This window comes from Ensifer sp. ENS11 (assembly GCF_014851895.1).
Taxonomy (GTDB): Bacteria; Pseudomonadota; Alphaproteobacteria; order Rhizobiales; family Rhizobiaceae; genus Ensifer; species Ensifer canadensis.
In genome coordinates, this window is the sequence record NZ_JACVAN010000003.1 from 1 (window position 1) to 57671 (window position 57671).

Annotated in this window: 51 protein-coding genes and 2 pseudogenes (1 of these 53 running past the window's edge); 36 read left to right on the forward strand and 17 right to left on the reverse strand. The window is 60.9% G+C overall.

The genetic code is table 11. The features are described from left to right. Window positions 1-324 (forward strand): ThuA domain-containing protein (locus IB264_RS07100; RefSeq protein ID WP_192433229.1); only part of this gene is annotated, 324 nt, incomplete at its 5' end. 5 nt (window positions 325-329) lie between these two features. Next, window positions 330-1409 carry a Gfo/Idh/MocA family protein gene (locus tag IB264_RS07105; protein ID WP_192433231.1) on the forward strand — a complete coding sequence of 360 codons (1080 nt, stop codon included), beginning with the start codon at window positions 330-332 and terminating at the stop codon, window positions 1407-1409. A 146-nt stretch (window positions 1410-1555) separates the two neighbouring features. Here the strand turns inward: IB264_RS07105 and IB264_RS07110 are convergent, their stop codons facing one another. After that, entirely contained in the window at window positions 1556-2569 is a 1014-nt protein-coding gene (locus IB264_RS07110; protein WP_082523795.1) for a septal ring lytic transglycosylase RlpA family protein, read from the reverse strand. A 716-nt stretch (window positions 2570-3285) separates the two neighbouring features. Here IB264_RS07110 and IB264_RS07115 point away from each other — a divergent pair. Further along, entirely contained in the window at window positions 3286-5454 is a 2169-nt protein-coding gene (locus tag IB264_RS07115; RefSeq protein WP_192433233.1) for an OmpA family protein, read from the forward strand. 340 nt (window positions 5455-5794) lie between these two features. Here the strand turns inward: IB264_RS07115 and IB264_RS07120 are convergent, their stop codons facing one another. After that, entirely contained in the window at window positions 5795-6685 is an 891-nt protein-coding gene (locus IB264_RS07120) for a LysR family transcriptional regulator (RefSeq protein ID WP_057211074.1), read from the reverse strand. A 103-nt stretch (window positions 6686-6788) separates the two neighbouring features. Here IB264_RS07120 and IB264_RS07125 point away from each other — a divergent pair, with 103 nt between their 5' ends. Both IB264_RS07125 and IB264_RS07130 read left to right on the forward strand, forming a co-directional pair. Then, window positions 6789-7976, forward strand: coding sequence for an MFS transporter (locus tag IB264_RS07125; protein ID WP_057226354.1), 1188 nt, complete (start codon window positions 6789-6791; stop codon window positions 7974-7976). 338 nt (window positions 7977-8314) lie between these two features. Beyond that, complete coding sequence (locus IB264_RS07130; RefSeq protein ID WP_371412315.1) at window positions 8315-9151, forward strand: alpha/beta fold hydrolase; 837 nt, start codon at window positions 8315-8317, stop codon at window positions 9149-9151. 114 nt (window positions 9152-9265) lie between these two features. Here the strand turns inward: IB264_RS07130 and IB264_RS07135 are convergent, their stop codons facing one another. Further along, window positions 9266-10165, reverse strand: a complete 900-nt coding sequence (locus IB264_RS07135; protein ID WP_057211067.1) for a LysR family transcriptional regulator — start codon at window positions 10163-10165, stop codon at window positions 9266-9268. Window positions 10166-10285: 120 nt separating this feature from the next. Here IB264_RS07135 and IB264_RS07140 point away from each other — a divergent pair, with 120 nt between their 5' ends. The 3 genes from IB264_RS07140 (at window position 10286) to IB264_RS07150 (ending at window position 12404) form a co-directional block, all read left to right on the forward strand. After that, window positions 10286-11218, forward strand: coding sequence for a VOC family protein (locus IB264_RS07140; RefSeq protein WP_025429594.1), 933 nt, complete (start codon window positions 10286-10288; stop codon window positions 11216-11218). Between the two features lie 135 nt (window positions 11219-11353). After that, window positions 11354-12043, forward strand: a complete 690-nt coding sequence (locus IB264_RS07145) for a hydrolase (protein WP_192433235.1) — start codon at window positions 11354-11356, stop codon at window positions 12041-12043. Between the two features lie 73 nt (window positions 12044-12116). Further along, complete coding sequence (locus tag IB264_RS07150) at window positions 12117-12404, forward strand: XapX domain-containing protein (RefSeq protein ID WP_057226352.1); 288 nt, start codon at window positions 12117-12119, stop codon at window positions 12402-12404. 425 nt (window positions 12405-12829) lie between these two features. On the opposite strand, the pseudogene IB264_RS07155 reads toward IB264_RS07150, so the two are convergent. Then, window positions 12830-13089, reverse strand: a pseudogene (locus tag IB264_RS07155) (nucleotidyltransferase); the annotation flags it as partial. 43 nt (window positions 13090-13132) lie between these two features. Between IB264_RS07155 and IB264_RS07160 the strand changes: the two are divergent. Then, entirely contained in the window at window positions 13133-13279 is a 147-nt protein-coding gene (locus tag IB264_RS07160; protein ID WP_156407922.1) for a hypothetical protein, read from the forward strand. Between the two features lie 117 nt (window positions 13280-13396). Here the strand turns inward: IB264_RS07160 and IB264_RS07165 are convergent, their stop codons facing one another. Further along, window positions 13397-14599 carry a flavin-containing monooxygenase gene (locus tag IB264_RS07165; protein WP_375154958.1) on the reverse strand — a complete coding sequence of 401 codons (1203 nt, stop codon included), beginning with the start codon at window positions 14597-14599 and terminating at the stop codon, window positions 13397-13399. A 632-nt stretch (window positions 14600-15231) separates the two neighbouring features. Here IB264_RS07165 and IB264_RS07170 point away from each other — a divergent pair. The 8 genes from IB264_RS07170 to IB264_RS07205 all read left to right on the forward strand — a co-directional run bounded on the left by IB264_RS07170 (window position 15232) and on the right by IB264_RS07205 (window position 23710). After that, window positions 15232-15564: a GYD domain-containing protein gene (locus tag IB264_RS07170; RefSeq protein WP_057211180.1), complete on the forward strand. Its 333-nt coding sequence runs from the start codon at window positions 15232-15234 to the stop codon at window positions 15562-15564. Window positions 15565-16422: 858 nt separating this feature from the next. Then, window positions 16423-16896 carry a nuclear transport factor 2 family protein gene (locus tag IB264_RS07175; RefSeq protein ID WP_082523610.1) on the forward strand — a complete coding sequence of 158 codons (474 nt, stop codon included), beginning with the start codon at window positions 16423-16425 and terminating at the stop codon, window positions 16894-16896. Between the two features lie 3 nt (window positions 16897-16899). Next, window positions 16900-17481, forward strand: coding sequence for a TetR/AcrR family transcriptional regulator (locus IB264_RS07180; RefSeq protein WP_025429587.1), 582 nt, complete (start codon window positions 16900-16902; stop codon window positions 17479-17481). Continuing rightward, entirely contained in the window at window positions 17478-17873 is a 396-nt protein-coding gene (locus tag IB264_RS07185) for a helix-turn-helix domain-containing protein (RefSeq protein WP_107028135.1), read from the forward strand. Before IB264_RS07180 ends, IB264_RS07185 begins: the two co-directional genes overlap by 4 nt. Window positions 17874-18103: 230 nt before the next feature. Then, on the forward strand, window positions 18104-18436 hold the full coding sequence (locus IB264_RS07190; RefSeq protein WP_156585642.1) for a hypothetical protein: 333 nt from the start codon (window positions 18104-18106) through the stop codon (window positions 18434-18436). A gap of 37 nt (window positions 18437-18473) precedes the next feature. Then, window positions 18474-19292 carry an LssY C-terminal domain-containing protein gene (locus tag IB264_RS07195; protein WP_192433237.1) on the forward strand — a complete coding sequence of 273 codons (819 nt, stop codon included), beginning with the start codon at window positions 18474-18476 and terminating at the stop codon, window positions 19290-19292. Between the two features lie 103 nt (window positions 19293-19395). Continuing rightward, a complete protein-coding gene (locus IB264_RS07200) occupies window positions 19396-20472 on the forward strand; it encodes an AI-2E family transporter (protein ID WP_057224345.1) in 1077 nt (358 codons plus the stop codon). Between the two features lie 850 nt (window positions 20473-21322). After that, entirely contained in the window at window positions 21323-23710 is a 2388-nt protein-coding gene (locus tag IB264_RS07205) for a hypothetical protein (protein WP_192433239.1), read from the forward strand. Between the two features lie 385 nt (window positions 23711-24095). Here IB264_RS07205 and IB264_RS07210 read toward each other — a convergent pair whose 3' ends face one another. Beyond that, window positions 24096-24890, reverse strand: coding sequence for a L,D-transpeptidase (locus tag IB264_RS07210; protein WP_057207651.1), 795 nt, complete (start codon window positions 24888-24890; stop codon window positions 24096-24098). 143 nt (window positions 24891-25033) lie between these two features. Here IB264_RS07210 and IB264_RS07215 point away from each other — a divergent pair, with 143 nt between their 5' ends. Beyond that, on the forward strand, window positions 25034-25375 hold the full coding sequence (locus tag IB264_RS07215) for a sterol desaturase family protein (RefSeq protein WP_347369220.1): 342 nt from the start codon (window positions 25034-25036) through the stop codon (window positions 25373-25375). Between the two features lie 65 nt (window positions 25376-25440). Here the strand turns inward: IB264_RS07215 and IB264_RS07220 are convergent, their stop codons facing one another. Together IB264_RS07220 and uxuA are read right to left on the reverse strand one after the other, a co-directional pair. Beyond that, window positions 25441-26133, reverse strand: a complete 693-nt coding sequence (locus IB264_RS07220) for an RraA family protein (protein ID WP_057207650.1) — start codon at window positions 26131-26133, stop codon at window positions 25441-25443. Further along, entirely contained in the window at window positions 26130-27335 is a 1206-nt protein-coding gene (uxuA, locus tag IB264_RS07225; RefSeq protein WP_057207649.1) for a mannonate dehydratase, read from the reverse strand. Before uxuA ends, IB264_RS07220 begins: the two co-directional genes overlap by 4 nt. Window positions 27336-27540: 205 nt before the next feature. Between uxuA and IB264_RS35360 the strand changes: the two genes are divergently transcribed. The 8 genes from IB264_RS35360 to IB264_RS07265 all read left to right on the forward strand — a co-directional run bounded on the left by IB264_RS35360 (window position 27541) and on the right by IB264_RS07265 (window position 35816). Beyond that, on the forward strand, window positions 27541-28296 hold the full coding sequence (locus tag IB264_RS35360; protein ID WP_057207648.1) for a FadR/GntR family transcriptional regulator: 756 nt from the start codon (window positions 27541-27543) through the stop codon (window positions 28294-28296). A 96-nt stretch (window positions 28297-28392) separates the two neighbouring features. Beyond that, window positions 28393-29358, forward strand: a complete 966-nt coding sequence (locus tag IB264_RS07235) for a substrate-binding domain-containing protein (protein ID WP_057224347.1) — start codon at window positions 28393-28395, stop codon at window positions 29356-29358. A gap of 60 nt (window positions 29359-29418) precedes the next feature. Further along, on the forward strand, window positions 29419-30954 hold the full coding sequence (locus tag IB264_RS07240) for a sugar ABC transporter ATP-binding protein (protein WP_057224350.1): 1536 nt from the start codon (window positions 29419-29421) through the stop codon (window positions 30952-30954). Next, window positions 30951-31946 (forward strand): ABC transporter permease, encoded by a 996-nt coding sequence (locus IB264_RS07245; RefSeq protein WP_057213094.1) that lies wholly within the window; start codon window positions 30951-30953, stop codon window positions 31944-31946. The genes IB264_RS07240 and IB264_RS07245 overlap by 4 nt, the downstream gene beginning before the upstream one ends. Window positions 31947-31963: 17 nt before the next feature. Further along, window positions 31964-32749, forward strand: coding sequence for an SDR family NAD(P)-dependent oxidoreductase (locus IB264_RS07250; RefSeq protein ID WP_025429550.1), 786 nt, complete (start codon window positions 31964-31966; stop codon window positions 32747-32749). A gap of 20 nt (window positions 32750-32769) precedes the next feature. Further along, window positions 32770-33888, forward strand: coding sequence for a mannonate dehydratase (locus tag IB264_RS07255; protein ID WP_025429549.1), 1119 nt, complete (start codon window positions 32770-32772; stop codon window positions 33886-33888). A gap of 9 nt (window positions 33889-33897) precedes the next feature. Beyond that, window positions 33898-34800, forward strand: coding sequence for an SMP-30/gluconolactonase/LRE family protein (locus IB264_RS07260; RefSeq protein WP_057224352.1), 903 nt, complete (start codon window positions 33898-33900; stop codon window positions 34798-34800). Beyond that, on the forward strand, window positions 34797-35816 hold the full coding sequence (locus IB264_RS07265) for a hypothetical protein (protein ID WP_057224353.1): 1020 nt from the start codon (window positions 34797-34799) through the stop codon (window positions 35814-35816). The genes IB264_RS07260 and IB264_RS07265 overlap by 4 nt, the downstream gene beginning before the upstream one ends. An 82-nt stretch (window positions 35817-35898) precedes the next feature. Here the strand turns inward: IB264_RS07265 and IB264_RS07270 are convergent, their stop codons facing one another. Then, window positions 35899-36489: a 3'-5' exonuclease gene (locus tag IB264_RS07270; RefSeq protein ID WP_057207667.1), complete on the reverse strand. Its 591-nt coding sequence runs from the start codon at window positions 36487-36489 to the stop codon at window positions 35899-35901. A 282-nt stretch (window positions 36490-36771) separates the two neighbouring features. On the opposite strand from IB264_RS07270, the gene IB264_RS07275 reads away from it, so the two are divergent. Together IB264_RS07275 and IB264_RS35105 are read left to right on the forward strand one after the other, a co-directional pair. Then, window positions 36772-36933: a hypothetical protein gene (locus IB264_RS07275; RefSeq protein ID WP_164474919.1), complete on the forward strand. Its 162-nt coding sequence runs from the start codon at window positions 36772-36774 to the stop codon at window positions 36931-36933. Between the two features lie 496 nt (window positions 36934-37429). Continuing rightward, the gene (locus tag IB264_RS35105) at window positions 37430-37561 is read left to right on the forward strand and encodes a hypothetical protein (protein WP_255569924.1); all 132 of its coding nucleotides are present in this window, start codon (window positions 37430-37432) and stop codon (window positions 37559-37561) included. Between the two features lie 62 nt (window positions 37562-37623). Here the strand turns inward: IB264_RS35105 and IB264_RS07280 are convergent, their stop codons facing one another. From IB264_RS07280 to IB264_RS07295, 4 genes are all read right to left on the reverse strand, one after another. Beyond that, window positions 37624-38403 (reverse strand): DUF899 domain-containing protein, encoded by a 780-nt coding sequence (locus IB264_RS07280; RefSeq protein ID WP_057224355.1) that lies wholly within the window; start codon window positions 38401-38403, stop codon window positions 37624-37626. Window positions 38404-38601: 198 nt separating this feature from the next. Beyond that, on the reverse strand, window positions 38602-39378 hold the full coding sequence (locus tag IB264_RS07285; protein ID WP_057224437.1) for a sulfite exporter TauE/SafE family protein: 777 nt from the start codon (window positions 39376-39378) through the stop codon (window positions 38602-38604). 97 nt (window positions 39379-39475) lie between these two features. Further along, window positions 39476-40252, reverse strand: a complete 777-nt coding sequence (locus tag IB264_RS07290) for an MBL fold metallo-hydrolase (RefSeq protein WP_239637588.1) — start codon at window positions 40250-40252, stop codon at window positions 39476-39478. A gap of 105 nt (window positions 40253-40357) precedes the next feature. Then, window positions 40358-41839 (reverse strand): aminotransferase class V-fold PLP-dependent enzyme, encoded by a 1482-nt coding sequence (locus IB264_RS07295; RefSeq protein ID WP_057224359.1) that lies wholly within the window; start codon window positions 41837-41839, stop codon window positions 40358-40360. Window positions 41840-41947: 108 nt separating this feature from the next. Between IB264_RS07295 and IB264_RS07300 the strand changes: the two genes are divergently transcribed. After that, the gene (locus tag IB264_RS07300) at window positions 41948-42421 is read left to right on the forward strand and encodes an Lrp/AsnC family transcriptional regulator (protein WP_038577978.1); all 474 of its coding nucleotides are present in this window, start codon (window positions 41948-41950) and stop codon (window positions 42419-42421) included. A 62-nt stretch (window positions 42422-42483) separates the two neighbouring features. Here IB264_RS07300 and IB264_RS07305 read toward each other — a convergent pair whose 3' ends face one another. Further along, window positions 42484-43392, reverse strand: a complete 909-nt coding sequence (locus tag IB264_RS07305) for a LysR family transcriptional regulator (RefSeq protein ID WP_057224361.1) — start codon at window positions 43390-43392, stop codon at window positions 42484-42486. A 110-nt stretch (window positions 43393-43502) separates the two neighbouring features. On the opposite strand from IB264_RS07305, the gene ilvD reads away from it, so the two are divergent. From ilvD to IB264_RS07320, 3 genes are all read left to right on the forward strand, one after another. Beyond that, window positions 43503-45176 carry a dihydroxy-acid dehydratase gene (gene ilvD, locus IB264_RS07310; RefSeq protein WP_057224363.1) on the forward strand — a complete coding sequence of 558 codons (1674 nt, stop codon included), beginning with the start codon at window positions 43503-43505 and terminating at the stop codon, window positions 45174-45176. A gap of 319 nt (window positions 45177-45495) precedes the next feature. Beyond that, the gene (locus IB264_RS07315) at window positions 45496-49902 is read left to right on the forward strand and encodes a cadherin-like beta sandwich domain-containing protein (protein WP_192433241.1); all 4407 of its coding nucleotides are present in this window, start codon (window positions 45496-45498) and stop codon (window positions 49900-49902) included. Window positions 49903-50196: 294 nt separating this feature from the next. Continuing rightward, window positions 50197-50790 carry a DUF2809 domain-containing protein gene (locus IB264_RS07320; RefSeq protein ID WP_246811722.1) on the forward strand — a complete coding sequence of 198 codons (594 nt, stop codon included), beginning with the start codon at window positions 50197-50199 and terminating at the stop codon, window positions 50788-50790. On the opposite strand, the gene IB264_RS07325 is transcribed toward IB264_RS07320, so the two are convergent. Beyond that, the gene (locus IB264_RS07325; protein ID WP_025429531.1) at window positions 50791-51366 is read right to left on the reverse strand and encodes a TetR/AcrR family transcriptional regulator; all 576 of its coding nucleotides are present in this window, start codon (window positions 51364-51366) and stop codon (window positions 50791-50793) included. Window positions 51367-51499: 133 nt separating this feature from the next. On the opposite strand from IB264_RS07325, the gene IB264_RS07330 reads away from it, so the two are divergent. Together IB264_RS07330 and IB264_RS07335 are read left to right on the forward strand one after the other, a co-directional pair. Beyond that, a complete protein-coding gene (locus IB264_RS07330) occupies window positions 51500-52705 on the forward strand; it encodes an MFS transporter (protein ID WP_025429530.1) in 1206 nt (401 codons plus the stop codon). Between the two features lie 121 nt (window positions 52706-52826). Beyond that, window positions 52827-53096 (forward strand): hypothetical protein, encoded by a 270-nt coding sequence (locus IB264_RS07335; protein ID WP_057207631.1) that lies wholly within the window; start codon window positions 52827-52829, stop codon window positions 53094-53096. Between the two features lie 96 nt (window positions 53097-53192). On the opposite strand, the pseudogene IB264_RS07340 reads toward IB264_RS07335, so the two are convergent. Further along, window positions 53193-53477: pseudogene (locus IB264_RS07340) on the reverse strand (hypothetical protein); the annotation flags it as partial. Between the two features lie 128 nt (window positions 53478-53605). Continuing rightward, window positions 53606-54928 carry an MFS transporter gene (locus IB264_RS07345; protein ID WP_057207630.1) on the reverse strand — a complete coding sequence of 441 codons (1323 nt, stop codon included), beginning with the start codon at window positions 54926-54928 and terminating at the stop codon, window positions 53606-53608. 264 nt (window positions 54929-55192) lie between these two features. Between IB264_RS07345 and cyoA the strand changes: the two genes are divergently transcribed. Both cyoA and cyoB read left to right on the forward strand, forming a co-directional pair. Continuing rightward, window positions 55193-56383, forward strand: a complete 1191-nt coding sequence (gene cyoA / locus IB264_RS07350) for a ubiquinol oxidase subunit II (RefSeq protein WP_057207629.1) — start codon at window positions 55193-55195, stop codon at window positions 56381-56383. Between the two features lie 32 nt (window positions 56384-56415). Beyond that, window positions 56416-57671, forward strand: partial view of a cytochrome o ubiquinol oxidase subunit I gene (gene cyoB / locus IB264_RS07355; protein WP_025429526.1) — the 5' portion only. The gene runs 748 nt beyond the window's last position; the window shows 1256 of its 2004 coding nt (coding positions 1-1256); the start codon lies at window positions 56416-56418; its stop codon lies beyond the right edge, outside the window.

The window sequence follows — 57671 nt, forward strand, 5'->3', positions numbered from 1 at the left end:
GGCGAGCAGTTCTCCGTGCCGGAACCGCTCGAAACCGTGTTCATCTCCTGGTTTGCCGGCGGCGAGGTGTTCCGTTCGGGTCTGACCTGGCGTCGGGGCGCCGGCAACATCTTCTATTTCCGCCCGGGTCACGAGACCTATCCGACCTATCACGACGCCAACGTGCAGAAGGTGCTGCGCAATTCGGTCAAGTGGGCCTACAACGTCGACAATCGCTACACGGCGATCCATGACGCGCCGAACGTGCCGGTCGAAAAGGCGCTGGAGCCGATCGTCGAGCGTGGGCCCAGGCTACATCAGGCCGGCGAAGCGGGTTACAGGTGAGCATCATGCGTCTTCTCGTTGTTGGAACCGGCGGCATGGCCAACAGCCATGCCCAAGCCTTCGCTCAGATCGAAGGCGTGGAAATGGTGGGAGCGGTCGATGTCGACCCCAAGCGCGCCAAAGGCTTTGCCGAGAAACACGGCATAGCCAAGACGTTCACCTCGCTCGACGACGCCATTGCCTGGGGCAAGTTCGATGCGGCGACGAATGTGACGCCCGATAAGGCGCATCACCCGACGACACTGGCATTGCTTGCCGCCGGCAAGCACGTGCTGTGCGAAAAGCCGCTGGCGGAAAACTACGCCAAGGCGGCGGAAATGGCCGATGCCGCCGAGCGATCGGGGCTGGTGACCATGGTCAACCTGACCTATCGCAATGTCGCGCCGCTGCAGAAGGCGCGGGCGATGGTGCTGGCCGGCGACGTCGGCAGCCTGCGTCACCTCGAAGCCTCCTACCTGCAGAGCTGGCTCGTCTCCAAGGCGTGGGGCGACTGGGCGACGGAATCGCAATGGCTCTGGCGGCTGTCGACCAAACACGGCTCGAACGGTGTGCTGGGCGACGTCGGCATCCATATCCTCGATTTCGCCGGCTATGGCGCCGGCACCGAGGCCGAGCGGATCTTCGCGCGGCTGAAGACCTTCGACAAGGCGCCGGGAAACCGGATCGGCGAATATGATCTCGACGCCAACGACAGCTTCGTCATGACGGCCGAGTTCAGCAACGGCGCCATGGGCGTGATCCATGCCAGCCGCTGGGCCACCGGCCATCTCAACGAGCTGCGGCTGCGGCTGCATGGCGACAAGGGGGCGATCGAGGTTGTCCATACGCCCGATGGCTCGACGCTTCGCGCCTGCCTCGGCACGGATGTTGAAACGGCAACCTGGCGTGATGTCGGTGCCGGTACTGTTCCGACCAACTACCAGCGCTTCGTCGCCGCGGTTCGGGATGCCAAGACGGTCGAGCCCGGCTTCCGCCATGCGGCAAACCTGCAGAAGGTGCTCGATCTGGCGATGGAGACCGAGGCGGAAAGGCGCGAACTCGGCGCCGTGCATGCCCAGCGCTCCAACAATCATGCGTTCGGTTAACTCGACGGTCGCCCGCTTCCGCCCGGATGTCGCCTGCGGGCGGTCACGCCATGTCTGGATGAAGCCCGTTTGGCAATGTGGTTTTGGGCATGTTTGAGCTTTGCGGGTCGGGTGCAGTCATGTCTCCGGCCTGTTTGTGCGGCACGTTATGACCTGCTGGCCCTGATGTTGTCCGCTTGACCCGATCCTACCACGTTGACGCGCTGTTGGTGCGCAAGACAACGAGAGCGGCGTCGCCTTATAGAGATCACACCGATCAGACGCCGATCGCGATCCCAACCCGGCAGAGGGATAACTTGAATCTCGCACATGTCGCGCGCACCGTCATCAATGTCCTTGTCCAAGCAATATTTGACATCTGCATCGCCGCCCAGGCCGCCGGCCCAGGCGTATTCGGACGGCCGTTCAAATGTAACGTGGCCGATCTCAGGCAACATCGGCCAGAGGGGCTGACCGTCGCTCCGTGAATGGTCGCCCTTCGCCTGCTTCGACGCCACCAGTAGGCCGGTTGCAATCTGAGGCTCCGGATTGACGGCCGGGAAGCGATCACCTTTCTTCACAAAGGAGGCCATGAGATAGGGCATATCCTGTCCGCCCAGGCGGGCGCGGCCCACATACTGCACCTGAACGGCGCCCGTGCCACGGGGCTTCAGGTCCAGCAGTTCGGCTGCCTTGCTGGAAACGTCGATGATGCGACCCCGATGAAACGGACCGCGATCGTTGACGCGCACGATGAGCGAAGAACCGTTTTCAAGATTGGTCACCCGCACATAGCTGGGCAAGGGAAGGGTCGGATGCGCGGCGGAAAGGTGATCCGGATCGTAAATTTCGCCGTTTGCGGTCCGCCGCCCGCGAAAGGCCGGGCTGTACCAAGAAGCGACACCCTTCTTGTCGTAGTTCGGGTCTTCCTTCGGATAATAACGCTTGCCTTTGACCACATAGGGCTTACCGACCATATAGCGGCCACCACCCTTGCGAATATTCTTGCCGTAGGCGCCCCGCGTGCTCGCCTTCACGCCGTGTACAATTTCGGAAGTATATCCATTGCTGCGGTTCTTGTGCGGCGCTTGAGTGGATGTACAGGTAGCACAGCTGGCGCAGACCATCGTAATCGCCAGCCATCGCAAGCCTTTGACAGCCGCCCTTACATCAATAACCATCCGTCCAACGCCGGCGACAGCCACCCGTGCATCTGCCGCAAGTCTCGACACGAACGCTCATATCGGCCAGGCGCTCGCAGTCCGCTGTGCATCGGGTCGAGGGACAGACGGAATTCCAGCGGAGGCACTTGTCGATGCATTGCTGCAGTCTGGGGTCGGGCCATTAATTCGCTCCTTCCGTGAATAATTGTAGAATCGGACCTGATGCTAAAAGTTCCATTAGGGCGCGCGAATATACGCAACCCTTCTATTTGGGCTGGCCGCTGACAACGCTACGGCGGACCGCCGACCCGGGGCAGTAGCAGGCCTGCCCGCCTCACCTCGGCGCACCGAGCGGTCGCCGTGCATGGCGCTGGACTGGATCGTCGGATGGAACGGCTGAACTAGCAAGCTGCGGGCGATGACCGGATGGCTTGGAATTTAAATTGGTCGACGTTTGGTTTTAAATTGGACGGGACATCGCCCGCACGCGCTTGTTGACCACCAAGCCTTCGGGTCTCTCTTCGGCATAAGTCGGCAGGTTCGGGATAGGCCTACAAGCGGAACCGATCGGTAGCTGCGGCGTTGGGACTAGTGTTTGACTGACACAAAAAAGTCGGAACCGCAGGTCATGGCCCCCCGGGATTGTGCGCGAGCGGGCACGCCGCTCGACCGACTTTGATGCGGGCGATACGCGCAACTGGCGCGGGGACCTCCCAACAAGACGAAGGAAGATCATGTCGATTCGATCCAAACTTTTCGCAACAGTGGCCTTGCCCGTTTTCGCCGTATCATTCGCGATTCAGCCGGCGCTGGCCGACAGCCTGATGGCGCCGTTTCAGGTAGCGCAGGAAGGGGCCGACCAGCAGTCGCCTGAGGACCTGCTGCTGCTCAAGAAGCGCAAGAAGCAGCATGCCGCCGAGGAAGGGCAGACAGAACAGCAACAACCGCAGGCCGAAGAGCCGCAGCGACAGGTAGAAGAGCCGGTGCGCAAGAAGCGCAAACAGCAGGCCGAAGAACAGCAGCCCGCCGTAGGGGAAGGTGCTCCGCAGCAGGCTGAGGAGCAACAAACTCCTGTGCGCAAGAAGCGCAAGCAGCAAGCCGAAGAGCAGCCCGCCGTAGAGGAAAGCACACCGCAGCAGGCCGAGGAACAGCAGGTGCCGGTGCGTAAGAAGCGCAAGCAGCAGGCGGACGGACAGCAGCCCGCCGTAGAGGAAGGCGCTCCGCAGCAGGCTGAGGAGCCACAAACTCCTGTGCGCAAGAAGCGCAAGCAGCAAGCCGAAGAACAGCAGCCCGCCGTAAAGGAAGGCGCTCCGCAGCAGGCTGAGGAGCAACAAACTCCTGCGCGCAAGAAGCGCAAGCAGCAGGTCGAAGAACAACAGCCCGCCGTAGAAGAAGGGGCTCCGCAGCAGGCTGAGGAGCAACAAATTCCTGTGCGCAAGAAGCGCAAGGAGCAGGTCGAAGAACAGCAGCCTGCCGTAGAGGAAGGCACCCCACAGCAGGCCGGGGAGCAGCAGATACCTGCGCCCAAGAAGCGCAAACAACAGGCGGAAGGACAGCAGCCCGTTCCGGGGTCCGAACAACCCGCAACGGCGGAGCAGCTCCAGGGTGAAGCGCCTCGGGCCAGGTCCGCTCCGATCGTCGTCGACAGGCGCACGAAGGAAGAGAAGCGCAAGATAGCACAGGATCCGGCGGCGACCGATGAGACCGTAGTGCTTCCGGTCGATAACGGCGCGGCTGTGCTCGACAGCGACAAGGACGCCGACAATGCCGGTGGCAACCGGGGGCGCGAGGCTCGGCGCAAGCAGCGCGAAGAGCTGCGCGTCCAGGAGCAGAACATAGCGCCGCCGACCGACGACGCCGCGGCCCAGGCGGAGATTCCAGCCGAAGTGCGGCAGGCGGCCCCGCAGAGGATCGAGGCCGCGATCAAGGAAGAAGGCCAACGCGTCGAAGCGGCGCCAATCTTCGCGGTCCCGGAGACGACGAACATCGTCAATAACACGGTCATCAACAACACGGTGATCAACAACACCACGAACAATGATGTGACCGAGGTGCAGGTGGTCGAGAGGATCGACGATCGCGTCGTCCTCGGCGTCGGCGACCAGTTCTTCGTGCGTGGCGACGATCGGCCAAGGCTCCGCCGCGATTCGGAGGAGACCTACTACGATCAGTTGGCGCGCGGCCGCGTTCGTGAAACGATCGTCCGCCCGGGCGGCTATCGCATCGCCACGGTCTACGACCGGTACGGCAACATCCTGCAGCGGTCGCGCGTCGACAGCGACGGCAACGAGTATGTGCTGATGTACGCGCCGGAATATCAGGAGGAACGACGTCCGGGGATCGTCGACGTCGGCTACGACCTGCCGCCGATGCGCCTGGCGATTCCGGTCGACGACTACATCGTCGATTACGCGGAGGAACCGGATCGGGACTACTACCAATTCCTGTCCGAGCCACCGGTCGAACGCGTCGAACGGGTCTATACGATCGATGAGGTCCGCAATTCGGCCCGTCTCCGTGACAAGGTCCGGCGCATCGATCTCGATACGATCCACTTCGTGACGGCTAGTGCCGAAGTGTCGATGTCGCAGGCCAAGACACTGCGCAAGGTTGCGGACGCGATGCAGAAGGTTCTCGACAAGGATCCCGGTGAGACCTTCTTCATCGAGGGGCACACGGACGCTGTCGGTTCCGACCGCTCGAACCTGGTACTCTCCGATGAGCGTGCCGAGTCCGTCGCAGTCCTCCTGACCGAGGTCTATGGCATCCCGGCGGAAAACCTGGTCACCCAAGGCTATGGTGAGCGCTTCCTGAAGATCCGCACGCAAGAGCCCGAGGAGGAGAACCGCCGCGTGACCATCCGCCGCGTGACGCCGCTGGTGCGCCCGGTCGCCCAGCGGTAACGGAAATCTGACGCGCCATGACATCGAAGGCTCTTCACGAGAGCTAACTGCCTCGAAAGAAGGTCTCAGCGGCTTTTGTTGTCACTGAGACCTTGGAGATTGTGGCGTGTTCCAGCGGTATTTTCTCAAAACGCATAGCATCTGGATTAGTCCCGGCGCTGCGGAAGGCATCGACGAAAACGACAGCGGTTAGTGTTGAATCCCGAAGGCTTGCTGTCCTGAATTCGACGTGTTGGGGCAACTCGCCTGCAGAACCAGTTGAGATTTGCGTGCGTCGACCGCCGTTGGCAGAGAGCTCTGTGGCGCACAAAGAAAAGGCCGCTTCGTTCCGTCACACGCTCTAACGAGCATTGGTCTCCGACTGCAATGCAAGGCTCAGAGCGGAGACGAACACGCGCACTTTGGGCAGGACGTTCCTGGTGGTCGGGTAGACTGCCCAGATCCCAATTTCTTCAGGAGTGGCGTCATCGAGGACCACGCGCTGCAGCCGCCCTTCGAGTACGTCATCGGCGATCGCCCATTCGGAAAGCAGGGTGATCCCAGCCCCGGCGACACAAGCAGATTGGCATCCAGCGATGCTGCTCGAAGAAAACCGAGAGCCTATGCGAACATGGGTTTCGGAGCCACTGGCGACGAAAGTCCAATGCGTGACTCCTGTCATAGGAAGGCAATCATGGTGAGCGAGGTCATCGATGGAACGCGGCATCCCACGCCGCTCAAGATAGCCCGGCGAGGCAACAAGCGTTCGTGGGTTATCCGCAAGTTTTTGTGCGATCAGGCTGCTGTCCTTTAGACGCGCGATGCGGATTGCCAAATCGGTTCCGGTAGCCGTCAGGTCAGGCAGGCGGTCATTCATATCCAGGGCAATCTGCAGTTCTGGATTAGCCGCAAGGATAGCTGGGACCAGCGGAGTCACAATCTTCACGCCAAATACGATTGGCACCGAGACGCGAAGAAGCCCCGCTGCGCCAAGCGTGTCCGCGCGAACCTGTGCGCGGCCTTGATGTTCATTTTCAATGATGGCCTGAGCGTACGGAAGGAAAGTTTCACCTTCGGGCGTCAGCGACAGTGACCGAGTCGTCCGGTGAAGCAAACGCACGCCAAGCGTTGCTTCCAGCGCGGAGAGGCGCCGTGTCGCCGCCATCGGCATTAAACCAAGACGGCGCCCTGCCTCGGATATGCTTCCGGAAGAAACAGCGCCCACGAAGACCTCGATGTCGTCAGTGTTCATTATAACGGGTTTCGATAAACAGGCTCAACATTAGCCAATACTACAACGGAAGGCGATGCAAAGCTACATCTGTCGCGATCTCATAGCTTGAAAGGCTCCGGAAATGACAATCACGACCGTGAATGCAAAAACGCCTACGGGATTGAGTAGAGTTGGCTTGCTCGCCATGGCCACCGCCAGCGGCATCGCTGTCGCCAACATCTATTACAATCAGCCGATGCTAGGCATCATCGAGGCCGATTTTCCCGGCCAGTCCGCAACCGCTCTAGTACCGACCGCCACCCAGTTGGGATACGCTCTCGGTCTCTTCCTTCTTCTGCCTCTTGGCGATCTGGTCCACCGACGCAAGCTCATCATTGGACAGTTTCTGATCCTTGCCATCGCCCTGTCCCTAGCCGCTGTTTCCTCGTCCGCGTGGATATTGGTCGCTAGTTCCCTTCTGGTTGGAGCAAGCTCGACGGTAGCGCAACAGATCGTTCCCTTCGCGGCTTCATTGGCACCTGCTGACAAGCGCGGGGCGACCATCGGAACCGTGATGGCGGGCGTCCTGTCGGGCATTTTGTTCAGCCGAACCCTATCTGGTTTTGTCGGCGAACATGCCGGCTGGCGCGAGATGTTCTGGATTGGCGTGCCGATGGCCTTGGTGGCCGCCGCGATGATGTTCGCGACGCTTCCAGATCATGCTCCCACGTCTCGTTTGCATTACCGCAACGCGATCAAATCGCTGGGGCACCTCTGGACACATGAGCCATCTCTTCGGACAGCGACCCTCGTACAAGCCGCCCTCTTCGCTTCGTTCACCGCGTTCTGGACCATACTTGCGCTATATCTTCAGGGCCCGAGCTTCGGCCTTGGTGCCGATATTGCCGGGCTTTTCGGTATCGTGGGAGCGGTCGGCGTTTTCGCTGCTCCGGTAGCGGGTCACATTGCCGACAAGCGTGGACCGCATTTCGTTGTTTGGCTTGGCGCGGCCTTGACTGTCGTGTCCTGGATTATCTTTGGAGCATGGGCTTCGATCGTGGCTCTCATCATGGGCGTCATCGTCCTCGACTTCGGCATTCAGGGCGCATTGGTCTCCAATCAACACATTATATATGCACTCAATCCGGATGCACGAAGCCGCCTGAACACGATCTTCATGACTGGAATGTTTCTTGGCGGCGCGACGGGATCGGCACTTGCTTCAGTTGCCTGGCAAAATGGCTCTTGGCTCGGTGTGAGCCTCGTGGGCGGTGTCTTGCCGCTACTCGCTTTGGCCGTAAAAGCGCTTGGTCGCTCACCTCAATTGTAAGATCAAAATCAACGTTGTGCGAGCATCAACGCGGGAGGATGGTGCTCATCGCCCTCCATATTATTTCAAAGGATGCAATGGAATCGAAACGATTGCTGCAATTGTTGTCACTCCGGATTGGTGGCAATTTCCCTTCGTCAGACGAACACAGCGTCGCTGAGGGCAAAAGACAAAGATCGCAGGGCGCGAATATGACTGACAAATTTCTTCCCATGACGCGCCGCGGCGCGCTGCTTTCCGGAGCGGCTGCCGCCGCCACCATGGCACTCTCCACATCATTCAGCTTTGCAGGCAACGCTGCTGCTTCCACCGCCAACTCAATCGAAGGGGACAATGCAATGAGCACCATCACCACCAAGGACGGCGTCGAAATCTTCTACAAGGACTGGGGCCCGAAGGATGCGCAGCCGATCGTATTCCACCACGGCTGGCCGCTGTCGTCGGACGATTGGGATGCCCAGATGCTGTTCTTCCTCGCCAACGGCTACCGCGTCGTTGCCCATGACCGCCGGGGCCACGGCCGTTCGGCGCAGGTTTCCGACGGTCACGATATGGATCATTACGCCGCAGACGCCTTTGCGGTCGTCGAAGCCCTCGACCTGAAGAACGCCGTTCATATCGGCCACTCCACCGGTGGCGGCGAAGTCGCCCGCTATGTCGCAAAGCATGGCGAACCATCCGGCCGCGTCGCCAAGGCCATCCTCGTCTCCGCCGTTCCGCCGCTGATGCTGAAGACTGAAATCAATCCTGAAGGCCTGCCGATGGAAGTGTTCGACGGCTTCCGCTCGGCGCTCGCCGCTAACCGCGCGCAGTTCTTCCGCGACGTCCCGGCCGGTCCCTTCTATGGCTTCAACCGTGACGGTGCGAAAGTCCAGGAAGGCGTGATCCAGAATTGGTGGCGTCAGGGGATGATGGGTGGCGCGAAGGCTCATTACGACGGCATCAAGGCTTTCTCCGAGACCGATCAGACCGAGGACTTGAAGGCGATCACTGTTCCGACTCTCGTCCTGCATGGCGAGGACGACCAGATCGTACCGATCGCTGACTCGGCGCTGAAGGCGGTCAAGCTTCTGAAGAACGGCACGCTCAAGACCTATCCGGGCTTCTCGCACGGCATGCTGACCGTGAATGCCGACGTCTTGAACGCTGACCTTCTCGCCTTCGTTCTGTCATGATGTAGAAGTTGCGGCCGCGGCAAAACTTGCCGCGGCCGCACCCACTTAATCCTATAAAACGCGTCAGATTCCATACTGCGAGGGGCCTCGCACGCGGGGTCATGAACCCATACCTCAGTCTAGCATCACCATCTGACCTGCCGCCTGCTCCTCGAAGAATTTCGAGAAAGACGCAATGCGGGGCGGCAATGCCTGATAGGGCGGGTAATAAAGCGTCAGCCACAGATCGGGCGGCGCCCATCCACGCAGGACGTGAACCAAGCGGCCTGTTTTCAAATGTTCCGAGACATGAAATCCAGGCAGCATCGCCACTCCGGCACCATCAGCTGCCATGTCAGCCAGAACCTCACCGTTGTTGGCACTGAACGCCCGGCCCGCCGAGATCGTTATGCTCGATCCGCCGTCCGACAAAACCCAGTTTTCCCGCCGGCTTTCGCCGCTATAGGCGAGGCAATCGTCGGGCGTCAGTTCGCTGGGATGCTGTATATCGACAAACCGGCTTCCGGGTGCGGCAACGAGAATGCGCGGCACGACCCGGATCTTGCGCCAGATGGTGAACTTATCCGATGGCTGCGAGGAAATGCGGATCGCAAGGTCGTAGTCGTCGTCGACGATGTTCACCAGACCGTCAGATAGCGAGATTTCAAAGCTCATTTTTGGATAGAGCTCCCTGAAGCCCGATAGGATCGGCGGGAGCACGGCCTTGCCGAACCAGGTCGGCGCGCTGATGCGCAACCGTCCCTGATCAGCCTTGTGCGCATTCATGACATCCCGCCGTGCATCTTCAAGCGTCTTCACGGCCGGCTGGATCTGCGCGGCGAAAATCGCTCCGTCAGTTGTCAGCGAAACCTGCCTTGTCGTGCGCACGAAGAGCTGCACGCCAAGTTCGGCCTCCAGCGCAGCGATGGCACGGGTCACGGCTGCCGGCGTCATGTCAAGTTCGCGGGCGACCTGAGCGAAGTTACGTTTTTCGGCGGCGAGTAGGAAGGTTCGGAGGGCTTTGTAGTCGTTCATCTCGATTATTTCAAAAATAGCAATTCAATCGGAAGAAATATTGCAATTCCGCGAATCCATCAACCCGGTTACATCTTTCTCCATCGAAACGGACAAAGCCAACGAAGAAAGGCACCGGCCATGATCAAGGATATCAAGGGACTGCATCACGTTACCTCGATGGCGTCGGATGCGCGCGAAAACAACAAGTTTTTCACCGACGCCCTCGGACTGCGCCGCGTGAAGAAGACCGTCAACTTCGACGATCCCAGTGTCTATCACCTCTATTATGGTGACGAGAACGGGACGCCCGGCACGGTCATGACCTACTTTCCGTTCCAGAATATGATGATTGGCCGCCCAGGTGTGGGCGAGGTGGGCGAGACCCAGTTCTCCATCCCCAAGGGCTCGCTCGGCTTCTGGAAGGATCGCCTAGTTGCCAAGGGCGTCGGTGGATTGGAAACAGACGCAGCGTTCGGCGCCAACCGCCTCCGTTTCATCGGACCTGATGGCGACGGGCTCGCCCTGGTCGAAACGGCCGATGACACCCGTGCCCCCTGGATCGCGGAGGGCATCTCAGACCAGACGGCCATTCGCGGCTTTGCCGGCGCCCGCTTCAACCTGCATGATACGGCGGCCACGGAGGAACTGCTTGGTTTCATGGGCTACCAGCGTGCCGAGACCGAAGGCGACGTGACCCGCTTTATCATCCCTGGCGGCAACGGTGCCGATACGATCGATCTAGCAGCGCTTCCGAAAACACCGTTTGCCCGCCAAGGTGCCGGCTCGGTCCACCATATTGCCTTTGCCGTCGACAACCGCGAGAAGCAGCTCGAAGTGCGCAAGGCGCTGATGGATACCGGCTACCAGGTGACTCCGGTCATCGACCGAGATTACTTCTGGGCGATCTATTTCCGGACCCCGGGTGGGATCCTGTTCGAAATTGCGACCAACGAGCCCGGCTTCGATCGTGATGAAGACACCGCACATCTCGGCGAAGCGCTCAAGCTTCCGAACCGATATGAAGCCTTCCGTGACCAGATCGAAGAAAACCTGGTTCCGCTTGCCGCATAGGATCCGATCTGAACCGGTCCCCTGATCAACACACATCTTCACTTTCGAGACGGCTGCCTGAGCCAGGCAGTCGACCGCCGAAGGCTTATCAATTTCAAACGCCACACCGCACCAGACATCAAAGGGAGAACTAAAATGTCCAAGCTCGAAGTCCTGACCCCCGTCAACAGCCAGCTCATTTTCATCGACCAGCAGCCGCAGATGGCATTCGGTGTCCAGTCGATCGATCGGCAAGTGCTGAAGAACAACGTCGTGGGCCTCGCCAAGGCCGCCAAGGTCTTCGATATTCCGACGACGATCACCACCGTCGAGACCGAATCCTTCTCCGGCCACACCTATCCCGAACTGCTCGCCGTCTTCCCGGAAAACGACATCCTCGAGCGCACTTCGATGAACTCCTGGGACGATCAGAACGTCCGCGATGCGCTGGCGAAGAATGCTGCCAACGGCCGCAAGAAGATTGTCGTGTCAGGTCTGTGGACCGAAGTCTGCAACACGACCTTCGCACTCTCGGCTCTCCGCGATGTTCCGGACTACGAGATCTACATGGTTGCCGATGCTTCCGGCGGCACTTCGGCCGACGCACACAAATACGCAATGGACCGCATGGTTCAAGCCGGCGTCATTCCGGTGACCTGGCAGCAGGTCCTCCTTGAGTGGCAGCGCGACTGGGCGCGGAAGGAAACCTATGACGCCGTCACCACGCTGTTGAAGGAGCATTCCGGCGCCTACGGCATGGGCATCGATTATGCCTACACCATGGTCCACAAGGCCGCTGAACGCGTCACGCACGGCAAGCGGATTGGCCCGAACCCGGCAAAGTAACCCAGCAAGAACAGCCGCTCCGCCAGGACAAGCCCGTCGGAGCGGCAATCTCATCTCAGCGAGGACGAATTCCATGAAACTCTATCTCATGTCCATCGGTGCCGGCTTGCTGGTCGGCATTGTCTATAGCCTCCTCAATGTGCGTTCGCCGGCCCCGCCGGTTGTCGCCCTGGTTGGCCTTCTTGGCATCCTCGTTGGCGAGCAGCTTGTGCCTTTTGCCAGAACGCTGTGGAGCAAGGAGCCCGCCGCCGTTTCCTGGATCAACCAGATCAAGCCGCAAATGTTCGGTCATATGCCGAAGGGTGGGAACCAAAATGACCTCGCTGCGGCTCGTCAGGTCCAGGTCAAGTCTGATAGCTGACCGCCAAGAGGAGAGTAGCATTGCGGTTCGCGGCGACACCTAGCCATTGCCCAATATCCAGGGACCGCTCACCAAACGGCGCGATGGCCGAGATAGGTCGCTACGACTTTGCCGTCCTCGATGTCGAGCGCGGCCCCACTGTAGTTTGCTGCCGGCTCCGCAACGCAGCGAGCCTGTCAGGCAGAGGGGAACCTGAAGACGAGGGCCTATCGCGACGTCGCTGGCATCTGGACGGCTACGGCCCCTCGGGTCGCTGATCTCAGGTGAATTGAATTGCGGGTATGTCGTTCGCAACCACAGGCATTCCGACTTTGGCCTCTCCATGAAAAGCTTTCCACCAGTTCAATTAGAAGCCGCCGCGAGGGATCACCTTTTATCGCGCGGTGACGGAGGAGAGGGCAAATTGCGGTGACGGAGACGGAGTTTCAGGAACTACCCTTTTCGCGCAGCAAGGTTGAATTGTCCGCCCGTTCGAGCTTAGCGAGGTGTTCCGCGCAGATTGTTTTGACCGGATCGTAGAGAACGGAAGTTCGAGCGGTCAGCCATGCCATTGCCTCCTCGCTGATCTCGTAGTGTCCCGAGTAGCGGGCTTTCACATACGCCTCATTCAGCGTGTTGAACCATGACTGCGATGTTGATCCCGAGGTCAGGCGTCCGTCAGGCGCACATCCTGACCCTCAGCCAAAGGGACCCATTGCCCCGACCGCGATCATTTTGGAGCGGTCAACATGACCAGGACAATTGCGGTGAGAAACGGGCTGATAGACAGCAGCGCAATGATGTACGTCCCGGCAAACAATACATCGATCGCCAGGTGGCTCGCGCCCATCGAGCGCTACTTGAGAGAGGTTCGGTCGGTCTCGCCGGAGTTCTGAAACTCCAACACGGCGTTCCGAGGAGGGGCCCACCCCTTCACAAGGGCCCCTGTAACGACGCTTGCCATGCAGATGCTAACCAATCGAATTAACTCGCCGATCTCTTGGCGAGATGGTTCACCAACCGTGCTGCTTCCTCAGCAACCCCAGGTATAACTCCCGACTTCCGAGTCGAGGCAAAATCGAGGCCGGAAAAATACAGTCCGGGAACGAATCCGATCCCCTCCTCGTGAATAGGCTGGCCGTCGTCGTCGATGGTGTCCGGGACTTTGATCCACCGGAAATCGCCTCTGAAGCCTGTGCCCAGATTACCGACGCTATGCCGCTCGTCGCCAATTCGATTGAGCGGATCGGTGGATCGGCGAGGCGTGGGGCGATCACCTCGGCAGGATCATCCTCGGCAGGCGGCGCGTTCAGCCCGGCGCGCCCGATGTAAGCGTCAATAAGGCGCTTGACGTTGGCTGAGCTCTCGTCGGCAAAACGCATGTGCTCATCCAGGTTGTCGCCGAATACCAGGCTGCCATTCGTCATACCCAAGAAGCGACCGAGCAACACGACCCCCTGGGCGCTCAGCGATTGCAGGCTGATGGTGTGGGTGGTACCAAGCAAGCCTCGCGGCGGCAGCTTCCCCGATGGCAGGATGATTTCCCTGCGCGGTACGTCGAAATAGCCGGACAGGGTCATCCAATTGAAGATGTCGCCGCCGCGATAATAGCGGACCAGACGGCCGACTCGGCTCGTCGCCAGAAAGACCGAGCGTCCCGCGAGTGCCAAGTCCTCGGCAATCTGGTCGCCCGATTGACCGCTGCCGACTACAAGAACAGCACCTTGTTCCAACTCGGCTGCATTGCGATAGGCCGAGGAATCGAGTTGGCGGACCGTTGCCGGCAGTTCCGCCGACTCAGGCGACCGTTTCGGACAGTTCAGGCTACCGCTCGCGACGACGACGTTGCGGGCCTGAAAGACACCACGCGGTGTCGTCACAAGAAAGAGTTCGTCATCTCGGGACAGTTCCTCTGCTGGAGTCCCGGTTATCACCGGCAATTGGTGCCGCTCAACATACTTCTCGAGATAAGCGACAAATTGATGCTGTGTGCTGGCACCCCAGGGATCAGGCACGTCATGGGAATCACCGGGCAGCAGCGAGCGAATGTTAGGCGAGTTCAGACGGAAGGAATCCCAGCGCTGGGTCCGCCAGGTTTCTCCGATGCAGCCTCGCTCAAGCACCTGATGATCGCGACCTTGCTGCTTGAGTAAATAACTGATCCCAAGCCCGGCCGAGCCCGCTCCGACGACAACCACGTCAAGTATCCCCGCCATGGCACATCCTCCCAACAAGACGGCATCGTAGGAATCGAAGCGCGACGGCCCCGGATCAACGTTCAGGCGGACCTGCTGGCGGTGCCGCCATCTGCCTGGTCCTGGATGACGGTAACATGGATTCGATCAACTCTAAGGAGAAAGGCGTTGTTCGTTTGTGTGCCCGCAGGCCAGCAGCATCCCCAAGTCTCAACGACTGAATGCGGGAAAGCGCGCCGTTATCCCATGCTCGTTCCTGGGAGCAGACCCGAGGCTACGCCCTCAGCAAGGAAAGAAGTTTCACTGCCTGGCAGAGCTGTCGGATGAGATGATCGATGAGGCCCTCGAAATCGCTGTCGATGCGCCCTCGAACAACACGCTTCGCTCGATTTGGAACTTCGGTGGCAGGACGCTATATGCCAGGGGAATCCCTGCTAAACGGTCCAACGCCTTAACGTGCAACCGCTTCGGATGCGACGGCTGGTAGTGCCGTCATTTCAAGGCCCGCCGCGGTGGCGATCATGCTCACTGTGCGTCGCCGAATTGTGCGTGACCAATCTAGCGCTCTGCAGCTCAACGCTCGTCTAACGCCAAGTTTTTTGAGATATTGAGTATGGCAGGTCACCCGATCTGCCCAGTTGAGGGAGGATGTCATGCCACTGTTCATAACCACAGGGTGCTATACAACCACGTCAGCGAAGGGAATGATTGACAGTCCATCGGACCGAGAAAAGGCGGCCCGTGGCATCATGGAAGCAGCGGGCGGGAAACTGCATTCTTTCTACGTTACGACGGGTGAAACCGACTGGATGGCAATCACGGAATTCGACGATGGCGCTGACGTGGTCCCCGCACTTCTCGTTGTCAGCGCATCGGGAGCTGTATCGAATGTAAAAACCGTGCGAGCCTACACGGGCGCGGAATTCCAGGCTGCGCAAGAGAAGGCGGGCAAAATCGCATCTTCCTATGGGCCCCCAGCAAAATAAGCAGGCCGCTGGTTGAAACGTTTTTGGCAGCGGAACCTCCGCTGCCAGAAACGAGGTGCATTTTCCCCAATGTAGACGCACGTTCCTCCCCGCCACAGTACATTGCCGCGCTTTGGTGTTTTGTACTTGGCGACAACGTTCACGTGCTCGCTCGCGATGGTGACTGGCACGCCCTAGCCATATTCGCATGTTCCGCCCGGACAGGGAGCGGATTATCGAAGCCATGCACCCTTATCGCCATCAGTCGCCCCCTGGATGTCATCTTCGGATGCGGAGAGCTGATACGCACGATCCTTCTGAGCTGCGCGTAAGCGACCGCCCACTGACCAGCAGTGATATAGCGCAGGGCGGTGATGAGAGGCGACGACGCGCGGGACAGGAGGTATGTCTCCGGGCTCGTCCGAAATCTGTGCCTACCTGTTTTTGAACTGATGTCGCTATCCCCGATCTGTCGCACACACGGCTTGGCGCTGGATCCTTCGATTGTCTGCTGCAGCGTCTCATGAAGCGAAAGCGGTCGATCGCCGAGCGAGTTCTTTGGCCAGCCGAGACCACCGAGAGCGAGACAAAGATGCTTTATTACGCGGTGGTGGCGGCCTCAGACGTCGAGCTTGAGACAGTCTTTCGTGAACTCATGCACTGAGCGGACAAACATCTAGCAACCGGCCTGGCCACAACAGCTAAGATCGCAGCTCTCGGCGTGACGCGGACCCGGCAGTCTACGGCGCAACCTTTCAATTCGCACGGCAAAAACGGCCAGCGCCCAGCGTTGACCGTTGACGCTGCACTCAGTCACATGTACCGATTGACACACTGTTTACCGATCGGTACAGTGAAAGAGATCTGGAGATCATGACCATGACTGAACAACGCCCACCACTGCCCCCTTTCACCCGCGAATCGGCAGCGGCCAAAGTCCGAGCTGCAGAGGACGGATGGAACAGTTGCGATCCGCACCGCGTGTCCCTCGCCTACAGCGTCGACAGCTATTGGCGTAACCGCGCGGAATTTGTCCAAGGACGCGAACGTATCGTCGAGTTCCTGGCGAGGAAGTGGACAAAAGAACTCGAATACCGGCTGATCAAGGAGCTGTGGGCTCATGACGGCGACCGCATCGGGGTGCGCTTCGCCTACGAGTACCGCGACGACTCCGGGAACTGGTACCGGGCATACGGCAACGAAAACTGGGAGTTCGACGAAAACGGGCTGATGCACCACCGTTATGCCTGCATCAATGATCTGCCGATCGAAGAATCTGAACGCAAATTCTTCTGGGATCGGTCTGGGCCCAGGCCAGCGGACCACCCGGGACTTTCCGAATTGGGACTGTAGCACATGCCAAAGATCGTCGCCGAGCGCTCGGACGTAATCCCATCCCTCGCCGAGATCTTTCGGGAGTATGGCTTCGACGGTGCAAGCCTATCGACCATCACCGAAAAGACCGGCCTCGGAAAGGGAAGCCTTTATCACTTCTTTCCCGGCGGGAAGGAAGAGATGGCCGCAGCCGTGCTCGGCGAGATCGACGAATGGTTCGCGACGCAGGTCTTCGAGCCGCTAAGGAGCGCGGACGATCCGCGTTCCGCAATCACCAGCATGTGTAGCTCGGTTGCCGGCTACTTTCGCTCCGGCCGCCGTGTATGCCTCATTGGCGCGTTTGCACTGGACAACGTCCGGAACCGCTTCAGCGATCGGGTCAGGGATTACTTTGCCGAGTGGCGTGGTGCGCTCGCCTCTGCTCTTGAGAGGGCCGGATGCCCTGAACGTGACGCCCTTGCGCTTGCCGAGGAGACAGTAGTTGCCGTCCAGGGGGCCTTGGTGCTCGCCAGGGCGCTCGACGAACCGGAAGTCTTCGAACGAACCCTAGAGCGAATCCAGTCCCGGCTTATTGCGGCGACCGGTGGAGACGAGCAAAGATGAGGGATCGCAAAACAAACTCCGTCGTGCTCGCACCATGGCGGCTCAAGCGCGCCGTAGAGTTCATCGAAATGAACCTAGCGACCCCGCTTCAACTCGTAGACATCGCGCGCGCCGCGGGCCTCAGCCCCATGCATTTCGCTGCCGGCTTCCGGTTCGCGACAGGCCGGAGCCCGCATGCCTATCTGCGCGACCGTCGAATAGAGCGCGCGAAAACGAAATTGTTGAGCGACGACCTGAGCATCGACGAAATTGCGATTGATGTCGGCTTTCGTTCACAGACCCATTTTATCACAGTGTTCCGACGTCAAACGGGGCATCCACCCGCACGCTGGCGGCGTTGCAGCGCTTGCATCGGCGAGCCGTCCGAAGTTGTATGGCGGATGTCTCAGTAAGTGGCACACATACGAACTGCGCTCCGGTTATCGCTGCTCCAGTCTCGACATCAGCTCTCGCGCTGCGACAAGATCTGCTGTGACGGCTCATTCCATGAACCTCGAGCAGACGTCAGCGAGCGCTTTGCTCCATCAAATGCCGGGACTAAACATCTCGCTTCCTTGCAGAGCTTCCAGGCTCTGCTCGACCTCAACGCGCAGCGCGCTAACGAACGATAGGTGCTCGCATGATGAGCCAGAAACGAATCTTCGGCCTCTCCACGGTCGCAACACTCCTGCTCGGCGCGGGCGTGGCGCTCTATGCCGAGCCGGGCGTTGCGGTCTCCAATCCAACGCAGGCCGGATCGACGACGGGCCGGATCAGCGATCCGGCCCCGCAACGGTTCGAGGTTGCTCAGGCCCAGACCGGCGGCGGCTCGACGCTGCCGGGCGGTGCATCCTCGCTCAACGAGATTCGCGCTTCCCCAAAGAACAATATCGTTTCGACGACATGTGGCGTAGAACTTAGCCTACAGCGTCTCTGTTCGGCCGGCGGGACAAGGTACGAGCAGCGAAGTCGATAGCGAACCAAGGTCCTGCACGGGATAAGAAATTTTGAGAATGCTTACGCGCCTTTTCCAAAGGTTTCTCATCTTCTGTCTGGGGGCAGTTAGCGTTTGGCTGATCGTCTTTGTCGTTTTTGACACTGCGGACCACAGACTTCCCTGGATCCTGGCGGTAGGTCTTACCTATGGGCTTGCTGCCTACGTCATTTTGCCAAACGTGGTCCGAATGGGCTTAAAGATTCTCCACCGGAGACTCATCCCTAGATACACCATCACTGGCGACGGCTTGCCCGGCGATCCAGTGAATCTCGTGCTGATAGGCACTCTTCAACAACTTTGCGATGCGTTTGCAACAGCGGGCTGGTCAACAGCCGACAGTTTGGGGGTTGCAAGCTCGTGGCGAATGGTACGAGCGTTTCTGCTCAACACTCCGTATCCGACGGCTCCTTTCAGCACGCTCTATCTCTTCGGACGAAAGCAGGACATAGGTTTCCAGCAGCCCATCGACAACAGTCCGCGCAAGCGCCACCATATCCGCTTCTGGGCGCTGAGCACCGCCCATACGGGCGACGATATCACAGCAGCAAGCTTCTGGCTGAATACGGATAGGCCATCGACTGATCAGCGCGTCTTGTGGGTTGGGGCGGGCACCAGAGATACTGGATTATCGCTGACCAAACTGACGCTCCAAGTGACACACGCTACCGATTCAGATACGAATGTTGAACGAGATCACATAGTCACCCAGTTGAAGTCAAAGCGGGTGATCGGGGATGTCGTCTTGCATCAATCCGGCTCACGTCTACAGACCGGAAAGGTCAACCATTACATTACCGATGGTGAGATCGCCTTCGCCAGCTTGATGGATAATTGACAAGGAGGATCCTTACCTGCTCTACCCTCCTTGGATCCGAGGATCGATGCGCTGAGATCAGCAAAGTCCGGCAGAACTCGAAACAAGACTGCGCAGGGGTCCCATGAGAATTGTGCAACCAGCTACATTCTGGATTGCGGTTTCCGCAGTCGCCTTGGTTGCGCTAGTGCTTTTGCGCGAAATCCTGCTGCCATTTGTTGTTGGCGCATTGCTCGCCTATCTTCTCGTTCCCGCAGTCGACAGGTTAGAGCGGTTCGGGATCAATCGAAGTTTTGCAGCACTAGCCGTCATCTTGCCGCTGATCGTGGGTATTATCGCGGTCATGCTGGTTATGTTCCCGGTTATCATTGGTGAGCTGAGATTTTTTATTGATGAATTTCCCCGCTACATCACGCGTCTGCAATCCCTTATGACCGAAGCAAGCGGCCGCTGGATGCATGACATCATGGGTGAGAATCTTCACATCGAGCAATCTTCCGTCGACGTCGTGAGGGCGATGGGCAGCAAATGGCTCGACGGTTTCCTCAGTTCGCTGTGGTCGAGCGGACGAGCATTGATTTCCCTTCTTTCGCTCCTCGTTGTCACTCCAATCATCGCCATCTATCTCGCCATTGACTGGCACCGAATGATTGCGACAATTGATGGCTGGCTTGCTCCGGAGTACCGCGATGATGGTCGGGCGCTCGGGCGCGAAATCCACGATACTGTTGCCGGGTTCGTGCGCGGTCAGGTTGCCATCTGTCTCATTCTTGCCGTTCTTTATACGGCAGCGTTGAAGCTGACCGGACTCAACCATGCCATTTTGATTGGTATAGCTGCAGGCCTCATCAGTTTCGTTCCCTACCTTGGGGCAGCCACCGGTATCTTGATATCGGTATGCGTTGCGGTGGACCAGTTCTGGCCCAATTGGGCACCTGTCGCTGTTGTGGGGGGCATCTTCATTGTCGGTGAAATGCTTGCCGACTATGTTCTGTCCCCGCGCCTCATCGGCCGGCGCGTCAACCTCAATCCAGTCTGGATGATGTTTGCGCTATTCGCCTTCGGGTGGTTATTCGGCTTCATCGGTGTCTTGCTGGCGATACCTATTGCAGCTTCGCTGGGTGTGGTCCTGCGCTTCGCGAGACGGAAATCACTAGCAAGCGCAGGTCACAACGTTTTGAACAGTCCAGGTACTGAATAGTGAACCCATCACGCCGGCGACGCTTTTAGGCCAGCCTTAACAAGAGCGAGCAGCGCCACGCCCTCACCCATCAGGTCGGGTCACCATGAAATCATTCAGAGAGTCTGTCCCAAGCCGAGGACGATCCAAAAGCAGTTGCCGATTTCAGTGCAGGGATCGCAGCATATCAAGCCAAAGATCTTCCACTCGCCTTCAAAGAGTGTCGCCTGACACGCACTGCGATCTCGGGATCAGCTGCGGGGCCAACATAGGTTAGCACGATCGCGAACGCGTTCACCCACCTGCGCACGGGCCGATCCGCCCGACAACAGGCTTGCGCTGCTCACCGCCATCTTGCCGATGGCATCAATCTCGGCCTGACCCGCATGGCAGATGTTACTCCAGGCCCGACGATGCGGCAGCTTGTGCGTGGGCTCATGAACAGCACATCCGGGTCAATGCTCAAAGAAACCTGCCCCTCACGGCGATCTGGGGAAGTTAATGGTCTTGATGGCAATCTCCGGCTGCATTATTGCGCTAGTCGAAACTGTCTTCAGCCGGGCACTCAAAACATCAATCGACGATGTGCCCCTTGAAGATAGGCAGAGCGCCAAGACCGACTTAGAGGAACTTCACTCTCGCTGGTCGCTACGCCTGTTGGACTGGTCGACGGGCGCCGTAGCATGATTGCCAGTTCATCTGCCTTCATTCCGGTTAGTGGCCTAGCGCGCATCTAGGCGACGTCGCGGTTGCAGCGGTTTCAACGAAACATTTCGGGACGGTCTCGAAAGGCAATCGTTTCGCAGTGATTGCAATGGACCGTCGTGATTTCGGTCGCAAAGTCGCCGTCACACAGGGAGACGGTGAAAGGATGGATGATTTGGAACAGGTAAAATCGGTCACAGGAAAAGGTCGGCGCAAGGCGCTGTGGTTGAGCGCCGCGTTTGTGGCGGTGCTGGCTGCCGGGGCGACGGGTTACAAGATCACACTGGAGCGCGGCGTCGAGAAGCATATCACAGCGCGCGGGGGAACAGCCGGCTCCGTCCATGTGGATTATCTCGGCCGATTTCATCTGCGTGACGTGATGCTGCCGCTAAAGGACGGCCTTAGCGCAAAGATCGCCGGCATCGACGGTCGCCCAAAATTTCTCTTCCTGAATGCGGAGCTCGAGATCGCCAACCTGAGCGCCGAGCTTGCGGGCTACAAAATCGCTGTGCCGCGCGCGAGTGTCGAGCAGCCAAATTTCGACCGTCAGACGGTCGCCGAGATCTTCGCAAACAAGAGCAGCCTGTCATTGCCGGAGCGTATCCAGCGCTTCCAGGCCAATCGCATCTTCGTGCCGGAGGTCGCGATGACCAAAATCGTCGAGGGGAATGAAGACAGGATCGTCTACAGAAACATCGCGCTCGAGGATATCAGGGATGGCCGCGTAGCACGCTACAGCTCGTCCAATGCCAGCCTGGACATGCATGTGGCTGAGGCGACTGAAGACGGGAAGACGAAAAACGCGCGCATCAACGGCTCATTTGGGGCGATGACCGGTAAGGACCTTGACGTGGGCTATGCCGCACGTTTGTACACGCAAGCGGCCGGGCCACAGGACAAGCAGGCCAAGGCGCTTTACGGCCCCTTGTCGATCAAGGATGTCACTCAGACAATAGGCGAGGGCAGCTTCCAATATGATGAGTTGCGCAGCAATGGTCTTAGCATTCGTATGCCGGCTGAGCCGCTTTTGGACACGCTGGACATGCTGCGTTCGGTCAAAAACCCCGACGAATTGCCTGCTGCCGAACGAAACGCCTTTTACATGAAAGTTCTCTCCCTGCCCGATATGATTGGCCCGGGCGATATCCAATTGCTGGGGCTCAAGGTCAAAGTCCCGGGCAAAGACAGTGGCAAGCAGATCGACCTCGATGTCGAACGCACGTCACTTCACCTGAACGGTCGCGAAGTGAACGCGAGCCTCAACGGGATCTCGATGGAAGAAGGCGATGATCATTTCCGGCTCGCTGAAGCCAGCGTCAGCGGTTTTTCCTGGCACCCGACAATGGAGGGATTGAAACAACTCCTTGTTTTGAACGATGATCAGGCTCAAGAATTTGCCTATTCCGCATTGCTGCCCGAGTTCGGGACATTCCGGCTTGCCGGTCTGGATGTCGATCTGCCGAGCGGATCGGCCGACGTTGACGAGATCGCAGCGGTCGATGACGAGGCTGCGGCGCCGAGCGAGACGACGTCTGAGGATGAAGCAACCGCTGCACCGGCAATCGACGCGCCCGATCCCAGCGATAGCAGCCGAAACAGCGATGTCGCCGTTGAGGGCGCGGACGCCGGGCCCGAAGTCTCAGCGGCGCCGGTTGACGCGGACAAGGACGGTTCGGCCATCGACGATGGCGCGGACGCTGCGGCAGATGTGGCTGCCGCTGAAATTGCAGATGCTGCTTCCGATCAAGCGAGTGATCCTGACGCTGTGGATGGTGCCGGTGACGATGCCCTTCCTCAGACTGCGCTCAACGATGATGCAGGCGAAGTCCAAGCCTCTGAAACAATGTCGACCGACATCGCATCGCTCGTGCCGCAGCGCGTGAAATTTTCGCTGAAATCCTATGAAGCGGCGCTCAGTAAACCGTACAATGGCATCCCTACCGATATTCGTATTGTATACGAGGACTTGAGTGTCCCGATGCCAGCAGACGCCAAGGACGAGGCGTTTGAGCATTTGCGAAAGCTCGGCTACGACAAACTCACCTTGTCGGCTGGGGTTGAGGGACATTGGGACGAAGCGGGCAAAAGCTTCGTCATCAAGGATATCTCCCTTGGGGGAGAGGGGATGGGCAGTGTTTCGCTGTCTGGTGTCTTGGCCGGCGTCTCAAACGATTTGTTTTCTGCTGACACGATACGCATGCAAACCGCAGCACTCGGCGTTACTGCACGGGAATTGAAGCTCCGGATCGAGGACAAAGGGCTCTTCGACAAGGCGCTGACTTTGTATGCCCGGCAAAACGACATGACGGCGGAGCAGGCGCGCGGCATGCTGGTGCTGGTCGGATCCACCATGCTGCAGCAGTTCGTGGCCGATCAGCCGAAGCTTCAAAGTGTCGCCGGGGCAGCCTCAACTTTCCTGGGAAGAGCGGGGACATTCACCCTGTCTGTCAAATCGAAGGACGCCGCAGGCATTGGTGCGATTGAACTGATGACAGCCTCCGACGATCCGGCAGGTTTCCTGGAGCGGCTCGATATCGAGGCAAAGGCCGAATAGATCCTCGTCAACGCAGCGCCGGCAGTCGTTTGACGTCGGCGTTGCATCTTGTTGCGTATGGGATCTAAACCCATGCCTATGTATCTCGTTTTCCCGGCAGCACTGCTTTCGGCGGGGCGCATCGGATTACCGCGTTGGGCTAACATGTTGTTGGCTGACATCGCGCCTGCAACCGACCGACGCTTGACCCCTCGCTCTTGCGGCTCAAGAGGCGTTGCGTCCTCAGACACTAGGAGAGATCCGGCACGCCTCCCTCTAAAGATCGCGGTCAGAGAGCTTGTCGCGAAGGGCAGACGGGTGCGGCAGGATTGAACGACTGAATTTTTTTTGGTAGGGACTGTCGTGGCTCTTCTCGATTCCCTACTCGCTCGGTGCGAAGCGCCTTTCACGCCACCACAATCGGAACTTTGGTCGGCGACGCCTTGACCCGGTTGTAGAGGTCGATGACGTCCTGGTTGATCATGCGCACGCAACCGGAAGATGCCTGAGTGCCGATGGTCCACCATTCGGGTGAGCCGTGCACGCGATAGCCAGTGTCGTGGCTGTCCTTGTAGATATAGTGTGCGCGGGCGCCGAGCGGGTTGTCGAGGCCACCCGGCTGACCGCCCGTCCATTTCACCAGCTCCGGCTTGCGCGCGATCATCTCTTTGGGCGGCGTCCAGGTCGGCCATTCCTTGGTGTACTGGATCTCGGCGCGGCCGCTCCATTCGAAGCCGGCCTTGCCGATGCCGACGCCGTAACGGATCGCTTCGCCGCCTTCCTGCACCCAATAGAGATGCCGCTCGTTGAGCCGCACCACAATCGTGCCCGGCGCCTCGCCGGTCGGATCGATAACGATCTGACGGCGGAATTCCGGCCTGATCTTCTGGAATGGAACTGCCGGGATCACGAGGCCATTGTCGATCAGCGAGGCATACATCGTGCCGTTATCGGTGATGTTGCTGTCGACGCTGAGCGGTGGGATCGAACCGGTCGGCATGCGGTCAACGCCCCCAGGCGGCATACCACCCGACGGCTCGATTGATCCCAGCTCCGGGAATTCGAGCGTCTGCGAGCAGCCGGAGGCGCCAAGCAGTGTCAGGACACCGAGGCCCGAAAGCACGGCGCGGCGGGAGACGAAGTAGCCGGACTCCGGTTTGGTGGCGCCGGAGGACAGCGCCTGATCTTGCGGCTTACGCATGCACTCATTACCCCAAACGAACGGTCGGCATCATGCCCACCGGATGGGCCGCATTTTCACAATTCGTGGTTAAGAAAGCGTGAAACCATTGCCGGCCGTGCCCCACCCTTCGGCGCGTTCGACATGCCGCTCGTGCACCGGTGGTGACGATGTCGGCGACATTTGTCAGTGTGCCCGCATATCTCGTTCTGTTGATGTCTCCGTTGTGGTGGATCGGCGACCCGGCATTGCTTGCAGCCTCAGCGCGGGATTCCTGTTCGGTTCTGCTCTGCCACGGTTCATCATCTCGTGCATTATCGACCGGGACGCCAAGGATCGCTGTGTTCGCGCTCAAGCGACGCCATGCGCTGCACCACCACGTGACGCCGGAAGGCAACTTCGGCGTGACCTCCGGCCCCTGGGATCGGGTGTTTGCAACCGACATCCAGCCGCGCCGCAATCCACGGCGCGCCCAACCCAACGGGCGTCACCTCGCAGAGAGATAGACGCGTTCGTGCCATAGATTTATCGCTCGCAAGGACGATGAAGACGCCGTCCCGCCACTGAGCGACTACATGACGCCGAAGCGTTCGAATGCCTCGACCGTGGACATGCCGGCCTCGATGGCAAGGCGAACCTTGTTTTCAGTTTCTGCCTTTTCGAACGCCAGCGCGATCGCTTCCCGTTCCGCCTCGCGCGGAATGACCAGAACGCCGTCGCGGTCGCCGAACAGCATGTCGCCGGGCCGAATGCGGATGCCGCCGATCTCGATCGGAACCGCATAGTCGACGACCTTGCCGCGCGGTCCCTGATCCTGAGCATAGGATCCGTAGCAGAAGGTCGGGAAATCGAGGGCCAGGATGCCGCTGCTGTCTCGGCAGTATCCGTCGCAGATCGCACCTGCGGCTTTCAGCTGGATCGCGCGTGTCGACATCAACTCGCCCCAGACGGCGTAGCGCGGCGAGGCGCCTGAACATACGTAGATTTCGTTGGGTTTCAGGCTGTCGAGCGCATGGAACATCAGGCCGAAGGGCTTGGAGCTGATCTCGGCGTGGCCGCCGGCTCCCGCGGTCGCAAAGAAATCCGCCTCAAGCACCGGCATGGCGCGCCCGACTGTCACCATGTCGTCGCGCAGGGCCCGGATCTTCGGCGGCAGGAACTGATGCTGTAGCCCCATCGTGTCCAGAATATCGCCGACAACGGCGGTGAAGAGCCGGCTTCGCATCGCCGTGAACAAGTCGGCATCGTCTTCAAAAATCTTCATAGTGTCACCTGTTTGTTCCTTGCGGCCTTGACCGCTGAAATGCCGTGCATCACGCCTCGGATCTCGGCGAGCCCCTTCAGTCGGCCGATGAGCGAGTAGCCGGGATTGATCCGTTCCTTGCCAATGTCGTCGGCAAGGAGATGCCCATGGTCTGGACGAACGGGGATCTGCCAGTCGTCGCGCCCCTCGGCACGCCGGCGCTCTTGCTCCTCGAGAAGGGCGAGAATGACGGCCGGAATATCGCTCGAGCCACCAAGATGGTCGGCTTCATGAAACGACCCGTCAGCTTCGCGCTGAACGTTGCGCAGATGGGCGAAATGGATGCGGGAGCCGAACTCACGCACCATGGCCGGCAGGTCGTTTTCGGCGCGGGTGCCGTAGGATCCGGTGCAGAAGGTCAGGCCATTGGCGGGACTGTCGGCGGCTGCCAGGATGCGGCGCACGTCATCCGCAGTGGATACGATCCTCGGCAAGCCGTAGAGCGGGCAGGCCGGATCATCAGGATGAATGCAGAGCTTCACCCCGACCTCCTCGGCGACCGGCACGATCTCACGCAGGAAGCGTGCGAGGTTTTCATGCAGGTCCTCGGCGCTGATGCCATCGTACTCCGCGAGCGCTCCAAGAAAGCCGGCGCGATCAAACTTACGCTCCGATGCCGGCAGGCCGGCAATCAGATTGCGTTCGATACGGTCGATCTTTGCTGGATCCATCGCGGTAAGCCGCGCCTCCGCCGTTTCGATCTGGGCGGGCGAATAGCTCTGCTCGACACGTGGCCGTTTCAGCACAAAGAGATCGTAGGCGGCGAAATCGATAGCATCGAAGCGCAGCGCATATCCGCCGGTCGGCAGCGGATGCATGAGTTCGGTGCGGGTCCAGTCGACCACCGGCATGAAATTGTAGCAGACCGTGCCAATGCCGCAGCGCGCCAGCGCGCGCATCGTGTCCTTGTACCAGCCGATGTAGCGTGCGCTGTCTGACGATGCCAGCTTGATCGAATTGTGCACCGGAATGCTCTCGACCACGCTCCAGCGCAGGCCTGCCGCCTCGATCAACGCCTTGTGCTTCAGGATCTGATCGTCGGACCAGGGCGAGCCGTCATAGACGTCATGAAGCGCTGAGACGATGCCCGTCGCCCCTGCCTGCCGGATGTGGCTGAGCGGCACCGGGTCATCCGGGCCATACCAGCGAAAGCACTCTTCCATCGGCCTCATCTCTTAAACTCCTGCGATCTCGGGATGATCTCTATTGTTGGACCAGATGACGCATTAAGGATCGGCGTGGGCGCAAATTCAAGCGAAAATACGCTGAGATTGTTGTTTTTCCGGCACGGCGGCAAAAATTCCGATGCAGCTCTTGACTTGTCACTCAATCTGGACCAACAAATAGAGCCGCACACAGGAGGAGAACGTGGCGCACAATTCGGCAAAACCGGCGCAATCGACAGGTGTCGAGCCAGCTGAGGTCGGCAAGACGTCTGCGGTCGATAGGCTCGTCGAGCAGATCAGGGATCTGATCGCCGAACGCGGCCTCGGGATTGGCGATGCGCTGCCGACCGAGCGCGATCTTGGTGAGCAGTTTCAGGCCGGACGGAATACGGTTCGCGAGGCGCTTCAGGTCCTGCGAGCCTATGGTCTGGTCGAGACGCGGCCGAAGGTCGGTGCCGTCATCAGCGGTGGTCATGGCGAGGCGATCCGCAGGCTTTTTGCCTTTCACAACGGCATATCGCCCGATTCCTTCCGCGATCTGCAGGGTTTCCGCCGCATCATCGAGACCGGCGTCGGCGACCACATCATTCTTCATGCAAGCGAAGCCGACCTCGACAGGCTGGAGGCGGCCAATGCTCGCATCCGGACGGCTGAGAGCGTCGAGGAGGCGGCCCGCTACGATTACGAATTCCACGAGGCTATCGTCGAACTCTCAGGCAACAGGACGACCCTTGCTGCCTACCGGATGATGCGCACCGTCATCGAGGAAGTCATGCGCCTCGGCAAGGCGGAGCGGCCGGTCCAGTCGGCGACCTACGAGGCCCATGCCGAAATCATCGGCGCGCTGAGGGCGCGCGACCGAATTGCCTATGCCTATCTCATGAGCCGCCATCTCGAATTCGGCCTCAAATTCGTCGGCGCGCCGACCAGTGGACAGTCCGCCGCGACCAAGACTTGAGGCTGCGGCGGCATCGTCTTCCGCATTCAGTCAGAACCGGCCCCTTTGCCCGCGGGGCCGGCAACACGATCAAGGGCCTAGGGGAGGAGACCCAGTATGATCAAAACAAAACGCCACGTCCTGACGCTCGCAACACTTCTGGTAAGTGTCAGCTTCGCGCCGAGCGCGGTTCTTGCCGACGGCAAGGCCATCGCCGGCATCGTCTTCCAGCAGGACCAGTACTTCCGCGGCATCCAGATCGGGATGGAGAAGGCGGCGGAAGCCGCCGGCGACGAACTGCTCGCCGGAAACAGCGACAGCAAGCTCGAAAAGGAAGCGCAGCTGATCGACACCTATATCGCCCGCGGCGTCAACTCGATCGTGGTCGCGCCGCTGTCGGCCGACGCTTCGGTTCCCGCGCTCAAGAAGGCACGCGATGCCGGCATCACCGTGGTCACCTACGGCACGTCTGCCAATGGTGACGTTGCCCAGGCGACGGTGACCAGTTCAGACCGCGATATCGGCATCGGCACAGGCGAGGCGGCTGCTCCGTTTCTGAAAACCCTCGGGTATGGCGAGAAGGTCAAGATCGGGACACTCGCTTTCAAGGCGCTGTTGCCTGAGCAGTCGAACGCTCGCGTCGACGGCTTCCTTCACGTGGTGTCCTCCCAGGTCGAGATCGTCGCGCAACAGGATGCCTGGCTGGCCGAGAAGGCGCTGGCCGTTGCCAGCGACATGCTGACCGCCAACCCGGATATCAAGGTGATCTATGCCGCCAACGAAGGCGGCACGATCGGCGCGGTCCAGGCGGTGAAGAAGGCCGGGCTTGAGGGCAAAGTGTTCGTTTTCGGCACCGATGGTTCCGAGCAGCTCGCCAACATGCTTCTCGACAAGGACAACGTGCTCCAGGCAACGACGGCGCAGCAGCCTCTAGAGGTCGGCAAGCAGGCGATCGAGGCAGCGCAGAAACTGCTCGAAGGCAAGACGTTCGAGACCAAGGTCAATGTTCCCGTCCTTCCCTTGACGCGCGCAAATGCCGACGGGGTCGCCGCCTACAAGGAAGGCCTGAAGGCTCTGAAGTAAGGTTGCGTGGCAGGGCCACTCGGCCCTGCCACCATTTTCTGCGCCAACCGGGAACCACCGATGACCTACTCTCAGCCCCGGACAGATACCGCCCAAGGGCGGCTCGAGTTCCGATCCGTCACAAAGCGTTACGGCCCGACGGTTGCCCTGTCGGAGTTTACCCATGATTTTACCCCAGGGCGGGTTCATGCCCTGATGGGAAAGAATGGCTCGGGTAAATCGACGCTGATTAAGCTTCTTGCCGGCGTGACCGAACCCACGTCGGGCACGATCAGCGTCAACGGAAGAGACCAGAGCTTTACTTCGCCGCACGACGCGTTTGATGCTGGCATCGTCACGGTGCATCAGGAACTGTCGCTCGTTCCCGAACTGTCCGTCGGCGAGAACATTTTTCTCGGTCGCCTGCCGCACACCAGGCGCGCGGGCTTGCGTGTCGTCGATTGGAAGGGTTTGCACAAGCGCGCGACCGAGCTTCTGTCCGACATGGGGCTCTCGATCGATTCCCGCCAGCCGGTCTCGGGCCTCAGCGTCGGGCAACAGCAGGTCGTCGAGATCGTCAAGGCGATGTCCTTCAACCCATCGATCCTGCTGCTCGACGAACCCACATCGGCGCTCGCCTCGAAAGAGGTCAAGCAGCTTTTCGCGCTGATCGAGCGATTGCGGGCACGCGGCGTGACGATGATCTACATCACGCACCGCATGAGCGAGCTTTTCGAGATCGCCGACACCTGCACCGTCATTCGCGACGGCCACTATATCGGTGCCGTCGAGATGTCCGTGACCTCGCCCGCCGAGATCGTCGGCATGATGTTTGGCGACGCCGCCCGCACGAAACGGCCGCCGCGCCAGGTGATCGACAGGCTCAAGCCGCTGCTCGAAGTGCGCGGCCTGACCCGTGCAGGACACTTCAACGACGTCTCCTTCGACCTTTATCGCGGCGAGATACTCGGGATCGCCGGCCTGCTGGGCTCGGGCCGGACCGAGCTGATGCGCGCAATCTTTGGCGCCGACCGCATCGATGCCGGCACGGTGCACCTTGCCGGGCAATCGATGACGGGCGCCGCGCCGCGCCAGATGCGCGCCGCCGGTCTTGGCTATACGCCGGAGAACCGCAAGGAGGTCGGTCTCGTGCAATCGCTGCCGACGGCCGACAATCTCTGCATGGCAAGTCTCGGCCCCATTGCGCGAAACGGACTGATCTCCCGTCGCCGCGAACAGCCACATGTCGATCGGCAGATCGCCGATTTGCATATCAAGTGCGGCGATCCGGAATTGCCGGTGTCTTCCCTGTCGGGCGGCAACCAGCAGAAGGTGGTGATCGGCAAGTGGCTGAACAGGGCTCCCTCGGTGATGTTCTTCGATGAGCCGAGCCGCGGCGTCGACGTCCAGGCCAAGCGACAGATCTTCGACATCATCTGGCAAAAAGCCTCGGACGGCCTGGCAAGCATCTTCGTTTCGACCGAACTCGAGGAGGTCCTCGAAGTGGCAGACCGCATTCTCGTGATGCACCACGGTAATGTGGTGGCGGAGGTGGATCCCACTAGGACCGATCTTACCCAACTCTACGGCCTATGCATGGAAGGGGCCTCCCAATGACACTTGTCAGCCAACAAACAGCTGAAGGCGGCGGACAGAACGTCTCGCTGCGTCTCCTCAAGACCTATCCGATGGAGATTATCCTCGCGGGTCTGGTCCTGTTCCTCATCCTGATGGCGCCGGGCTTTGCCTCGACCGCCAATATCCTCAACGTGCTGCGAACCGTGGCGATGCTGGGGATCATCGCCTTCGGCATGACGGCCGTGATCATTTCGGGCGAGATCGATCTTTCTGTTGGCGCCGGGGTCGCACTGGCGGGATGCATCGTTGCCTGGTTCGCCGACGCCTACACGGACGCAATCGGCGGCTGGAACGCCGTTATCCTCGGCTTTGCCGTCGCGCTTACCGTCGGCTTTTCGCTTGGTTACCTCACCGGCCGCTTCCGGCAGTGGTTCAACGTCCCGACTTTCATTACCACGCTCGCTTTGTTTGCCGCCCTTCGCGGTGTTGCGAACCTCATCACCGGTGGATTTCCGCTGTCGACGTTTCCGACCGGCTTCGATTTCCTCGGTGGCGGCTACCTCTTCGGCATTCCCTTCCCGGTCTATATTTTCGTGCTCACCTTCGCGGCCATGCACTTCCTGATGAAATACACCAGCTTCGGCCGCGAGGTTTATGCCGTCGGTGGCAACATGGAGGCGGCTCGGCTCTCGGGTATCGACATCTGGAAGGTGAAGGCGCTGACGCTCGGCCTCACCGGCGCACTGACGGCGATTTCGGGCACGCTGATCGCCTCGCAGATCGGAGCCGGTACCGGCACGACCGCCACCGGCATGGAGCTTGACGTAATTGCGGCCGTCATCATCGGCGGCACCTCGCTGTTCGGCGGCAAGGGCCGCATTTGGGGAACCCTGATCGGGGTGCTGTTTCTCGGCTGCATCTCCAACGGCATGACCCTGATGAACGTCAGCGAGTACTGGCAGTACGTCGTGCGTGGCGGGATCATCCTTGGCGCCGTGCTTCTCAATCAAGTCCTGGAACGTGTGCGTTAGGGAGTTCGGAGCCGATCATGACTGAATTTGCAGGAAAAGTGGCGCTGGTTACCGGAACCTCCGGTATCGGGCTGGCATCGGCCATAAGGCTTGCCACGGCCGGCGCCAAGGTCTTGGCTTGCGGCAACGATGCCGCGGCCAACCAGACGTTCGACCGGATCGCACAGGAGCGTGGCCTGGCAATGGCCTCACGATTGGTCGATGTGTCGGTCGAGGCAGATGTGGCGGCTGCCGTCGCGGCGGTTGTGTCGCGCCATGGTGGTCTTGATATCGTCGTCAACGCCGCCGCCGTTCATCCCTTCGGCACCGTGCTCGACACCAGCTTCGAGACTTGGAACCGGTGCTTGTCCGTCAATGTCGGTTCGATCTACCTGACGGGGCGCTTCGCCATCCCCGAGATGACCAAGCGCGGCGGTGGGGCGATCGTCAACATTTCCTCGGTCCAGGGCCATAGCTGTCAGCAGAATGTCGCCGCCTATGTCGCCACCAAGGGCGCCATCCATGCGCTGACCCGCGCGATGGCGCTCGATCATGCCGACCTCAAGGTGCGGGTGAATTCAGTCAGCCCCGGTTCCGTCCGCACTCCGCTCCTGTCGCTGGCCGCGCGCACCTATGGCGGCGAGGGCGTCAGCGAGGAGGAAGCCTTCGCCCGCTTCGGCGCCGCCCATCCGATTGGCCGCATCGGCGAGCCGGAGGAAGTCGCGGACCTCGTCGCCTATCTCGCATCCGATCGTGCCGGTTTTATCACCGGATCGGACTTCCGTATCGACGGCGGGCTCACCGCCGGCATCGGCGTGAAATAATCGCACAGGGAAAGAACAAGATGAAAATCGGCCTTGGCCTCTATCGTGAACAGCTCACGCCCGACAACTACCGCTTCGCGCTCCAGTCCGGCGCAACCCACATTGTTGCGCATCTGACCAACTATTTCGCTGGCAAGGATCCGAAGATCGACAGCGGCGACAACGGCGGATGGGGCGATTGCTCCACCGACCGCCTTTGGACCTATGAGGAGCTGTCGGCTCTGGTTCAGGACGTGCGGGCAGGCGGGCTCGAACTTGCCGCCATCGAGAATTTTTCGCCACGCTTCTGGCACGACATCCTGCTCGACGGACCGGAGCGCGATGCGCAGATCGACGCGCTGAAGCAACTGATCCGCGATGCCGGGCGCGCGGGCGTTCCCTGCATCGGCTACAATTTCTCGCTCGCCGGCGTTTACGGCTGGACCCGTGGCCCCTATGCCCGCGGCGGTGCTGAATCCGTCGGCTTCGGCGTTGAAGATGCGCCGGGCGCCGTGCCCGACCCGGACGCGCCCATCCCCGACGGCATGGTCTGGAACATGCGGTATCGCCGCGGTGTGCCCGGCGCCAAACCGGTATCGGTCAGCAACGCCGAGATCTGGGATCGCCTCTCGCGTTTTCTGAAGGATGTGGTTCCGGTCGCCGAGGAAGCCGGTGTCATGCTCGGTGCTCATCCCGACGATCCGCCGGCCGAGGCGCTGCGTGGCACGGCGCGCCTCGTCAACCGGCCGGAAAAGTACGATCGGTTGATGTCGATCGTCGATTCCCCGTCGAACGGGCTGGAGTTGTGCCTGGGCTCGCTTCAGGAAATGCCCGGCGGCGATATCTACGAACATGTCCGCCGGTTCGCGCGCTCGGGCCGCATCGGCTACATCCACTTCCGCAATGTGAAGGGCAAGATGCCGCGCTACGTCGAAACCTTCGTCGACGAAGGCGATATCGACATGGCCGAAATCGTGCGCATTCTGCGCGATGAAAACTATCAGGGCGTGATGATCCCCGACCATACGCCGGCAATGACCTGTGCTGCCTCTTGGCATGCGGGCAAGGCCTTTGCGCTTGGGTACATGCGCGCGTTGGTGCAGAACGCCCATGCCCTCGGACCGTCGCGGTCGCTTGTCCACGATCTCGCGGCTGAATAGGAGGCGCGGATGGTGAGGTCGGTTACCTGTGTTGCCCCGGTCGGCGACAAATGCGGCGAGGGCGCCGTCTGGTCGGCATCCGCGCAGGCGCTCTACTGGAGCGACGTCAATCGATTTCTCGTCCATCGGTATGATGAGGCGAGCGGTTCGGTCCGCTTTTGGATATTCGACGAGCCGGTGGTGGCGGTCTCCCTCACCGACGAGCCAGGGCGGTTGCTTCTGGCGCTAGCCTCAAAACTCGTCTGGTGGTGGCCGGAAACCGACCGGCGCGAGGATCACGGCTTCCGCTTGCCCGGATATCCGCGCGTGCGCCTGAACGACGGTCGTCCCGACCCGGCGGGAAACTTCTGGGTCGGGTCGATGAAGAACAATGTTCTGCCCGACGGCGAGCTTGGCGAGACGGCAGAAGGCGAGGGCATCCTTTACCGCATCGCGCCTGATGGAACGGTGAGCGAGTGGCGGCATGGGCTCGGCATCTCCAACACGCTTTGCTGGAGTCCCGATGGCAGCACCTTCTATTTCGGTGATACGCTCGCCAACGAGATCTACGCCTTCGATTACGCAATAGCGGACTGTTCGATCTCGAACGAACGGACATTCCTTGCTGACTTCTCCCGCGGTTCACCTGACGGCTCGGCGATCGATAGCGATGGCTATCTCTGGAACTGCCGTTTCGGCGGCGGCTGCATCGCGCGCATATCGCCTGAGGGTTCCGTGGCGGAGATCATCGAAATGCCGGTCACCAATATCACGACCTGCACCTTCGGCGGTGCCGACCTGAAGACGCTCTATGTCACGACGGCCAGTATCCTCTCAAAGCCCGGGGAACGGCTCGCCGGCAGCCTTTATGCCCTGACGGTCGACACCCCCGGACTGGCGGAGAACCGATTTGGCGGGGCGGCATCGAGATGACTGAGACGACAAGGCGCGGCCTGGCCTGGGCGCATGGATGCCTGGCGGTGCAATCCCTGGGCGGCATGCTGGGGCCGGTCACTTTCCTTTTGCCTGATGGACGACAGGTAAGCCCGCTGCATGTCGCACCCTGGGGTTCGGATCCCGACAGAACGACGCTGCCGCCGATCCTGCAGGAATTGCGCGGCGAATGGCCCTGCGTGCCCTTCGGCAGCGACGGCTCGCGCCCGCTGCCGAAAGGCTGGTCGGACGCTGGCGAGACCTTCGCTGGAGCGGATGTGCCGCACGGCCACGGCTCGAACGCACATTGGAGTTGGGGCGACTGCGACGAGCGGCAGATCGTCCTGACGTGCAGCTATCCGGACGGCCATCCCGTGCGCCAATTGCGCCGGCGCATCGTGCCGGACCCGCGGGCCGCCGCCGTCGACATCACGCTCGAGATCGAGGTGCGGCGACCCTGCAGGCTGCCGATCGGCCTGCACCCCACCTTCCGCCTGTCACCCCGGCCCGGATCGGTCAGGCTCGAGCCCGGAGCCTATGGCGAGGTTCGCAGTTTTCCCGGCGACGTGGAGCCGGTGGCGACGCTGTTTGCGCCGGGCGGACGATGGTCGAAGCTTGAGAGCGTCGACGCCCGCGATGGCGCCACCATCGATGCGGCGTCCGTTCCGCTTGACCAGAATGCCGAGGAACTGCTGCAGCTGGTCGGCATCGATGGCGCGATCGCCTTGCACTACCATGACGAGGGGTTTCGTGCCCGCCTTGAATGGCAGAAAGAGCATTTCCCAAGCCTGTTGCTCTGGTACAGCAATCGCGGCCGGAAGGCCTATCCATGGGATGGGAAACATCTCGCCCTTGGCGTTGAGCCGGTTTGCTCGGCCTTCGATTTCGGCCCGGCGGTCTCGTCAGCCGACAACCCCTTGGCATCGCCAGCCGCGCCCACGTCACTGCCCTTCTATCCCGATCAGCCGTTCGTCACGCGCTACCGGATCTCGGTCGAGGCCGCACCCATGGGGTGAAGCCATCATGGGGTGAAGCCATATCTCGCGGGCGATCTGGTGTATCGGGCTGAACCACTCCGGGCATGCCTGCCCAGCGGGCTTATTTTTTCCGGCAGGTGCAAGGGTCGTAGCCGTTGGCAAACAGCCGTCCGGCCCGCATGCCGATCATGGTCGGAATGTCGCGGACCTGCGAAATGCCCAGAGACCCGGCAATCGCAATCGCTGCCTCGGCACAGATCGCCGCGTCCTCGGCAGCGTTGTGATGTGCGAAGGTCAAGCCGAGATGACCGGCCAGGATGTTTAACTTGTGCGATCCGAGATGCGGCCAGACCTTTTGCGCCATCTTCACCGAGCAGAGATAGGACAGTTCCGGATAATCCTGCCGGTAGAGATCGAGACAGGAGCGCCAGACGCTGAAGTCGAAGGCCGCATTGTGGGCGATCATGGTGGCGCCGCGAAAGTCGTCGGCGAATTCGTCCATGACTTCGGGAAACTCGCCTGCGTCCTCCACATGCTCCGGGCGGATGCCGTGGATTGCGATGTTGAAGGAGGAGAAGCGCATGGTCTTCGGACGGATGAGCCGCTCCTCGATCCGCACGACCCGGCCATCCTCGACCCAGGCCAGACCGACCGAACAGGCGCTGCCGCGCTGCTCGTTGGCGGTTTCGAAATCAATGGCGATGGTCTTCAACGTGGTGTCCCGACTGGTCTTGCGCGGCAAGGGTAAAGCCCTACAGCATCCTTCGCGCGCCCTTTGCACGCAGGAAGTATGCTGTAGCGGTGTGCGGGCGATTCGGCAAAGAGTGCAAAGGGTTCCGGTCAGTCGACCTGGCGCTCGCGACAGCTGTGATCCTGCGCGAATACCACTTGCGTTTCCCGTCAGCGTAGGAGAATCTCCGGATCAGGACAAAACAGGCTTAGGTCGCTGCCGGATACCCCAGGCTGCAACGGCAGCCCCCAAGTGGAGAAAACCATGCCCACCAGATTTCTTACGGCAATTGCAGTGACGGCGCTTCTGGCGATCTCAGGATGCGCGACAAGTGGCTCCGGCAACACGACCTACGCGCAATCACAAGGGGTCGACCCCGATATCGATCCTACCGGCACCGGCGATGAAACCATGGACGCCGACTAGCCGGCTACTACCGCATGTTTCGTTAGATCGTATTCGCTTTAAGGATAAAAACAGTCAGCAATTCAAAGCGCTACAGCGACCTTTGCGCGTCTAACAAGACGCGCGGCGCTGCAGAATGTCTCCAGTTTAGACTGAGTGGCAGAAACGCTCTACCTCCTTGTTCTTAGACGTTCCTGTCTAAGAACCGCTTCGCACTTTTTCCTGGAAGTGCTGTAACACCCTACCTTGTCCGCTTCCCTTCGCCCGTTTCTCGTGGAGGGGGCGGGCGAGTATCGATGCCGCAATGCTTGTCCAGGCCTGAAGAGAGCGCTCCGCTGCAGGGCATGCCGTTGGGGCCGGCCGTTCCGCGCCGGGAAATAGCAAATTCTAAACATCCCCGAACAGGTGCAGAACGGCTCGGGTGAGGAGCATGTCCGACGGTCGCTGCCTAAGCCAATTGGGAGAGGAACATTTTGCTCGTCTCGATTTCCCCACATTGAAGGCTTGATGTAAGGCGATGGACAAAACCGGTATCGCCTTCCTCATCCTTATCTGCGTGCTCGTCGCAATCGCGCTGAGCATTCTCGCCATCAGGCCGGACGCCGACGTCGCTCCGCCCCCGAGCCCGACAATCGTTCCCAGCAATTAGCGAAACGAAGGCGACGCCCCTTGCCGCCAGTTTCGCCTTGTTTACGATGCTAAAGCTCAAGGCTAGTTGCCCGCTTGCCGGTCGCGGAATGCCGCTTCGCCCGCCTCCGACACTTCGACCCATTTCTTGTCGGGCGCGGCATCTGCGACGTAACTGTCGTTCCAGTTCCACCACTTGTAGGTTGGCGTCTGCGGGTAGCCTGGAGGTGAATCCTCCCAGACCTCCTGCCGGCCCAACGGTGTGATGTCGAGGTAGTTCCAGGTGCTTCCCATCTGTTCGTCACCGCGATTGTTGATGAAGTAGGTGCGGAAGACACGCTCGCCGTCGCGGTAGAACACGTTCGTACCGTGCCATTCGGCCACGCCGAAGTCGGCATCAAAATCGTCGGTGATGGTGAACCACGGTATGTCCCAGCCCATGCGGGCCTTGAGCCGCGCTATGTCAGCCTGCGGCGCGCGCGAAACGAAGACGAGCGTGGTGTCGCGGGCGTTGAGGTGGGCGACGTGGGCCACCTGGTCGGCGACCATGGAGCAGCCTCTGCAGCCATGATCGGGCCAGCCGAACACACCTGGTTCGAAGAAGGCGCGGTAGACGATTAACTGGCGCCGACCGGCAAACAGGTCGGTCAGGCTGGCTCTGCCCTCAGAACCGTCGAAGGTATAAGCCTTTTCAACGGCCATCCATGGCATTCGCCGACGCTCGGCGGCCAGTGCGTCGCGAGCGCGGGTCTGGGCTTTCTCCTTCACCAGCAGTTGCTGGCGCGCTTCTTCCCAGGCTTGCGGAGATACGACCGGTGGTGTCTGCATGGCCGGGTGTCCGCCTTTTTCTGCTGATGTCGTCATGGCGTTTGTAACCTCCTCGTTGGCACGGGCGACTTCGCCCGAGATTGCTCTGAAGATAGTTTCGCACCGGAGTGAAAATAACGGGAGTAACAAGTGTGGCGGCATTCTGGACCTTGCCCGGCGCCAAGCACGCTCCTACTCGTCGGCAAACGCAGCAACCGTGCGCGTTGCAGGCGCGAGGACGCAAACGAGACGACCCTATCGCGAGGCGTAGAACGCCAGACCAATGGCGACGGCGAAGGTGAGGACCGCAAACAGCATGTTCAACGTGGATTGGTACTTGCTGAAACTGTGGGCGGCGCGGCAGCCCGTAAGCGCGCCGAGGGCTCCGCCGCCGATGAAGGAGAGAGCCAGTGGCCAGTCGACCAGACCGGAGAAGGTGTAGCTTGCCCCGGTTGTAAGGCCGAAAGCGGTAATGGCAACCAGCGACGTGGCGATTGCGTTGATCGTCGGCATGCCGGTTGAAACCATCAGGCCCGGAACGATCAGGAACCCGCCGCCGATCCCGAAGAAGCCTGAGATGATGCCGGTTCCGGCGCCAAAGGAGAGCACCTTCGGTGCGTTTCTTGGTGTGCAGCTCGACGCCGGATCGCCAACCATGTGGCGCCGCCGCAACATGGTCACGCTGACGACGGCCATCAGTGCAGCGAACAACAGCAAGAGCCGTCGGCCATCCAGCGCCTTGCCGAGTGCTGCGCCGATCCAGGCGCCGACGATGCCGGTGACGCAGTACATTGCCGCGCAGCGCCATTTCACCGTCCCGTGCCGCGCATGCATCGCCAGTCCCGAAAGCGCATTGGCTGCGACGGCGACGGCGCTCGTCCCGATCGCCACATGCACGTTGCTCACCCCGACGACTTGGACGAGCAGGGGCACGGCGAGAATGGAGCCGCCGCCGCCGAACAGTCCGAGGCTGAAGCCGACGAGACCGCCACTCAAGGCTGCCAGAATGTATTGGACGAGGTCCAGTGTCATCATTCGGCGCCGGGCTGCGGGGCGAACCGCGTCGCCCGAGATGCACCGAAACCGGAAGATGGCCGGGACACGGAACGTGCCCGCGAACGGAGCGGCATCAGGACCATGCGGCACCTTGCAGGGCGTCGATGGGGAATCTCAAATAGCGCCGGCCATTTTCCTCCGGGTCGGGAAGCCGGCCGCCGTTGATGTTGACCTGTAGGGCATGGAGGATGAGCTTGGGCATCGGCAGCGTTCGGTCCCGTCCCTCGCGGAACGCGACGAACTCGGTTTCGCAGGCATAGCGTGTCAGATGGATGTTGTCCGCCTTCTGCAGTGCAACAGTGCTTTCCCAGCGCGGTTCGCGTCCACCAGGCTGATAGTCATGGCCGACGAAGATACGGGTATCGTCCGGCAGGGCCATGATGTCGCGGATGCTCGCCCACAGCGCGTTGGCGCTGCCGCCGGGGAAATCGGTGCGCGCGGTTCCGCTGTCCGGCATGAACACCGTGTCGTGCACGAAGGCAGCGTCCCCGATGAGGTAAGTGATCGATGCCAGCGTGTGTCCCGGCGAAAACATCACCCCGGCCTCGAGACTGCCGATCCGAAACGTATCGCCACGATCAAACAGCCGGTCCCATTGCGATCCGTCCGTTTTCAGGCCTGGCCAATTGTAGATGTCGGCCCACAATTTCTGGACCTTGACGATGTGCGTACCGATGGCCGTGGGCGCGCCGGTTTTTGCCTTCAGATAGGCGGCGGCGGAAAAATGGTCGGCATGCGGATGGGTATCGAGGATCCACTGGAGGTCCAGGTCCTGGGCTCGCACGAAGTCGAGCAGCCGGTCGGCATTGCCTGTCGCTATCGCGCCCGATTTCTCGTCGAAGTCGAGCACCGGATCGATGATCGCACAGGCCCGCGTTTTCGGGTCACTGACCACATACTGCACGGACCAGGTTCGCGGGTCGAAGAAAGCCGCAATGTCAGGCCTCGCCATGCCTCAGGCCTCCGCTGCAAGCGCTGCACGCGGGAAGAAGATGGCGCGCGCCGGGTCGAAATCGTAGTGTTGCTCGTAGCTGGCTGCGTCGGCGGCAAGCTTGGCGACGGCGTCGAGGATGAACGCCACCTCTTCGTCGGCGAGCAGGACGCTGAAGTTCAACCGGACAAAACCCGGCTTCAGCATTTCCTGTCCGGCAAGGATGGCGTCGCGCAGGCGTTGCGATTCCTCGTCATCGATGCCGAGCAGCCGGTGCACATAGGGACCGGCACAGGCGCAGCCACCGCGCGCCTGAATGCCGAAGCGATCGCTGAGCATGCGGGTGACGAGCTGCTGGTGGACATGGCCGCCCTTGCCGTCCTTGACGCGGAAGGAAAAGATCGGCAGCCGCTGTGGCCCGAGAGGACCGAGCAATTCCAGCCGCTCGATGCCTTGCCATGCGGCGATAGCGCGACGGGTCAGCTCGGCGTTTCTGGTCTGCATTGCCTCGGCACCGATCGCTTCCTTGACGAGGAAAGCGAGTGCGGCGCGGATATCGCCGACGACGTTCGGCGTGCCGGCCTCCTCGCGCGCCTCGAGGCTATTGCTGTAGTCGTGACCGGTGGGCGAAACGAATTTGACGGTGCCGCCGCCGGGCCAGGATGGCTTGGCGGTGATAGCCGCGTCACGCCGCAGGACCAGAATGCCTGACGTACCGGGGCCACCGATGAACTTGTGCGGCGAGATGACCACCGCGTCAATCGCAGCAGCGCCCTCGGGCGACATGTCGATCGGCAGGTAGGGTCCAGCACCGGCATAGTCCCACACCATCTTTGCGCCTGCCGCCTTCGCGATCCGGGTGACGGCCGCAACATCGGTGACGATGCCCGTGACATTGGAAGCGGCGGAAAAGGCGCAAACGACGAGATCGGCCGGTTGCTTCAGCGCTTCGTCGAGTGCAGCGAGATCCGGCCCACCAGCCGGACACTCGGCGATCTCGACCACCTCGGCACCGCTTTCGCGCCAGGGCAGGATATTGGAGTGGTGTTCATAGGGCCCGATTAGGATGCGCACGCGCCGACCGGTGGCGACCGCCTCGGTAACACCCAGCAGGCTCACCAGCCGATTGATGCCGGCGGTGGCGCCGGAGCCGGCGAAAATGACGGCGTGTTCAGGTCCGGCGCCGCAGCAGGCGGCGATCACAGCACGCGCGTCGCGGCGCAACCTGGTCATCGAGCCGCCGCAGTAGGACGCCTCGGTGTGGCTGTTGGCATAATAGGGCAGGACCTGTTCGAGGATGAAATGCTCGATCTGCATCAATGCCCGGCCCGATGCGACATAGTCGGCATAGACGAGGTTCTTGACGCCGAAGGGACCGTCGATCTTTGCAGTCTTGCCGACAAGCCCAGCCCGCAGGTCAGCGATTGCGTTGTCGCCGGCAAGGCTTTCTCGAAATGCTTCGAGCGGGCCGGTAAGATAGGGCTGGCGTGGGCACGGCGTCGTCATCGTTTCCTCCCGGAGTCGGACAGACGATAAGTCTAATCGATCGGTTGCATGCAAACCTCATCATTCTTATGCTTCTGCCAGTCAAAATCGGGTCATGTGATCGCTGAAATGGAAAAGATTGACGAAATTGATATGCGGATCCTGTCCTGCCTGCAAAAGGACGGCACGATTTCGCAGCGTGATCTGGCCGACCGAGTCGGACTGTCGCAGAACGCCTGCTGGCGGCGCCTGCAACGGTTGAACGCCAGCGGGCTTGTGCTTGGTACCCATGCCGCAATCGACGTCGCAGCGCTCGGCTTCGACCTTACCGTGTTCGTGATGATCCGCACCCGCCATCATTCCAAGGAATGGGCCGACAACTTCCGCAAGCATGTCGAGCGTCTGCCGGAGGTGACGGACCTCTACCGGATCGGCGGCGACTGGGACTATCTGATCAAGGTGGTGACGCGTGGCATGGCTGGCTATGACGCCTTCTACCAGAAGCTCATCACCGATTTCGACCTGATGACGGTCACCGGCTTCTTTTCGATGGAAACCATCATCAGCAACCGCATGCCCGACCTGCGCGGCCTGATGCGGTAGCGTGCAGTTGATGTTCCAGGGATGCCGTTGCGCTGCGCGCCCTACCAGCCGACAACGCGCGGTCACCTGTTATCGGCCGGTACCGCCGCGGCAAGGAAGGTGTCGAGTGCCGGATTCTGGTCCGAACTGCGCCACGCAAGGCCGGTTTCCACCTCCGGTACGCTGCCGGCCAGCGGCAGATAGGTTGCCCCGCGCCGCTGAAGATTGGTCATCGATTGCGGCACCAGCGCCACCCCCAGCCCGGATGCGACCAGACCGACGATCGTCTGCATCTGGATGGCTTCCTGATAGGCGGTGAACGCCAGCCCATGTTCGGCGAAATATCCCGAGACGATATCGTGAAAAGCCGGTGCCGCCCGCCGTGGAAAAACGATGAATGGCGCCTTGAAGAAGTCGGCTGGTTCCAGGATTTTTCCAGCAAACCCCTTTCGTCCTTCGTTGATCCAGGCCGTCGGCACCGCGGCAACCAGCGGTTCCCGCAGCAAAGCCTGGTAGGAAAGGGCAGGATGAAGCGACGCTTGGCTGGGGGCAATGATCAGCCCGACATCGATTTCTTCGTCGAGCAACGCCTCGATTTGGATATCGCTGGTGGCTTCGCGCATCGTCAGTTCCACATGCGGATAGGCCGCGCGATAGCGGCTGACCATGTCGGGCAGAACGCTATAGTCGGCTGTGCTGACGAAGGACAAACGCAGGTGGCCGATCTCGCCGCGTGACAGCCTTCTTGCGGTGTCGGCAAGGCCGTTCGCCCCGTCAAGCACCTGGCGGACATGGGCGAGCCATTGCCTGCCGACAGATGTCAGTTCCACGTTCCGCTTGGTGCGCTTGAACAGCTGTACCTTCAGCTCCCCCTCCAGTGCCTGTATCGATTGGCTGAGCGGCGGCTGGGTCATGTTGAGGCGAGCGGCCGCATGGCCGAAATGCAGCTCTTCGGCGACGGCGACGAATTGGCGAAGTTGCCTCAAATCCATGATGCATTCCGATTGATATGTTCAACGACTTATTTGTGCGAAAAAAGTATATTTCACAGGCCTGCTGAACGCCAGTAAACTCGACCTTGAATGAACCGAGGGAGCAAATCATGGCCTGCAACGAGCGCTCGAAACACATAACGCAAGGTGTCGCGCGATCCCCCAACCGGGCGATGTATTATGCGCTCGGCTACGAGAAAGCCGATTTCGACAAACCGATGATCGGTATTGCCAACGGTCATTCGACGATCACGCCCTGCAATGCCGGGCTGCAGCCGTTGGCCGACGCCGCTGTCGCTGCCATCAAGGCTGCCGGTGCAAATCCGCAGATCTTCGGCACGCCGACGATTTCCGACGGCATGTCGATGGGCACCGAAGGCATGAAATATTCGCTTGTGTCCCGCGAGGTCATCGCCGACTGCGTCGAAACCTCGGTACAGGGACAGTGGATGGACGGCGTGCTCGTGCTCGGCGGCTGCGACAAGAACATGCCGGGCGGCATGATCGGTATCCTCCGCGCCAATGTGCCGGCGATCTATGTCTATGGCGGCACGATCAAGCCTGGCCACTGGAAGGGGCAAAGCCTTTCGATCGTCTCCGCCTTCGAAGCCGTCGGCGCCTTCATGGCGGGCAAGATGAGCGAGGAGGATTTCGACGGCATCGAGCGCAATGCCTGCCCGTCGACCGGCTCCTGCGGTGGCATGTACACCGCCAACACCATGAGCTCGTCCTTCGAGGCGCTTGGTATGTCGCTTCTTTACTCGTCCAACATGGCCAATCCAGACCAGGAGAAGATGGAGAGCTCAGCTCAATCCGCCAAGGTCCTGGTCGAGGCGGTCAAGAAGGGCATCAAGCCGCGGGACATCGTCACGCGCAAGTCGATCGAAAATGCCGTGGCCCTGATCATGGCGACGGGCGGATCGACCAATGCGGTGCTGCATTACCTCGCCATCGGGCATGCGGCGGAAGTCGAGTGGACACTGGACGACTTCGAGCGCGTTCGCCGCAAGGTCCCCGTCCTCTGTGACCTCAAGCCGTCGGGCAGATACATGGCCGTCGATCTGCACAAGGCGGGCGGCGTGCCGCAGGTGCTGAAGATCCTTCTGAATGCAGGTCTTCTGCATGGCGACTGTTTGACGATCACAGGCAGGACGATCGGGGAAGAGCTTGCAGCCGTTCCGGACGAGCCGCGGTCGGATCAGGATGTCATCCGGCCCTATGAAAGACCGATCTACCGCGAGGGCCACCTCGCGGTGTTGAAGGGGAATCTGGCCGAAGGCGGTGCCGTCGCCAAGATCAGTGGTTTGAAAAGCCGAGTCATGAGCGGGCCCGCGCGCGTGTTCGAGGACGAACAATCAGCGATGGATGCCATCCTGTCGGACCGGATCAGGCCAGGCGATATCCTCGTTTTACGTTACCTCGGCCCAAAGGGCGGCCCGGGAATGCCCGAGATGCTCGCGCCAACTTCGGCGATCATCGGCAGGGGCCTCGGCGACAGCGTCGGCCTTATCACCGACGGCCGCTTCTCGGGCGGCACCTGGGGCATGGTCGTCGGCCACGTCACGCCGGAAGCTTTTGAAGGCGGCACGATCGCGCTGGTAGAAGAGGGCGACCGCATCGTCATCGACGCCCATCAGCAGCTGCTGCAACTCGAAGTGGATCCGGAAGAGCTGGCAAGAAGGCGCACCCAGTGGCGGCAGCCGGAACCGCGCTACAAACGCGGTGTGCTGGCAAAGTTTGCAGCGCTGGCGCGCCCGGCCAACGAAGGGGCGGTCACCGGCTGAATGTCATCCTGGCTTCGGTCCGTCGCTCAGATGTGCCGGGTCTGCGAAAACGCCATGCTGTTGTTTCCAAAGTCTGAAACGGCGTCGGTCTTTCGGGCCGATGCTCTCATGAAAAGACCCATGCTGCCTTACTGCGACTTTTTAGCGCCTGCCCAGCCAAAGCCCCGCAGGCGCTGCCGGCCCTATTCGTTAAAGGGCGGCTAACGATAGGAGAATGCGACTTTACGTATATTTGAAATGGGGCTTGGCCCGCTCTTGCCCAATTGCTAGTTGTGTGCTGGGGAAGCCCGCTGGTGATTCATGCGGGAGGGGTAAGATCTTGTCGCGTTTCGTTTCTGTTCTGTGGGCGTTGTTCGCCCTGTTTGTCGTTGCGTTGTGTGTGCCGCAAGTGGCGATGGCCGCTCCGTCAGATGGTTGTACGGCGATCAATTCGACCTGGGGTACGGGTAAAATGCTCGCGGCCGGAGCTGAGCTATGGGATCAGTCCCTCCTTCTGAATGCTGGCGAAACGATTACGTATCACGCGACGACTTCCGGCAGTTTGAATGCGGGCAATGATCGTTATAGCGGAGCGGGTTTTGCGCTCTACACGGAAGGTCCCCCGACAAACTACGGTATCATCGTTGAAGAGTACGCAACATCGGTTAGTGAACTCAACCTGACCGGCACGCACACAGTGCCCGCCAGCGGCGAGTATGTCGTCTATGCCTGGAGCAACGTCAGCGGCGCGACGATACAGGCGACGGTGAGTTGCGTAGCACCGCCGTCGACGGATGCCACCTTGGCCAGCTTGTCGCTGACCGGAACCTCCCTGTCTCCGACGTTTGCGCCGGGCACGACATCCTATACGGCCTCTGTTCCCAATACGACGGCGTCGCTGACGGTGACACCCACGGTCAATGACGCGGGGGCGACCATCACGGTCAACGGAGTGGCCGTTGTTTCGGGGACGGCCTCTGGCCTGATCCCCCTTTCCGTCGGTTCGAACACGCTGACCACGGTGGTGACGGCCGAAGACGGCACGGCATCGAAGACCTACACGGTGAACGTGACCCGTGCGGCTTCGTCGAATGCCGACCTCGACAGCATGATCTTGAGTGATGGCACGCTATCGCCATCGTTTGCCGCAGCAACGACATCCTATACGGCGTCGGTGCCGAACGCGACGACGTCGCTGACGGTGACGTCAATGATCGGCCATTCGGCGGCGACATTGACGATCAATGGCGATCCGGTCGCCTCGAATGCGGCTTCCGGTGCGATTGCGCTCAATGTCGGCTCGAACACGGTGACGGCGGTGGTCACGGCCGAAGATGGCACGACCGTGAAAACCTATACCGTTACGGTGACACGCGCGCCTTCGGCAAATGCCGACTTGTCCGGCCTGGACTTGAGCGCCGGCACGCTGTCGCCGGCCTTTGCCTCCGGCACGGTTTCCTACACGGCTACAGTTCCCAATGCGGCGGCATCACTGACCGTGACGCCCACGGTCAGTGACACGACGGCGTCGGTCACAGTCAATGGGGTCGCCGTCGCGACGGGTACAGCTTCGGGCACGATCGCGCTTGCGGTCGGCACCAACGTCCTGACGACGGTGGTGACGGCCCAGGACGGTACGACGAAAACATATACGGTAACGGCGACGCGGGCCGCCTCTGCAAATGCCGACCTGTCGAGCCTGAGCCTGAGCGCCGGCACGCTATCTCCCGCCTTTGCGTTCGGTACGACCACCTACACGGCCTCGGTCCCCAATGCGACGACGTCGCTGACGGTGACGCCAGGGGTAAGCGATACGACAGCGACGATTACGGTCAATGGGGTGGCCGTCTCTTCGGGTGCAGCCTCGGGCACGATCGCGCTTGCGGTCGGAGCCAATGTCGTGACGACGGTCGTCACCGCTCAGGATGGCACGACGGTGAACACCTACACGGTGACGGTAACGCGTGCTGCGTCGTCGAATTCCGACCTGTCCGGCCTGGGCTTGAGTGCAGGCGCACTGTCTCCGGCGTTCGCATCCGGCACAACCAGCTACACGGCTTTCATTCCGAATACGACGACGTCGCTGACCGTGACGCCTGATGTCAGCGATACGACCGCAACGGTCACCGTCAATGGCGTGGCGGTGGCTTCGGGCGCTGCCTCCGGCTCGATCGCGCTTGCGGTCGGTCCGAATGTGCTGACCACGGTCGTGACAGCCGAGGACGGTACGACGAACACCTACACGGTCACAGTGACGCGCGCGCCGTCGACGAATGCAGACCTGTCCGGCCTGTCGCTCAGCAGCGGCACGCTGTCTCCGGCGTTTGCGACGGGCACGACGGCCTACACGGCCTCGGTCCCCAATGCCACGGCCTCATTGACGCTGACGCCGACCGCAAGCGATGCGACGGCGTCCATCACTGTCAACGGGGTAACAGTCGTGTCGGGTGCTGCCTCGGGCTCCGTCACGCTTGCGGTCGGCACCAACGTCGTCACGACGGTGGTGACGGCCCAGGATGGCACGACGCAGACGTCTTACACGCTGACGGTCACTCGTGCGGCCTCGACGAACGCCGAGTTGTCCGGGCTCGGCCTAAGCAGCGGCACGCTGTCACCGACATTCGCATCGGGCACGATGTCGTACACGGCTTCGGTTTCCAACGCGACGGCGTCGCTGACGGTGACACCGCTGGTCAGTGACGCAACGGCGACGGTGACGGTCAACGGCGTGGCCGTCGCGTCGGGCACCGCGTCCGGAGCGATAGCGCTTGCGGTCGGCTCCAACACGGTGACGACCGTGGTCACGGCCGGGGATGGTACGACGCAGACGAGCTACACTGTTATCGTGACCCGTGCGCTTGCCGCTTCGACCGACGCCAATCTGTCGGGCCTGTCGTTGAGCATCGGCACGCTGTCTCCGGCCTTTTCGTCCGGCGCGACGTCCTATACGGCGTCGGTTCCAAATGCGACGGCGTCGTTGACGCTGACGCCGGTGGCAAACGATGCGGCGGCGACAGTCACCGTCAACGGAGCGCCGGTCGCATCCGGCGCAGCTTCTGCCTCGATCCCGCTCTCAGTCGGCTCGAATACGCTGGCCACGGTCGTGACGGCGGAGGATGGCACCGTGAAGACCTATACGGTGACCGTCACCCGCGCCGCGCCAGCGGCCAACTTCACGTTCACGCCGGCGGCGGGCGCTCTTCCACCGGCGATGGCCGGCGAGAAATACGCGCAGCCGATATCGGCCGCGGGAGGTACCGGCGCTCTGCTCTACGCGGTGAGCGGCGGCACCCTTCCCAAGGGCATGGTCCTCAACGTTTCCACGGGCGAGTTGACCGGACCGCTGAGCAACGATGCCGAGGTCACGGATTACAGCTTTACGGTTTCCGTCACCGATGCCGCCGGCAGCACGGCGAGCGCCGCCTATACGCTGAAGGTCACGGCTCGCGAGGTCAGCGTCGCCGACCAGATCGTCAACGTTCCCGCGGGCTCATCGCCGCCAAATGTGTATTTGAATGGCGGGGCGACCGGTGGACCGTTCAGCGACGCGCAGGTCCTTACCGTGAGCCCCGCCAACGCCGGCAAAGCGGAGATTATCGAGGGGGAGCTGGCCCAGGTCGGTGCATTCGCTCCGGTTGGCTATTACCTGAAGTTTACACCGGATCCTGCTTTCGCCGGCCAGGCAAAGATCGGATACCAGCTGACGGCCGCCGCCGGAGCGTCGAATGTCGGTGTGATCACCTACAACTTGAGCTTCGACGCAGATGCCGTCATCGGCGAGATCGATTCACTGGTGCGAGGCTTTGTCCAGACCCGGCAAAATCTCCTGGCGTCAAGCATCCAGGTGCCGGGCCTGCTGGAGCGGCGCCGACTGCAGGCCGGAACCGACCCGGTGACGATGCGTCTGTCGCCCTCGACGGATGGGGTCGGCATGAGCTTTGCCACCAGCTTGGCTCAGCTCGAAGCGGCGAGAAACGCTGCAGACGGTATCGAAGGCGGCGAAGTTTCGCCGTTCAACGCATGGCTTGACGCCACGATGATGCTCCACAATCGGGAGCAGAACGATGATCGGTGGGGCGGCTTTGGCCTTCTTTCGGTCGGCGTTGATTATCTGCTCAACGAAAAGGCGCTGGTCGGGTTCTCGTTCCATCTCGATCATATGACCGATCCGACGGATGACGACGCCGAGATCCGTGGCACAGGCTGGCTTGCCGGACCGTATACGTCGCTCGAACTGGTGACGGGCATCTTCTTCAATACCAGTCTTCTCTATGGCGGTTCCAGCAACGATATCGATACCGCCTTCTTCGACGGCTCCTTCGATAGCAGCCGATGGATGTGGGACAGCTCCATCACCGGCCAATGGGACCTCAATGAGGAGACGGTCGTGATGCCGAAGCTGCGCGCCGTTTACCTCAATGAGAATGTCGAAGACTACGGCGTTCAGAATGTGGCTGGCGGCGATGTCGCTCTGGAAGGATTCACCCTCGAGCAGTTCCGGGTGAGCCTCGGGGCCGAGATCGAGCGGCAGTTTAAACTGGAGAACGACATGACGCTCAAACCACGGCTCGGTGCCGCGGCCGGGTACTCCGGTCTCGATGGCAATGGCATGTTCGGTTCGGTGTTGGCTGGTTTGTCTCTGCAGGCGAACGAGAGCTGGGTTGTCGACGCAAACCTGCGCGTAACCGTGGAAGGCGATGGTGAGACCTATGCTGGTGCGCGCTTGGGGGTCGGCGGACGATTCTAGAGTGTCGCATCGTGCGTTTCCGCGGCTCCGCCTGAAGCGGAAACGCACGATGCGAATCCCTGGCAAAAAGATCAGATTGCACGACTTTCCGCAGCCGCTGTCGCAGAGATAGCGGCTGTTCGATCGAAAATGAGCACCGCCTTATCTCGATGACGAGCCGTCTTCGGCGGGCAGCCTCCTCGACGTTTCCTTGCGTCGCTCAATTGCGGATTGCTGATCGTTCGTCCGCCTGCTCTCGACGCGTGCAGCAGGGTCGAATGCGGCCTATAGCCCCAAATCGAACGGAAGCGTCAGATGAGGCCTGCGGGATGGCTGATGGATTTTGTGAAGGACAACGCAGCTGGCGTAAACGGCTGCGAGATTTCCGAACTCAGTAGCGTTGTGCTGCCGGCCTCTGCTCTTCTGACGGCGGCCGACGACTACGCGCCATTTGCCGATCCGCATTGCTCGACAGACGGGTCGCGTGTGGTTACATCGCTTGCCATGGAACTCCGCTTCAACCGTACCGCCTTCTTATTTTCCATCCTTCTGTTCGTCGTCCTCGTCGTGCTGGCAACGCGTGGGGCCGGATGGGGTTGGGTCCGCAGTTTTTCCGGCGATGTCCTTGCCGTGATGTGGGTGTACTGCACGCTGGCATCGGCGGTGAAAGCTCGACCCCAGCTGCTCGCCGGTATCGCCTTCCTGCTAGGCGTGGCGATCGAGCTTGCGCAGTATCTGGCGGCCAGTTTCGATATCCGCATTTCCAATCCCGTCTTGAGGATCGTGCTTGGAGCCACGCCGGACTGGTGGGATGTGCTCGCCTATGCGCTGGGTGCGGTCCTCGTGTTGGCCATCGCAATGCTCGGCCGCTTCCGGCACCGCCGTCACGTCGGTGCATACGCGCTTTGATCAGACGGAAGCGGGCGCTTTCGAAACCAGTCCCATTGCGCCCGAGACCAGACGCGCGACATGTGCCGTATCCGGCGCCTCGCCGAAAAGGATGCGGTACATGATCGGTGAGACGACGCGGTCCATGACGGCGTCGACCTCAGGAAATGCTTCGCCACGGTCCGCAGCGCGTGCTGCGATCACCTCAATCTGCTGCTTGGTGAAGTTGCAGCACTGATAGGCGCCGCTGCCGTCCTGCGCTGCCAGCACGTCACGTATCATCTCACGCCCGGGTTTCGAGGACATTTCCTCGGCGTATTGTTCGGCCCAGGCCAGAAGATCCTTGCCACCATTTCCGGTATCGACCGGCTGCATGTCGGGTTTCAGCCGTTCGACAGCGACATCTGCCAGGAGTTCCTGGATGTCGCCCCAACGGCGATAGATGGTCGAGGGCGTGACGCCCGCTTCGACGGCGATCATCGGAATGGTGATCTCTGCGCGCTCCATTCGTGTCATCAGAGCCTGAACGGCCCCGTGCACCGACGCCTGTACCCTGGCGCTTCGCCCGCCTGGACGGGGACCTTCCCTGCCTGCCATTCCAACCCTTCCTTCCGCGTGCTGCGCATGGATCAGAAACTTTCACTGCACCATAAACGCAAATTATTTGCTTTTATCGGCGTTCGTCCCTACATCACCTAAACGCAACGATTTAGCGTTAAGGGCTATATAGATGTTCTCCTCTGCCAAATCCAGTGAGAGTGGCGGTCCGGCCGCCAACCCCATCGCCTTCCACGCGGTCACGCTTGCCACGTTCTTCGGCGCGTCGGCGGCACCAACGCCGCTTTACCGCATCTACCAGGAGAGCTTTGCCGCCTCGCCCGTGATGATGACCGGCATCTTCGCGGTCTACGCCTTCGCGCTTCTGTCCGCCCTGCTGATCGCCGGTTCGATATCCGACCATCTCGGCAGGAAGCCGGTGATTTTCGTTGCGCTGCTTCTCGAAATCGTGGGGATGGCGCTCTTCGTCGTTGCCGACGGACCGCCCTGGCTGATCGCGGCGCGTATCGTCCAGGGGTTTGCGACCGGCATTGCGGGCGCCTCTATCGGTGCGTCGCTGGTCGACGTCGATCGCGGCAGGGGCCAGCTCGTCAATTCGCTCGCGCCGCTGATCGGCATGGCCGTTGGCGCATTGGGCACCAGCGCGCTCATTCAATACGGGCCGTTTCCGCTTCACCTCGTTTATGGCCTGCTCCTGATCGGCTTTGCAGTGCTGGCGCTCGCGATATGGCTGACGCCGGAGACCGGCGGCAGACGCAGCGGCGCGCTGTCTTCGCTGAAGCCGACGATCGCCATTCCGCCTCAGATCAAGCGACCGCTGGCACTGGTGACGCCGATCAACATCGCCAACTGGGCGCTTGGGGGCTTCTATCTCTCGCTGATGCCCTCGCTCGTCGCGTCCGTCACCGGCAGCCGGGCACCGCTGACCGGTGGAGCCGTTGTCGCCACGTTGATGGCAGCCGGTGCCGTCAGCGTCTTCCTGCGCCGCTCGCGCAGTCCCCGGGCAAACGTGGCCTTCGGCGTCTCGGCCACGACCGCCGGTATGCTGATCGTGGTTGCCGGCACGCACCTCGCAAATGTGCCGGTCATGACCCTTGGCACCTTGCTAACCGGAGTCGGTTTCGGCACCAGCTTCCTCGGCATCATGGGCTCGATCATGCCGCTCGCCAAGGCGGATGAGCGCGCCGGGCTGCTTTCTGCCTTCTACATCCAGAGCTATCTCGCCTTCAGTCTGCCGGCGATGGCTGCAGGGTTTCTTGCAAAGACACTGGGCTATCAAACGACCACCGACATCTACGCCGCCGTCATCATCGTCACCGCGGTTGGAGGGCTGATGGCAAGCCGCGAGCGCCGGGCAGGGGTGTCGGCGGTTTCGTGATTGATCGTCGACGCCTTAGTTCGAGCGAGGAAAGTGTTTCACGATGGAATAGAGCTTCGTGACGCCCGTTATTCCTTCGGACCGGAGATACCGGTTCGCTTTTCAAGAAGGAGTTACGGGCATGAAGAACCACTGGAAATTGGGCGCCGCCCTCATCGCCGGCGTAACCGCCCTTGCCGGCACTGAGGCGCAGGCAAAGCAGAGCACCGCGCCGGTGCAATCCGTCGGCAGGCAGGCGGGCGGCCACAACGACGGCACGATCATTGGCAACAGCTCCTCCAACTCGTCGAGCAACTCCAGCTCGAATTCATCATCGAACAGCTCGTCCAATTCCAGTTCGAACGGCTCAGACCGCACGTATCGCTCCGGCAAGCTGTGGCATACGCGCTGACAGATGATCAAAAAAATTGAGCGGGGACCGGTGGACCGGTCCCCGCTTTTTGACGTTGGCAGCAGGTCAGCGCGTGGCCCGTGCCATCTTTCGATACCAGCCAGCCTCGACGTTTCGCCCGTCGTCGCGGATTTCGAGACGCACCGTGGCGGCCAATGGCAGGATCCAGCCTGATGTCATCGCGTCCAGGAATGGCATGCAGCGCTTGATGGTCAGGCCGTTGTCTCTGGCGGAAAGGTGCTGCGGGTCAGCTGCGGGCAGCCTGCGATACCATTCCGGCAGACTGGTTTTGGCGGCCACGGGCGGGGCGATGACCCCCAGGTCTTCCGGCTGGCAGAGGAATTGGATGCGTGGCGGTTCTTTCTTCCAAAAGTGCAACATGCCCGTTCTCCGTTCGGATGGGCGGAAGAACGGTCGGCGTCAGGGATTATTCCCCGTTCATTCAAAAGAACGCAAAGGCAGGCTGGACGGTAGCGTCAGATGCGGAGCCGAACCGCCGCAAGGGCGGATCAGTTCTGGTCGAGCGCCCGGGTGAGGCTGAGCGCTACCAGCGTGCAGATTGCACCGGAGATCAGATAGCCGCCGATGAAGACGATGCCGAAGCTGGTCGCAAGTCCAAGCGCCACCAGCGGTGCGAACGCCGCGCCGACGAGCCAAGCCAGGTCGGAGGTGAGTGCCGCTCCGGTGTAGCGGTAGTACTGGGTGAAGCGCGAGGAAACAGCGCCGGAGGCCTGGCCAAAGGTGAGGCCGAGGACGCCAAAGCCGATTAGGATATAGGCGTCCTGCCCGGCCCCGCCGGCGTCAAGAAGGAAGGGTGCGGAGAAACTGAAGATAGCGATCAGTGTCGCGCCGATCATCAGCTCGTTGCGGCGGCCGACGCGGTCGGCGATCAGGCCCGACACGATAATGCCGATCACGCCGACGGCTGCGCCTGCGACCTGGACCAGCAGGAACCGGGCAGCCGACTGTCCGCCGTTCAGGATGACCCAGCTCAGCGGGAAGATCGTCACCAGATGGAACATCGCAAAGCTTGCCAAAGGCACGAAGGCGCCGAGCACCACGTCCAGCGCGTGTTTGCTCAGCATTTCGAACACTGGCCGGGCTTGCAGCTCCTGTGCCTCCATCGCCGCGCCGAATTCCTTGCTGGCGACGATGCGCAGCCGGGCAAACAGCGCCACGACGTTGATCGCAAAAGCGACGAAGAACGGGTAGCGCCAGCCCCAGGAAAGGAAATCCTCCTCGGAAAGATTGGCGACGAAATAGCAGAAGATGATGCTGGCGAGGGCAAAGCCGATGGGCGCGCCGAGCTGGGGGATCATCGCATACCAGCCGCGGTGGTCCGGCGGTGCGTTGAGGTTGAGCAGGGATGCAAGCCCGTCCCATGCGCCGCCGAGCGCAAAACCCTGTCCAAGTCGGAAAAGCGCCAGCAGCGCCACCGCCCAGTAGCCGATGGTCTCGTAGCCGGGCAGAAAGGCAATCGAGGCCGTTGAGCCCCCGAGGATGACAAGGGCGATGGTCAGCTTGGTGCCGCGTCCGTAGTTGCGGTCGATCCACATGAAGACGAGTGAGCCGACCGGACGCGCGATAAAGGCCAGCGGAAAGATCGCAAACGACATCAGCGTGGCAGCGACCGGACTGGGAGCGAACGGGAAGATGAGCTTCGGGAAGACCAGGATCGAGCCGAGGCCGTAGACGAAGAAGTCGAAGAACTCCGACATCCGGCCGATGACCACGCCAATGGCGATGCTGCCTGGTGACAGTGGCTTGTCGTCATGGATGCGACGGGCGTCCCGCTCAAGGCCTGAAGACGTAGGATTGACGACCGAGCTCATGAATTCCTCCCGGCGATTTGTGCCGCCTCGTCGAAATGTTGATCAATCAACGCCCGAGATCAAGGAAGCGGCGAAAAAAAACGTGAACTCGTCGGCATCTTCCCAATGGTCAGCCGGCGAGGATGCACTAGATTGGGCATTTGCGGACGTCGCTGTCCATTCTGCTGCGATGCGACAGAATGTTGCAGTGCGACGAACGACCTCATTCCGCCGAGCCCGATACGCGATTAGTGCCGACTAGACAAAACGCAAATGGAGCCCGAAATGCCCACTCCATTGAAGCTCGCCGGACGATCGGCCGTTCTTCTATCGACCCTGGCCCTTGCCGGGTGCGACCTGGTCGTGATGTCGCCCTCCGGCGATATCGCGGCACAGCAGAGAGATCTGATCGTCGTTTCGACGATCCTCATGCTGATCATCATCGTGCCGGTGCTTTTCCTGACGCTGTTCTTCGCCTGGCGCTACCGCCAGTCCAACACGGCTGCCAAATACGATCCGGAATGGCATCACTCCACCGGGCTGGAAGTCGTCATCTGGTCTGCGCCGCTGGCGATCATCATTGCGCTCGGGGCCGTCACCTGGATCAGCACCCACAAGCTCGACCCCTACAGGCCGCTCGACCGGCTTGACGCCAATCGGCCTGTCCCCGCCGAGACGAAGCCTCTGACCGTCGAGGTCGTGGCGCTCGATTGGAAATGGCTGTTCTTCTATCCGGACTACGGCATCGCCACCGTCAACGAGATGGCAGCACCGGTGGACGTGCCAATCAATTTCAAGATCACCGCATCCTCGGTGATGAACTCCTTCTACGTCCCCGCCCTTGCCGGCATGATCTATGCAATGCCGGGCATGCAGACCAAGCTGCACGCCGTTATCAACAAGCCGGGCGAGTATGAAGGCCTGTCGTCCAACTATAGCGGCGACGGCTTCTCGCACATGCGCTTCAAGTTCCATGGGTTGGACCAGGCGGGCTTCGATCAGTGGGTCGCAAGGGTCAAGCAGAACGGCACCATGCTCAATCGCGACGCCTACCTGAAACTCGAAAAGCCGAGCACGAAGGAACCGGTCCGCTACTTTGCCGGCGTCGAGGACGGGCTTTACGACGCGGTGCTGAACATGTGCGTGCGCACAGGCCAGATGTGCATGAACCAGATGATGCACATCGACATGATGGGTGGCGCCGGCGTGGAAAGCCACGAAAACCGCGCCAAGCTCGAGCACGACAACCGCCATGCCGGGGAAACGGGCCATGCGGGCGAAGCAGCACCGGGCGCCACCTTCCCGGCGACGGGCAATCCTTCGAAGAGCGAAGAGCCGGCCGAAGGCATCGACAAAGAGCCGCAGACGATGAACCACGACATGCACAACATGCACGGGGATCAAGCGGCGCCTGCCGGGAACCAAGCCGGTCCGGCGCCCGCACAGTTGAACAACGCCGGCACCACGAAGCCCTGACGCCCGCATTTCAAGAGAATTTGGATAGCCCTATGTTCGGTAACACCAACCTCACACAATTCATCTTCGGGCGGCTCACCTGGGAAGCGATCCCCTATCACGAGCCGATCCTGGTCGCGACGTTCATCGCCGTGGCGATCGGCGGCATCGCCGTCCTGGCGCTGATCACGAAATACAGGCTCTGGGGCTACCTCTGGACCGAGTGGTTTACCAGTGTCGATCACAAGAAGATCGGCATCATGTATGTGATCCTAGCGCTCATCATGCTGCTGCGCGGCTTTGCCGACGCGATCATGATGCGCCTGCAGCAGGCGATCGCCTTCAACGGCAACGAGGGCTATCTCAATCCGCACCACTACGACCAGATCTTCACCGCACATGGCGTGATCATGATCTTCTTCATGGCCATGCCCTTCGTCACCGGCCTGATGAACTATGTCGTGCCGCTGCAGATCGGTGCGCGCGACGTCTCCTTTCCGTTCCTCAACAATTTCTCGTTCTGGATGACGACGGCCGGTGCCGTGATCATCATGATGTCGCTGTTCGTCGGCGAATTCGCGCGCACCGGATGGCTTGCCTATCCGCCGCTGTCGGGCGCCGATTATAGTCCCGGCGTCGGCGTCGACTATTACATCTGGGGCCTGCAGGTCGCGGGTGTCGGAACGACCTTGTCCGGCATCAACCTGATTGCGACCATCGTCAAATTGCGCGCACCGGGCATGACGCTGATGAAGATGCCGGTCTTCACCTGGACGTCGCTCTGCACCAATATCCTGATCGTCGCCACCTTCCCGATCCTGACGGCGACGCTGGCGCTGTTGTCGCTCGACCGCTACGCCGGCACCAACTTCTTCACCAATGACCTTGGTGGCAACCCGATGATGTATGTGAACCTCATCTGGATCTGGGGCCATCCGGAGGTCTACATTCTCATTCTGCCGGCCTTCGGCATCTTCTCGGAAGTCGTTGCCACCTTCTGTGGCAAGCGGCTCTTCGGTTACGCCTCCATGGTCTATGCGACCTGCGTGATCATGATCCTGTCCTATCTTGTCTGGCTGCACCACTTCTTCACCATGGGGTCCGGGGCATCGGTCAACGCCTTCTTCGGCATCACCACGATGATCATCTCGATCCCGACGGGGGCGAAGATGTTCAACTGGCTCTTCACCATGTATCGCGGCCGCATCCGCTACGAGGTGCCGATGCTGTGGACCGTCGGCTTCATGGTCACCTTCGTCATCGGCGGCATGACCGGCGTCATGCTGGCGATCCCGCCGGCCGACTTCGT

What these genes read in the sequence shown, in the direction of transcription:
- IB264_RS07115 (WP_192433233.1), top strand. Translation starts at nt 3,286, where the DNA reads ATGTCGATTCGATCCAAACTTTTCGCAACAGTGGCCTTGCCCGTTTTC.
- IB264_RS07165 (WP_375154958.1), bottom strand. Translation starts at nt 14,599, where the DNA reads ATGGCGGGGATACTTGACGTGGTTGTCGTCGGAGCGGGCTCGGCCGGG.
- IB264_RS07345 (WP_057207630.1), bottom strand. Translation starts at nt 54,928, where the DNA reads ATGAGCTCGGTCGTCAATCCTACGTCTTCAGGCCTTGAGCGGGACGCC.
- IB264_RS07255 (WP_025429549.1), top strand. Translation starts at nt 32,770, where the DNA reads ATGAAAATCGGCCTTGGCCTCTATCGTGAACAGCTCACGCCCGACAAC.
- IB264_RS07145 (WP_192433235.1), top strand. Translation starts at nt 11,354, where the DNA reads ATGTCCAAGCTCGAAGTCCTGACCCCCGTCAACAGCCAGCTCATTTTC.
- IB264_RS07325 (WP_025429531.1), bottom strand. Translation starts at nt 51,366, where the DNA reads ATGGCAGGCAGGGAAGGTCCCCGTCCAGGCGGGCGAAGCGCCAGGGTA.
- IB264_RS07170 (WP_057211180.1), top strand. Translation starts at nt 15,232, where the DNA reads ATGCCACTGTTCATAACCACAGGGTGCTATACAACCACGTCAGCGAAG.
- IB264_RS07210 (WP_057207651.1), bottom strand. Translation starts at nt 24,890, where the DNA reads ATGCGTAAGCCGCAAGATCAGGCGCTGTCCTCCGGCGCCACCAAACCG.
- uxuA (WP_057207649.1), bottom strand. Translation starts at nt 27,335, where the DNA reads ATGGAAGAGTGCTTTCGCTGGTATGGCCCGGATGACCCGGTGCCGCTC.
- IB264_RS07275 (WP_164474919.1), top strand. Translation starts at nt 36,772, where the DNA reads ATGCCCACCAGATTTCTTACGGCAATTGCAGTGACGGCGCTTCTGGCG.
- IB264_RS07160 (WP_156407922.1), top strand. Translation starts at nt 13,133, where the DNA reads ATGACCAGGACAATTGCGGTGAGAAACGGGCTGATAGACAGCAGCGCA.
- IB264_RS35105 (WP_255569924.1), top strand. Translation starts at nt 37,430, where the DNA reads ATGGACAAAACCGGTATCGCCTTCCTCATCCTTATCTGCGTGCTCGTC.
- IB264_RS07300 (WP_038577978.1), top strand. Translation starts at nt 41,948, where the DNA reads ATGGAAAAGATTGACGAAATTGATATGCGGATCCTGTCCTGCCTGCAA.
- IB264_RS07240 (WP_057224350.1), top strand. Translation starts at nt 29,419, where the DNA reads ATGACCTACTCTCAGCCCCGGACAGATACCGCCCAAGGGCGGCTCGAG.
- IB264_RS07205 (WP_192433239.1), top strand. Translation starts at nt 21,323, where the DNA reads ATGGATGATTTGGAACAGGTAAAATCGGTCACAGGAAAAGGTCGGCGC.
- IB264_RS07140 (WP_025429594.1), top strand. Translation starts at nt 10,286, where the DNA reads ATGATCAAGGATATCAAGGGACTGCATCACGTTACCTCGATGGCGTCG.
- IB264_RS07110 (WP_082523795.1), bottom strand. Translation starts at nt 2,569, where the DNA reads ATGGTTATTGATGTAAGGGCGGCTGTCAAAGGCTTGCGATGGCTGGCG.
- IB264_RS07150 (WP_057226352.1), top strand. Translation starts at nt 12,117, where the DNA reads ATGAAACTCTATCTCATGTCCATCGGTGCCGGCTTGCTGGTCGGCATT.
- IB264_RS07265 (WP_057224353.1), top strand. Translation starts at nt 34,797, where the DNA reads ATGACTGAGACGACAAGGCGCGGCCTGGCCTGGGCGCATGGATGCCTG.
- IB264_RS07175 (WP_082523610.1), top strand. Translation starts at nt 16,423, where the DNA reads ATGACTGAACAACGCCCACCACTGCCCCCTTTCACCCGCGAATCGGCA.
- IB264_RS07120 (WP_057211074.1), bottom strand. Translation starts at nt 6,685, where the DNA reads ATGAACACTGACGACATCGAGGTCTTCGTGGGCGCTGTTTCTTCCGGA.
- IB264_RS07260 (WP_057224352.1), top strand. Translation starts at nt 33,898, where the DNA reads ATGGTGAGGTCGGTTACCTGTGTTGCCCCGGTCGGCGACAAATGCGGC.
- IB264_RS07330 (WP_025429530.1), top strand. Translation starts at nt 51,500, where the DNA reads ATGTTCTCCTCTGCCAAATCCAGTGAGAGTGGCGGTCCGGCCGCCAAC.
- ilvD (WP_057224363.1), top strand. Translation starts at nt 43,503, where the DNA reads ATGGCCTGCAACGAGCGCTCGAAACACATAACGCAAGGTGTCGCGCGA.
- IB264_RS07135 (WP_057211067.1), bottom strand. Translation starts at nt 10,165, where the DNA reads ATGAACGACTACAAAGCCCTCCGAACCTTCCTACTCGCCGCCGAAAAA.
- IB264_RS07305 (WP_057224361.1), bottom strand. Translation starts at nt 43,392, where the DNA reads ATGGATTTGAGGCAACTTCGCCAATTCGTCGCCGTCGCCGAAGAGCTG.
- IB264_RS07125 (WP_057226354.1), top strand. Translation starts at nt 6,789, where the DNA reads ATGACAATCACGACCGTGAATGCAAAAACGCCTACGGGATTGAGTAGA.
- IB264_RS07200 (WP_057224345.1), top strand. Translation starts at nt 19,396, where the DNA reads ATGAGAATTGTGCAACCAGCTACATTCTGGATTGCGGTTTCCGCAGTC.
- IB264_RS07245 (WP_057213094.1), top strand. Translation starts at nt 30,951, where the DNA reads ATGACACTTGTCAGCCAACAAACAGCTGAAGGCGGCGGACAGAACGTC.
- IB264_RS07180 (WP_025429587.1), top strand. Translation starts at nt 16,900, where the DNA reads ATGCCAAAGATCGTCGCCGAGCGCTCGGACGTAATCCCATCCCTCGCC.
- IB264_RS07280 (WP_057224355.1), bottom strand. Translation starts at nt 38,403, where the DNA reads ATGACGACATCAGCAGAAAAAGGCGGACACCCGGCCATGCAGACACCA.
- cyoA (WP_057207629.1), top strand. Translation starts at nt 55,193, where the DNA reads ATGCCCACTCCATTGAAGCTCGCCGGACGATCGGCCGTTCTTCTATCG.
- IB264_RS07295 (WP_057224359.1), bottom strand. Translation starts at nt 41,839, where the DNA reads ATGACGACGCCGTGCCCACGCCAGCCCTATCTTACCGGCCCGCTCGAA.
- IB264_RS07320 (WP_246811722.1), top strand. Translation starts at nt 50,197, where the DNA reads ATGAGGCCTGCGGGATGGCTGATGGATTTTGTGAAGGACAACGCAGCT.
- IB264_RS07235 (WP_057224347.1), top strand. Translation starts at nt 28,393, where the DNA reads ATGATCAAAACAAAACGCCACGTCCTGACGCTCGCAACACTTCTGGTA.
- IB264_RS07190 (WP_156585642.1), top strand. Translation starts at nt 18,104, where the DNA reads ATGAGCCAGAAACGAATCTTCGGCCTCTCCACGGTCGCAACACTCCTG.
- IB264_RS07335 (WP_057207631.1), top strand. Translation starts at nt 52,827, where the DNA reads ATGAAGAACCACTGGAAATTGGGCGCCGCCCTCATCGCCGGCGTAACC.
- IB264_RS07220 (WP_057207650.1), bottom strand. Translation starts at nt 26,133, where the DNA reads ATGAAGATTTTTGAAGACGATGCCGACTTGTTCACGGCGATGCGAAGC.
- IB264_RS07105 (WP_192433231.1), top strand. Translation starts at nt 330, where the DNA reads ATGCGTCTTCTCGTTGTTGGAACCGGCGGCATGGCCAACAGCCATGCC.
- IB264_RS07185 (WP_107028135.1), top strand. Translation starts at nt 17,478, where the DNA reads ATGAGGGATCGCAAAACAAACTCCGTCGTGCTCGCACCATGGCGGCTC.
- IB264_RS07285 (WP_057224437.1), bottom strand. Translation starts at nt 39,378, where the DNA reads ATGACACTGGACCTCGTCCAATACATTCTGGCAGCCTTGAGTGGCGGT.
- IB264_RS07130 (WP_371412315.1), top strand. Translation starts at nt 8,315, where the DNA reads ATGAGCACCATCACCACCAAGGACGGCGTCGAAATCTTCTACAAGGAC.
- IB264_RS07195 (WP_192433237.1), top strand. Translation starts at nt 18,474, where the DNA reads ATGCTTACGCGCCTTTTCCAAAGGTTTCTCATCTTCTGTCTGGGGGCA.
- IB264_RS07250 (WP_025429550.1), top strand. Translation starts at nt 31,964, where the DNA reads ATGACTGAATTTGCAGGAAAAGTGGCGCTGGTTACCGGAACCTCCGGT.